Source organism: Ponticoccus sp. (in: a-proteobacteria) (assembly GCF_048381735.1).
The window spans coordinates 112,569-169,942 of sequence record NZ_JBLXGL010000005.1; the positions used below are offsets into that span (position 1 = coordinate 112,569).

The window sequence follows — 57,374 nt, forward strand, 5'->3', positions numbered from 1 at the left end:
TTGCAGTTGCGCGATTGCGGGAGTTAACGGCACTTTAACTGTCACCGGGGCCATACTTCCCGGCGTGGTTGCGATTCGCGGTGACAGGGAACCCATGGTGCAGGCGGCCGACATCAATCCGGTGCAGGAGGCGCGGACCCGGACCCCGGTTCTGGGCGCCGCGGTCCTGCTGGCGCTGGCGGTGCTGTCCCTGGTCGGCGCGCAGGCCATGCAGGCCCGGGTGGCGGAAGTGGCGGCGCTGGCGGCGACCGGAACCTTCGGGGTTCTCGCGGTGGGCTGGGTGCTGTTCGACGGGGTGCTGCGGCGGCGCAGCGCCGTGAAGCTGGACCAGATCGACGACTTCATCCGGGACGATCCCGCGCTGTGCTTCGTCACCGACGGCACCGGGCGCATCCTGCGCGCCAACCGCCGCGCGGCCAAGCGTTTTCGCGCCCACACCGGCACCCCGCTGGCAGAGGTCATGCGCGCGGTCTTCGCCAGTTCCGAGGGCATCCTCTACCGCCTGCACCAGAAGGCGCTGGCGGATGGCGCGGCGGTGGAGGAGGTGACCAGCCATGCCGAAGGCTACCGCATCTTCACGCGCTGTTTCGGCGCGGACCTTGTGCTGTGGCGTTTCGACAGCGCGCGCACCGGCGCCGGTGGCGCGGCGCGGGGCGACCTGCCGCTGATGACGCTGGGGCGCAATGGTGCGGTGCTGTACATGAACGGCGCGGCGCGCAAGCTGCTGGGCCTGCGCGCCAAGCGGCTGGAGGACGTGCTTGCGGATCTGCCGCTGCGGTCGGGCGGCGTGCATTACCTCAAGGGGGCCGAAACCAACCAGCGCGTGCTGGTGCAGAGCTCGGACATCGGTGCCGGGCGGGTGGAACTGATCCTGTCGCCGATCTCCGATGCCAGTCGCGATCACGACAGCAGGGGCAGCTTCGACGGGCTGCCGGTGCCGCTGCTGAAGGTCGCCCCCGACGGCACGATCCTGCGCGCCAACCCCGAGGCGCGGCGCCTGATCGACATGGGGCAGGGCAGCCCCGGCCATATCGCCGAACACATGGAGGGGCTGGGCCGCGCCATCAAGGACTGGCTGCAAGAGGCGGCGGACGGGCGCGGGCTGCACCGCTCGGAATTCCTGCGGCTGACGCGGGCCGACCGCGAAGTCTTTGTGCAGGTCACGCTGAACCGCATCGTCGAAAAGGGCGAAACCGCGCTGATTGCCGTGCTGAACGACGCGACCGAGCTCAAGACGCTCGAGGCGCAATTCGTGCAAAGCCAGAAGATGCAGGCCATCGGCCAGCTTGCGGGCGGCGTGGCACATGATTTCAACAACCTGCTGACGGCGATCTCGGGCCACTGCGATCTGCTGCTGCTGCGCCACGATCAGGGCGACCCGGATTATGGCGACCTCGTGCAGATCAACCAGAACGCCAACCGCGCCGCCGCGCTGGTCGGGCAGCTTCTGGCCTTCTCGCGCAAGCAGACCATGCAGCCAGAGGTGCTGGACCTGCGCGATACGCTCTCCGATCTGGCCCACCTGCTGAACCGTCTTGTGGGCGAGCGGGTGCGCCTGACCCTGCGCCACGATCCGGTCCTGCCGCAGGTGCGCGGCGACCGGCGGCAGCTGGAACAGGTGGTGATGAACCTTGTGGTGAACGCCCGCGATGCCATGCCCGAGGGCGGCGAGATCGTGGTCGAGACAGAGCGCCGCATCCTGCGGGATCGGCTGAAGCGCGACCGCGCCATCGTGGCGCCGGGCGCCTATGTCGCGGTCCGCGTCACCGATCAGGGGATGGGCATCCCGCCCGACAAGCTCTCGAAGGTGTTCGAACCCTTCTTCACCACCAAGCGCACCGGAGAGGGGACGGGCCTGGGCCTTTCGACGGTCTACGGCATCGTCAAGCAGACCGGCGGTTTCATCTTCGTCGACAGCGTCGTGGGGCAGGGCACCTGCTTTACCCTGCTGCTGCCCGCTTATCAGGCGCAGCCTGCCGCCGCGCCCGCGAAACCCCGACAGAGGGCGGAGAACCTGCCGCAGAAGGGCTCTGGCGTGGTCCTGCTGGTCGAGGACGAGGCGCCGGTCCGCGCCTTCGCCGCCCGCGCGCTGCGTCTGCGCGGCTACACCGTGATCGAGGCCGAAACCGCCGAAGACGCCCTGCACATGCTGGAGGACGAGGCCCTGGCCGTCGACATCTTCGTGACGGATGTGGTGATGCCGGGCATGGACGGCCCGACCTGGGTCCGCAAGGCGCGCGAGCAGCGCCCGGACACCCGTGTCGTCTTTGTCTCGGGCTACGCCGAGGCGGCCTTTGGCGAGGGCAGCGACGAGATCCCGAATTCTGTCTTCCTGCCGAAACCCTTCTCGCTGTCGGAGCTGACAGAAACCGTCCACCGCCAATTGTCGTGACAGGCACAGGGCGCCGCCACACGCGCCTGTGAATTGCGCCCACCCTCATGTGAACATATCATGAACACATGGCGCAATTCTCACTCTCCGAAAAACTGGCGATCCTCTCGGATGCGGCGAAATACGATGCCTCCTGCGCCTCGTCCGGCGGCCAGCGCCGGGATGCGCGGGACGGCAAGGGCCTTGGCTCGACCACCGGCTCGGGCATCTGCCACGCCTACGCGCCGGACGGGCGCTGCATCAGCCTGCTCAAGATCCTGATGACGAATTTCTGCATCTACGATTGCGCCTATTGCGTGAACCGCGTCAGCTCCAACGTGCAGCGCGCCCGCTTCACACCCGAAGAGGTCGTGACCCTGACCACCGAGTTCTACCGCCGCAACTACATCGAGGGGCTCTTCCTGTCCTCCGGCATCATCCGCTCGCCGGACGAGACCATGGCCGACATGGTGCGCATCGCCCGCATGCTGCGCGAAGACCATCACTTTCGCGGCTACATCCACCTCAAGACCATCCCCGATGCCGCCCCCGAGCTGATCGAGCAGGCGGGCACCTATGCCGACCGGATCTCGATCAATATCGAACTGCCCACCGACAGCGCCGTGAAGGCCTTCGCGCCGGAGAAATCGCCCGACGGGATCCGCAAGGCCATGGCGGATGTGCGCCTGCGGCAGGACGCCCAGCAAGACCGCAGCCACACCGGTCGCAGGCCGCCGCGCTTCTCGCCCGCGGGCCAGTCGACCCAGATGATCGTCGGCGCCGACGGGGCCAGCGACGGCACGATCCTGAAGACCTCGACCCGGCTCTATGCCAGCTATCGGCTGAAGCGGGTCTATTACTCGGCCTTCTCGCCGATCCCCGACAGCTCTCGCGCGCTGCCGCTGATCCAGCCGCCGCTGCAACGCGAACACCGGCTGTATCAGGCCGACTGGCTGCTGCGCTTCTACGGCTTCGACGCCGAAGAGATCACGGCGGCGACCCCGGACGGCAATCTCGATCTCTCGATCGATCCGAAACTGGCCTGGGCGCTGGCCAATCGCCACGCCTTCCCGGTCGACGTGAATCGGGCCGAGCGCGAATTGCTGCTGCGGGTGCCGGGGATCGGCACAAAGACCGTGGGGCGCATCCTGACCACCCGCCGCCACCGCAGCCTGCGCTACGACGACCTGCGCCGCATGGGCGCCAACCTGAAACAGGCGCGCCCCTTCATCACGCTGACGGATTGGCGGCCCCGCGCGCTGCTTGACGCCGCCGACCTGCGGGCCCGCTTCGCGCCGCCGCCGGAACAGCTGCACCTGATCTGATATGCGCAGCGTCATCCTGCCAGAGATCGGCACCTTCGAGGCATGGCGGCAAGAGGCCCGCGCGCTGATCGCCGCCCGCATCCCGCCAGAGGCGGTGCTCTGGTCGCGCGGCGCGCCGCAGGGGGATCTCTTCGCCGCGTCCACCGCCGCCGCCCGGGCCGCGCCGCTCACCGTGCCGAAGGACTTCGCCCGGCTGGCCGGGCTGGTGGTCTGGCACGCCGACCCCCAGTGCTTTGCTCATCTCTACAGCGCGCTCTGGCGCGTCAAGCAGGACCCGCGCATCCTGCAGGACCGGGGCGACCCGGGGATCGACCGGTTGAACCGCATGGCCAAGGCGGTCAGCCGCGACAAGCACAAGATGACCGCCTTCCTGCGCTTTCGCGAGATTGGTGATCCCGCCGCCCCGCGCCGCCGCTTCGCCGCCTGGTTCGAGCCCGCGCATTTCATCACCGAACCCACGGCGCCCTTCTTCGCCAGGCGCTTCGGCGACATGGACTGGTCGATCTTCACCCCCCATGCCACCGCGCATTTTCGCGAGGGCGTCACAGGCTTCGCAGCGCCGGAGCCGAAGCCCGGCCTGCCGGACGATGCCACCGAAGAGCTGTGGCGCACCTATTTCCGCAATATCTTCAACCCGGCCCGGGTGAAGCTGAAGGCCATGCAGGCCGAGATGCCCAGGAAATACTGGCACAACCTGCCAGAGGCCGACCTGATCCCCGAGATGGTCGCCTCTGCCCGTGCCCGGGCAAGGGACATGGCCGAGGCCGCGCCAACCCTCGCCCCCGAACGCGCCGCGCGCATCACCCGGCGGCTGAGCCGGTCCCGCGTCGCGCCCACCCCGGCGGACGACCTCGATGCGCTGCGGCGCGGCCTCGACGCCTGCCGCCGCTGTCCGCTGTGGCGCGATGCGACGCAGCCCGTTGCCGGCTGCGGACCAAGGGACGCCCGGCTGATGATCGTCGGCGAACAGCCCGGCGATCACGAGGATCTGGCGGGCAAGCCCTTCGTCGGCCCGGCGGGGCAGCTCTTCGACCGGCTGGCAGAAGGCGCGGGCCTCGACCGGCAGGCGGCCTTCGTCACCAATGCGGTCAAGCATTTCAAGTTTCAGCCCCGCGGCAAGCGCCGCCTGCACCAGCCGCCGAACCGGCAGGAGATCGACCAGTGCCGCTGGTGGCTGGAGCAGGAGCGCGCTCTGGTGAAACCGAAGCTGATCCTTGCCATGGGGGCTGCGGCGGTCGAAAGCCTGACGGGCTCGCGCCGGGCCCTGCTGTCGCGGCGCGGCACCGTCGAGATGGCAGTTGACGGCACGCCGATCCTGATCACTACGCATCCCGCCTACCTGCTGCGCCTGCCACCGGCGGACCGCGCGCAGGCCGAAGACCTGTTCCGGCAGGATCTGCAGGAAGCCGCGCGCAGGCTTGCCTGACGCCCCTGTTTCTTCTTGGTCCAAATACCTCTGGGGGGAATGCCGCAGGCAGGGGGGCAAAGCCCCCGCTTCAAATGCAAAACGCCCGACCAGGGGCCGGGCGTCGCAATCCGTGAAGGGCGAGGTTCAGTGCAGCAGGCGGCCCATGGTGCCCGCGACATCCGCCATGCGCGCCGAGAAGCCCCATTCGTTGTCGTACCAGGCCAGCACCCGCACCAGCCGACCCACGACCTTGGTCTGGTCGGGCGCGAAGATCGAGGAATGGGTGGTGTGGTTGAAGTCGATCGAAACCTTGGGCTCCGGGTCATAGGACAGCACCGCGCCCATGCGACCGGCTGCGGCCTCAGCCACCACCTCGTTCACATTGGCCTCTGTCACGTCGCGCTTCGCCACGAAGGTCAGGTCCACCGCCGAGACATTGGGCGTCGGCACCCGCACGGCAGAGCCGTCCAGCTTGCCCTTCAGGTTCGGCAGCACCTCGCCTAGGGCCTTCGCGGCGCCGGTCGAGGTCGGGATCATCGCCATGGCGGCGGCGCGGGCGCGATACAGGTCGGCGTGGCGGCGGTCCAGCGTCGGCTGGTCGCCGGTATAGCTGTGGATCGTGGTCATGATGCCGCTCTCGATGCCGATGGCATCGTCCAGCACCTTGGCCAGCGGGGCCAGGCAGTTGGTGGTGCAGGAGCCGTTCGAGATCATGACCTCGCCCTTCACCATCTCGCGGTGGTTGACGCCGTAGACCACGGTGCGCTGCACGTTCTTCGCGGGCGCCGAGATCAGCACCGATTTGGCGCCGCGGCGCAGGTGCGCGTCGGCTTTGTTGCCGTCGTTGAACTGGCCGGTGCATTCCAGCACGACATCGCAACCGTCCCAGTCCAGTGCGTCCAGATCATAAGACGACATCACGTCGATCGGTCCGCGTCCGAGGTCGATGGACTGGTCCTTCACGGTCACGGTGCCGGGAAAGCGGCCATGCACGGAGTCGTAGCGCAGCAGATGTGCATGGGTTTCCAGCGGCCCGGGGGCGTTGATCTTCACCACCTGCACATCGTTGCGGGCGCTTTCGACGATATGCGCCAGCGTGCAGCGGCCGATCCGGCCAAATCCGTTGATGCCAACCGTGACGGTCATCGCGATACTCCTGAGGTTTATGCGCCTGTCAGCGCCGGGTATACGAAGGCGACGCGCATGTGCAAAGCCCGAAAGGCTTTCCAAACCAGCATGTTAGCGATAAAACTCTGGTCCCGGAGGCTGGTGGCGCTAACCTTTCGGGACCGTTTGCGTTAACGTTTGCACCCTCGGTAGAAGCATGCCCGATCCGACCCCTTGCCTTGCCCTTCTCGGGCGAATCCTTCTGGCCGGCCTGTTCCTTGCCGGCTTTGCGCAGAAGCTGGGGGACCCGTCCCCGGCTCAGGCCCTGCTGGCGGCGCGGGGCTGGCCGCTCTGGCTGATCTGGCCAGCGGCGTTTTACAACCTTGTGGCGGGGGGCGCGGTGGTGCTTGGCATGATGACACGGCCCATTGCCGCTACGCTCGCGCTTTATTGCATGGTCACCAGCCTGTTTCACTTTCTCCCCGATGATCCGTGGCAGATGACGATCTTCGTCAAGAACTGGGCCATCGCGGGCGGCTGCCTGATGCTGGCGGCCCATGGCGCGGGTCCGTGGCGCTTGCGCTGGGGGCCGGACAGGCTAGGTTGACCGCAACACAACGGGGACAGGCGGCATGAGCGGATTACTGGCACTTCTGGACGATGTTTCGGCCATCGCAAAGGTCGCGGCGGCGTCGGTCGACGACATCGGCGCGGCGGCCATGAAGGCGGGGTCGAAGACGGCGGGTGTGCTGATCGACGACGCGGCGGTGACGCCGAAGTACCTCCAGGGCTTCAAACCGGCCCGCGAACTGCCGATCATCTGGCGCATCGCGCGCGGTTCCATCGTCAACAAGCTGGTCTTCCTGATGCCCGCCGCCCTGCTGATGCAGGCCTTCGCGCCCTGGCTGATCTGGCCATTGCTGATCCTCGGCGGCTGCTATCTTGCCTTCGAGGGCGCCGAAAAGATCGTCCATGTGCTGACCCGGCACGACGACCACTCGGGCGGGCCGGACGGCAGCCATGATGTGCAGGACCCGACGCATCTGGAAGAGGAAAAGATCAAGGGCGCCATCAAGACCGATTTCATCCTCTCGGCAGAGATCATGGTGATCTCGATGTCGGCCATCGAGGCCTCGACCTTCTGGATGGAGGCGGCGACCCTGGCGGTTGTGGCGTTGCTGGTGACGGCAGCGGTCTATGGCGCCGTGGCGGTGATCGTGAAGATGGACGACGTCGGGCTCTGGCTCAGCCAGGTGTCCCGGACCGGCTTTGGCCGCTGGCTGGGCCGCGCCATCGTCAAGTTCATGCCCTGGCTGCTGAAGACCCTGACCGTCGTCGGCACGGCGGCGATGCTTTGGGTCGGCGGCTCGATCATCGTGCATTCGCTGCACGAGATGGGCTGGCACTGGCCGGAAGAGTTCATCCATCACGTCGCGGTCGACTACGGGCAGGGCAGCGGCGCGCTGCAATGGATCATCACGGCGGCCATCGACTTCGTGCTCGGGTTCCTGGTGGGTCTGGTGCTGATCCCGATCGGAACACGGGTCGTGGCGCCGATCTGGGCCGCGCTCTTCGGCGGGAAGAACACGGCGGCGCACTGACGGCCAGGCGGCGCTGCGGTCCACTGCACGGACGCGGCGCCCCTTGCAACCGTCCGGCAAGGGCCGGCTGCGCCGACGGCCCGGGCAGGCCGGGGCGCCCCCGCCGGGTCCGCAGCGGGCGTCAAGGTGCCGGGCTGCCGGGCGCGCCCTGACAGGCCGCTGCGGCCCCGGGCCGCCAAGCGCCGCGATCCTTCTTCGGGGGCAAGAACCCGGCGGACAGGCCGCAGACAGGTAACCGCAGATACGAGCAGATACGAAAAAAGGCGCGCCGGGCGGGGCGCGCCTTTCCTTGTTCCGGTGGGAACGGGATTTACTGCGACAGCGCCGAAGAGGCGTCGTAGGCGGCGGTGAAGCCGGACAGCGACATCTCGACACTGACCTTCTGGTCGGGGGCCAGGGCCGGAACGATGGTCACAACGGCCTTGGCGCCGGCCTTGAAGCGCTGGATGTCCTCGGCGGTAAAGCCGACGCGGGCATAGCAGCCGACCTGCGCGCAGAAGGAGAAGTCGAAGCGCCGCTCGGCGCCATTGTCGACCTGCACGGTCAGCTTCTGGGTCAGCAGCGTTTCCAGCGGCACGACAAAGGTGCCACCGGCCACGGCGCGCCCGCCGTTCGACAGCTTGAAGATCGAGGCCTCGGCGACGCTGGCGCCATTGGCATCCTTCAGCAGCTGGTACATCTGGCAGACGTCGTCGCCCTCGGGGACTTCGATGCACTGCAGGGACCAGTCGTTGAAGGTCTCCTTGATATAGGTGCGCGGACCCTGCTGGCCTGCGGGCGCCTCTGCGCCTTCTTCACCCAGATCGAGGCCGCCGCCGATGTTGGTCGACGGTGCCGGATCGGCCGCGGGCTCCGATGCGGGATCGGCCGCCGGGTCCGCCGCGGGCTCGGTCGCCGGGGCATCGGTTGCCGGATCGGCGGCGGGGGCGTCGTCGGACTGGGCAAAGGCGGGGCCCGCACCCAGCGCGGCGATCAAAGACAGAAGCAGAAGCGGTTTGGTCATGGACGTCCTCGGACTTTTTCGTTCTCTGGTTGGGGCTGGCTTTAGCACGGGCGGCTGACACTGTCAGGGCGGAAATCACGTACCTTGCGGGCCGTTTGGGCGAATTTGCGCCCGCATCGTAACGGTCGGGGCCCGGCGGGGAAAAGAAAAGGGACCCCCCGGGCCCCTTTCCATTATCGCTCCCTGTCGGACCGGCCGACTTTGTCATTGGGGGGACGCTACGAAATGAAAACGAGCCGGTCAACAGGCTTTGTGAAACCCAGACGACAAGAATGGGCCTGCACAAAAAAGCCGCGCCCGGGGGCGCGGCCAGTCTGACAGGGAGGAAGTCGGTCCGGGGCAGGAGAGGACATGACGCCCCGGACCAACAATGACTATGGCATCAAAAGGTTAAGTTTGTATTTTTGGGGGTGACCTGCGGGACGGGGGCGGCCAAGGGGCCTTGAGCCGGCGAAGCGGGACGGAAAGCGGGACAGGAAGGGTGACGATGGAAGACGCGGTTTTCGTGGGCGGCGGCGGGCCGTCCTACGGTGAGAAACAGCATTTGCGGCTGGGCTATGCCAACCGGCACGGGCTGATCGCCGGGGCCACCGGGACCGGCAAGACCGTGACCCTGCAAATCCTCGCCGAGGGTTTTTCGCAGGCCGGTGTGCCGGTCTTCATGGCCGATGTGAAGGGCGATCTGTCGGGGCTGGCCAAGGCCGGCAGCGCCGACCACAAGCTGCACGCCCCCTTCATGGAGCGCTGCGGCAAGATCGGCTTCGAGGATTTCGCCTACGCGGGGTTTCCGGTCTGCTTCTGGGATCTCTATGGCGCGCAGGGCCACCCGGTGCGCACGACCATCGCCGAGATGGGGCCGCTTTTGCTGGCGCGCCTGCTGGACCTCAGCGAGGCGCAGGAGGGCATTCTGAACATCGCCTTCCGGCTGGCGGACGAAGAGGGCATGCCGCTGCTGGACCTGAACGACCTGCGCGCGATGCTGGTGTGGATCGGCGAGAACCGGGGTGACCTGTCGCTGCGCTACGGCAATATCTCCGTCGCTTCCGTCGGCGCGATCCAGCGGCGCCTTCTGGTGCTCGAGGAAGAGGGCGGCGCCGGGTTCTTCGGAGAACCCGCGCTAGAGCTTGCGGACCTGTTGCGGGTGGGGCCGGACGGGCGCGGGCAGGTCAATATCCTTGCCGCCGACAAACTGATGGCGGCGCCGCGGCTTTACGCGACCTTCCTGCTGTGGCTGTTGTCCGAGCTGTTCGAGGACCTGCCCGAGGTCGGGGACCCGGACAAGCCCAGGCTGGTCTTCTTCTTCGACGAGGCGCATCTGCTGTTCGACGGCGCGCCCCGGGCGCTGGTGGACAAGGTCGAGCAGGTGGCGCGGCTGATCCGGTCGAAGGGGGTGGGGGTCTACTTCATCACCCAGTCGCCCGACGACATTCCCGAGGACATACTCGGCCAGCTTGGCAACCGGGTGCAGCACGCTCTGCGGGCCTTCACCGCGCGCGACCGCAAGGCGCTGCGGCTGGCTTCCGAGACCTACCGCGAGAACCCGGCGTTCGACATCGAGACGGCGATCCGCGAGGTCGGCGTGGGCGAGGCGGTGACGTCCTTCCTGGAAAAGAAGGGGGTGCCGGGCATGGCGCAGCGCACGCTGGTGCGCCCGCCCTCGTCGCAGCTTGGCCCGATCGAAGCGGCAGAGCGGGAGGCGGTGGTGCTGGCCTCTGATCTGCGGGCCAAATACGCGCAGGCGGTGGACCGCAGATCGGCCTACGAGATGCTGAAGGCCCGCGCCGAGAAGGCCGCCGCCGAAGCCGCCGAGGCGGAGCGCGCCGAGGAGGAAATGGAGGCCCGCGAACGCGAGTACCGTGCGGGGCGGCGCTATACCGGCAAGCGGGTGAGCCGCTCGACCTCCGGCGCCTCGACCCGGCGCGACCGGCAGGGCGAGAGCTTCGGCGAGGCCATGGGCAAGATGGTGATGAAGGAGCTGACCGGAACCACCGGGCGGAAGATCGTGCGCGGCATCCTCGGCGGGCTGTTCAAGGCGCGCTGAGGGTGGGACCGGCGCGGGGGGAAGGGTTTTGCGGGAAAACCCTTCCGGCCAGCTCTGGCACTCACCCAAGCAAGCCTTCGAAGCCGTCCTTCCCCTTTGCCCTGCGTGCCATCTCTGGCCGCCCGGGCCAAGCAAAATAGCCGTCTCCCCGTTCCGGGGCCCCTCGGCGATTTGGTTTGGCCCGGGCAGCCGGAGCTGTCCTGCGGGCGGCAGGCGAAGGACGGCTCCGAAGCAAGCCATGGGGCGGGGCCGGTTTCGTATGCTGCGGGGGGTGGCCGTTGTCAGCCCGCTGCGGTCCGGCCCTGTGGCAGGCCGCGGCCCTGGCCGAGCACCGGGGCGAGGGCGGTGATGGCGAGTGCCGCGGCGCCCACAAGGGCCAGGGCGAGGCGCAGCGAGGTCAGTTCCGCGAGGAAGCCGATGGCGGGCGGCCCCACCAGCATGGCGCCGTACCCCAGCGTCGCGACCGAGGCGATGGCCTGTCCGGCGGGCACGTCCGGATCGGCGGCGGCGCGGCTGAAGGCCATGGGGATCACCGCCGCGTAGCCCATGCCGATCAGCACGTAGCCGGCCAGCGTCAGCGGCAGCGTGGCCGGGCCGACCACCAGTGCCGTCCCGAGGGCGGCGAAAAGCCCGGCGGCGCGGGCGGTGGCCACCGGGCCGAAGCGCGTGATCAGCCCGTCGACGCAGAGCCGCATCGCCACCATGGTGGCGCTGAAGATGGCATAGCCCAGGGCCGCCTGCGACTGCGTGGTGCCGACCACATCGGCAAGGAAGACCGCGCTCCAGTCGGCGGCGGCGCCCTCTCCGAGCCCCGCCGCCAGGGCCACAACGCCCACCAGCACCAGCGCGCCGCGCGGCAGGGCAAAGACCGGCCCCTTGGTGGCGGGCGCGCTGCGGCGGCTGTCCCAGCGGGTGCGGATCAGCGGGCCGAAGACAAGCGCCACCGCCAGGGCGGTCAGGGCGAAATGCGCGTCGAGCGACAGGCCCGCGCGGGTGGCCAGCCAGCCTCCGCCCGCGCCCAGACCGGCGCCGAGGCTCCACATTGCGTGGAAGGACGACATGATCGAGCGGCCCGAGGTGCGTTCGACCTCTGCCGCCCAGCTGTTCATCGCCACGTCCATGGCGCCGTGGCAGGCGCCGAAGGCGAAGAGCGCGGCGGCCAGCGCGAGGGGGACCGGGGCGAGGCCGATGGCGACGATGGTCAGAAGGTAGAGGCAGGCCAGCAGACAGGCGACCGGGTAGGCGCCGCGCCGGTCGGCCATGCTGCCCGCCAGCGGGAAGGACAGGAGAGCGCCAACCCCCATGACCAGCAGCATCAGTCCGAGCGCGCCCTCGGATAGCTCGAAGCGGTCGCGCACCGCCGGAACCCGGCTGGCCCAGGCGCCCAGAAGCGCGCCGTTCAGGGCGAAGGCGGCAGAGACCGCAAGGCGGGCGCGGCGGATGTCAGGCATGGCGGATCTCCATTCCGAGGTCTGTATAGGCGGGCGTCGCCTCGGTGGGCGCATCGGTGATCAGGATGTCCAGCGCCACGCATGGCGCGACGTGGAACCGGCTGCGGGTGCCAAGCTTTGCTGCGGCGCTCAGCAGGGCGCTGCGGTGGGCCGCGTCGAGCATGGCGCGCTTGACCGCGGCCTCGTCGCTGTCCTCGGCCGAGAGGCCGAAGCCGGGGTCGATGCCGCAGACCCCCAGCAGGGCGAGGTCGGCGGCGATGCGCGACAGCGCCCGCGTGCTGTCCGAGCCGACCGCGATGGCACCGGAGGGCGAGAGGCGGCCGCCGATCAGATGCGTCGGCGTGCCCCGGCGCAGGGTGGCAAGCGCCACGGCGGGGGCGGGCGTCACGATCAGCGCCCCGGGAAGCCGGGGCAGCGCGGCGGCAAGCGCGGCGATGGTCGTGCCGCCGTCCATGAACACCACCATGCCGTCCGCGATCAGCGGCAGGGCAGCGGCGGTCAGGGCGGCGTGGTCCATCTCTGGCAGGCGGTCGAGCGTGGCACGCGCCAGGGGCTGCGGTGGCAGCGCGCCGCCCCGGATGCAACGGGCGAGGCCCTGCGATTCCAGTGCCTTGAGGTCGCGCCGAATGCTGTCGGGCGAGACGCCGAATTCCCGCGAAAGCGCGCTGAGGCTGAGCGCCTCGCCCGCATCGAGACGGTGGCGCAGTGCCTCTTGTCGGGCTTCGGGTGTGTTTGGCCGGGTCATGTGGCATGTCCGTCGTTTGCGGCAAGCTGCCGTATTTTGCCTGAAACTGCAATGCGTGCCGCCGGGTGTCGCTGATCAAGGGTGGCCACAGGGGCAGCGGCCCCGCCGCGCATAGCCCGGAGGGGCGGCGACAGTGGCAAGTTTCTTCGAAGAAACTTCAAAGAGTTTTCGAAAACTCTTGCGCGCGCCGCGGGCGAGCGCGGCGCGGCGCCGGAGTGGCCATGAGACCGATGTCGCAGTTGCGCTGTTGCGCGAGCGGGGACTGGCCGCCGCCATGGGTCTCCGCTGCCCGGGCCGGACCGGCCGAAATGGGTGCTGGGATCGTCGGGGCGTTTCGCCTAACCTCGATGTGCAAAGGCGGCGGACGATGCCGTCGGCGCCGGGCTGGCGAAAGGCCGAATCGATGTGGTTGTCTGGGCTTGCGGGATGCCCCGGAAGCGGGGGCTCTGGTGACGCGGCGTGCGCGGCTACGCCCTTGGTCTAATATCCCCGGCCCCGGCCCCGCGCCTAGGCTGCGCCTGACACGGAAAGGACTGAATCCATGAAAATGAGCGATTCCCGTATCATCAAGGCCCCGCAGGAGGTGGTCTGGGCCGCGATCCTCGACCCCGAGGTGCTGAAGGCCTGCGTGCCCGGCTGCACCGAGATGTCCGGCTCTGCGGAAGAGGGCTTCGAGGCGACGGTTGTCCAGAAGGTCGGCCCGGTGAAGGCGACCTTCAAGGGGCAGGTCAGCCTGTCGAACATGGACGCGCCCAATGCGGTCACGCTTTCGGGCGAAGGCAAGGGCGGCGCCGCCGGTTTCGCCAAGGGCGGCGCGGACGTGGCGCTGGCGCCTGCCGAGGGTGGCACCGAGCTGACCTATGCGGTCGAGGCCAACGTGGGCGGCAAGCTGGCGCAGCTGGGCAGCCGCATCATCGACGGTTTCGCCAAGAAGATGGCCGACCAGTTCTTCGACAACTTCCAGCAGGCGGTCGAGGGGCCGTCCGACCCGGACGCGGCGCCCGAGACCGACGCGCCGGATCAGGACGGCAAGAAAAAAGGCTGGTTCAAGCGCATGGTTTCGTGAACCATCCGGTTACCGAGATTTTCCCGGCGCGCGGCTGCGCCGGATTACCCAGATTTGAACATCCAGGGAGGATAGCAAGATGGCAGAAGTGACGATGGTGGTGAACGGCAGGTCCGTCACCAAGTCGGTCAAGGGCAACACCCTGATGACGGAGTTCCTGCGCGAGGAACTGCGTCTGACCGGCACGCATGTCGGCTGCGATACCTCGCAGTGCGGCGCCTGCACGATCCACGTCAACGGCCTGCAGGTGAAGGCCTGCACCATGTTCGCGGCCGAGGCCGAGGGCGCCGAGGTGGCAACCATCGAGGGGCAGGCGGCGCAGGACGGCACGCTGAACGCGATCCAGGCGGCGTTCCAGGAATACCACGGGCTTCAGTGCGGTTTCTGCACGCCGGGGATGGTCATGGCGGCGGCGGCGCTGCTGAAGGACAATCCCAAACCCACCGAGGCCGAGGTGCGCCACCACCTGCAGGGCAACATCTGCCGCTGCACCGGCTACCACAACATCGTCCGCGCGATCCTGGCCGCATCGGGCCAGGACGTGCCGGCGGTCGCCGCAGAGTGATTTTCGCGGGTGGGCCGCGGGCCCGCCCTAGCCAGATTTCCGGGGAGGGGCCCTGACCCCGACCCATTCCAGGGAGGATACCCATGCCGAAAGATCATGGCATCGGCGCAAGCCAGAAGCGGCGCGAGGACGTGCGCTTCCTGACCGGAGCCGGTCAGTACACCGACGATATTTCCGTCTACGGGCAGACCTACTGCTATTTCCTGCGCTCCGACATGGCGCACGGGACGATCAATTCCATCAACACCGAGGCCGCGGCGGGGATGCCCGGCGTCGTGCGGATCTTCACCGGCGCCGATTTCGAGGGTGTCGGCGGTCTGCCCTGCGGCTGGCAGGTGACCGACAAGCACGGCGAGGCGATGAAGGAACCGCCGCACCCGGTGCTGGCACAGGGCAAGGTGCGTCACGTCGGTGACCCGATTGCCGCCATCGTGGCCGAGAGCCTCGAAGAGGCGCGCAATGCGGCCGAGGCCATCGAGGTCGATATCTCCGAGCTGCCCGCCGTCGTCGACATGAAGGCCGCGCTGGCCGAGGGCGCCACCAAGGTGCACGACGATATCGCGGACAACCTCTGCTATGACTGGCAGTTCGGCACCGATACGGAAACCACGGACAAGGCCTTTGCCGAGGCCGCGCATGTCACCACGCTGGAACTGGTGAACAACCGTCTGGTGGCCAACCCGATGGAGCCGCGCGTCGCGCTTGGCGACTACAACCGCGCCAACGACGAATCGACGCTCTATACGACCTCGCAGAACCCGCATGTGATCCGGCTCTTGATGGGCGCCTTCGTCCTCGGCATCCCCGAGCACAAGCTGAAGGTCGTGGCGCCCGACGTGGGCGGCGGCTTCGGCACCAAGATCTTCCACTACGCGGAAGAGGCCTTTGTCACCTTCGCCTCGCGGCAGATCAACCGGCCCGTCAAATGGACCTCGTCGCGCTCCGAGGCCTTCATGTCCGACGCCCATGGCCGCGACCACGTGACCAAGATCGAACTGGCGCTGGATGCGGATAACAACTTTACCGCCGTGCGCACCGACACCTATGCCAACATGGGTGCCTATCTCTCGACCTTCTCGTCCTCTGTGCCGACCTGGCTGCACGGGACGCTGATGGCGGGCAACTACAAGACCCCCGCCGTGCAGGTGAACGTGAAGGCGGTCTTCACCAATACCGTTCCGGTGGACGCCTATCGCGGCGCGGGCCGCCCGGAAGCGACCTACCAGCTGGAGCGCGTGATCGACATGGCCGCCCGCGAGCTGGGCGTCGATGCGATCAAGCTGCGGCGGCAGAACTTTATCACCGCCTTCCCCTATGCCACGCCCGTGGCGGTCGAATACGACACCGGCGATTACGTCGCGACCATGGACAAGATGGAAGCGCTGATGGACCTCGGCAATTTCGAGGCGCGTCGGAAGGAGAGCGAGGCCAGGGGCAAGCTGCGCGGTCTGGGCATCAACTGCTTCATCGAGGCCTGCGGCATCGCGCCGTCGAACCTGGTGGGTCAGCTTGGCGCGCGTGCGGGTCTGTACGATGCCGCCACCGTGCGGGTGAACGCCACCGGCTCGATCTCGGTCATGGTGGGGGCGCACAGCCACGGTCAGGGCCACGAGACGGTCTTCCCGCAGGTCGTGGCCGAGATGCTGGGCATCGACGAGAGCATGATCGATATCGTGCACGGCGACACCTCGAAGATCCCCTTCGGCATGGGCACCTATGGCTCGCGAAGCCTTGCGGTCTGCGGCTCTGCCATGGTGCGGGCGACCGAGAAGATCATCAACAAGGCCAAGAAGATCGCCGGCCACCTGCTGGAAGCCTCGGATGCGGATATCGAGCTGAAGGACGGCCAGTTCTCGGTCGCGGGCACGGACAAGTCGGTGGCCTGGGGCGACGTGACGCTGGCCGCCTATGTGCCGCACAACTACCCGCTGGAAGACATCGAGCCGGGTCTGGAAGAGACGGCCTTCTACGATCCCGCCAACTTCACCTATCCGGCGGGCGCCTATGCCTGCGAGGTCGAGGTCGACCCGGAGACCGGCAAGGTCACCATCGAGAAGTTCGTCTCGGCCGACGACTTCGGCAATGTGGTCAACCCGATGATCGTCGAGGGCCAGGTCCACGGCGGTATCGCGCAGGGGATCGGGCAGGCGCTGCTGGAGAACTGCGCCTACGACGAGAACGGCCAGCTGCTGTCGGCGTCCTACATGGACTATGCCATGCCGCGCGCCGACGACATCCCGATGATGGCCAACTACGTGGTCGACCACTCGTGCCAGACGCCCTGCACGCATAACCCGCTTGGGGTGAAGGGCTGCGGCGAGGCCGGGGCGATCGGCTCGCCGCCGACGGTGGTGAACGCGGTGATCGACGCGCTGCATTCGGCGGGCCACAGCCATGTGACCCATATCGACATGCCGGTCTCGCCCTCGCGCGTCTGGCAGGCGATGCAGCACTGAGTTGAGAGCGCCGGGGGCTGTCTGCCCCCGGACCCCCGAAGGGTATTTGGACCAAGAAGAAACAGAGGGTCTTCGCGGTCCCAGGAGGAAAAACGATGTATTCATTCGATATGGTGCGCCCGAAGACGGTGGCCGATGCGGTCGCGGCGCTGCAGCAGGAGGATGCGCAGGCCCTGGGCGGCGGTCAGACGCTGATCCCGACGCTGAAGCAGCGGCTGGCGATGCCGTCCGTGCTGGTGAGCCTTTCGGCCATCGACGAGATGAAGGGGGTGCGTGCCGAGGCGGGCGTGCTGACCCTGGGCGGCGGCACCACCCATGCCACGGTGGCGCGCGAGGCGGCGGCGCATTACCCGGCGCTGGCGGCGCTGGCCGGCAATATCGGCGATCCGGCGGTGCGCAACCGCGGCACCATCGGCGGCTCGATCGCCAACAACGACCCCTCGGCCTGCTACCCGGCGGCGGCGCTGGGATCGGGCGCGACCATCGTGACCAATAGCCGCGAGATCGCGGCGGACGACTTCTTTCAGGGCATGTTCACGACCGCGCTGGAGGAGGGCGAGATCGTGACGGCGGTGAAATTCCCGATCCCGGAGGCCGCGGCCTATGTGAAGTTCGAACAGCCCGCCTCGCGCTTTGCGCTGGTGGGGGTCTTCGTGTCGCGCGGATCTTCGGGCGTGCGGGTCGCCGTGACCGGCGCGTCGAACGACGGCGTGCATCGCTGGGGGGCCGCCGAAGAGGCGCTGGCGGGCAGCTTTTCGGCCTCGGCGCTGGACGGGCTGTCGGTGCCGGCGGACGACATGATCTCTGACCTGCACGGCACGGCCGCCTATCGCGCGCATCTGGTGTCGGTCATGACCAAGCGGGCGGTCGCCGCCGCCGGGTGATGCCGCAGGCCGAGAGTATGGAAAGCCCCGGTCCCGCAGGCCGGGGCTTTTCCATTGCCGCGCTGCGGGGATCGGCGGCGGGGTCGCAGGAATGCGACGAGGGCGCAGGCAGGGTCTCTGGCAAGGTCTCCCCGGGATGCTGCCGGAGGTGCGCGCCGAGGATCGGCGGCCTCGCGGTCGGGAGGGCGCGGGTGGCGTCACTCCGGCCTGCCGGATCGGGCGGCGGAGGGTGGCGCGGGTCTTCCCTGGGACAGCGGGCTGCGCAGGGGCGCGCGGCGGGGCCGCCATCTGCGGGGCAGGGCTAGATATCGGGGAGATTGCCCCCGTCGGCGCCTGCTTTTTCGGCGCTTCTGGCCATAGTGCCCGAGAAAACGACAAAAAACTCCGCAGATTTGCCCGGAATTGCTAACGGACCGGCCCGGGGGTCGCTTACCCTGACCCGGACAGGGAATGATTCGACCGAGGAGAGACCCCCCGTGATTTACCCAAAGATCGCCGCCGCCGCCGCTGGCCTGTTGCTGGCCGGTTCGGCCTGGGCGCAGACCGATGTGCCCTTTGCCCTGGACTGGAAATTCGAAGGCCCCGCCGCGCCCTATTTCGTCGCCATCGACAAGGGCTATTTCGAAGAGGCCGACCTGTCGGTCGAGATCAGCGCCGGGTCGGGCTCTCTCGACGCGATTCCGAAGGTGGCGACCGGGGCCTTTCCGGTGGGTTTTGCCGATATCAACTCGCTGATCAAGTTCCTTGACCAGAACCCCGATGCGCCGGTCAAGGCGGCCATGATGATCTACGACAAGCCGCCCTTCGCGGTGATCGGACGCAAGTCGCTGGGGGTCGAGACGCCGAAGGACCTGGAGGGCAAGGTGCTGGGCGCGCCGCCGCCCGATGGCGCTTGGGCGCAGTTCCCGATCTTCGCCGCCGAGAACGACCTGGACACCGATGCCATCACCGTCGAGCCGGTGGGCTTCCCCACGCGTGAGCCGATGCTGGCCCAGGGCAACGTCGCCGCGATCACCGGCTTTTCCTTCTCGTCCTACCTGAACCTCGTGCGGTTGGGCATCGAGGAGGAGGACATCACGACCCTGCTGATGGCCGATCACGGCGTCGATCTTTACGGCAACGCGATCATCGTGAACACCGAATACGCCGCCGCGAACCCCGAAGTGATCGAGGGGTTCCTCTCTGCCGTCGCCAAGGGCTGGGCCGATGCCGTGGCCGACCCCGCCGCCGCCATCCCCAGCCTGATCGAGCGCAACCCCGCCGCCGATGCCGCGCTGGAGCAGCGCCGTCTGGAACTGTCCATCGCGGCCAATGTGGCGACGGACTTCACCCTGGAAAACGGCTTTGGCCCGGTCGACGCGGACCGCTTTGCCAGCGCGCTCGACCAGATCGCCACGATCTACACGTTCCAGTCGATGGGCGATATGTCGACCTATTTCACCGACGCCTACCTGCCCGAGGGCGGCTTTGCGCTGAAGTGAAACGGACGGGCCGCGCGGGGATCTTCTGCGCGGCCTGCTAGAAGGGAACGATCTCATGACATCGATGATCCACATCGCGGGCGTGCGGCACGCCTACAAGACGCCGTCCGGCCCGTTGCCCGTGCTGGATGGGCTGGATGTCAGCGTGAAGGAGGGCGGCTTTGTTGCCGTCGTCGGGCCCTCGGGCTGCGGCAAGTCCACGCTGACCAAGTTGATTTCGGGCCTGATGCGCCCGGACGAGGGCACCGTCACGCTGCACGGCACGCCGGTAAAGGGGCCGCGCCCCACGGTCGGCATGGCCTTCCAGAACCCGGTGATGCTGGAGTGGCGGACGATCCTGCAAAACGTGATCCTGCCGCTGGAAATCGTGCCCAACACGCTGACCAGGGCGCAGAAGGAAGAGCGTGCGCGCTTCCTTCTGGCGCTGGTGGGTCTGGAGGGCTTCGAGGACAAGCGGCCCTCGGAGCTGTCCGGCGGCATGCGGCAGCGCGCCAGCCTGTGCCGCGCGCTGGTCCACAAGCCCGAGGTTCTGATCCTCGACGAGCCCTTCGGCGCGCTGGATGCCTTCACCCGCGAGGATCTGTGGCAGACCATGCACAAGGTGAAGGCCGAAGAGCCCTTTACCGGCGTGCTGATCACCCACGATCTGCGCGAGTCGATCTTCCTTGCCGATCAGGTGGTGGTGCTGTCGCAGCGCCCGGCGCGCACGCAATACGTGCTGGACGTGCCGGACACCGGGCCGCGCGATCTGGAGCACCTGTATACGCCCGAAGCGGCCGAGATGCTCAACATCCTGCGCCATCAGATCCAGGTCGCGCAGGGCCGCGCGGCCGCCTGAGGCAGGCCGCGCCGCCGACCGTCGCGTGGCACACATGCGGCCCCGGAACCGGGGCGCGGATGTGCCCGGCAGCGATGACCCCATCCCGCGCCGCGCCTCGTTGCGGCACCAGACAGACCGGCGCTCCGGCGCCCCGAGACCGAGCCGGAGAGCCCCATGGCCTACGTCCCCGACATGAACCCCAAAGCAGCCACCCGGGGTGGCTGGCTGAAGGCCCTGACCTCGCGCGCGGTGCTGGCACCGCTGGGGGCCATCGTGGTCTTCCTGCTGTTCTGGGAGGCGCTGGTGCGGATCAACGGCTGGCCGGACTACGTCATGGCCTCGCCCTCGGACCTTCCGCCGGCCTATGCGAAATACTGGTCGCTGTTCATCACCATGGGCTGGCAGACGCTGTGGCGGACCGTGGTCGGACTGTTGCTGGCGGTTGTCGTCGGCGTGGGGTTTGGCATGGTCATGGGCTTCTCGCGGCTGATGCGCGATGCGCTCTACCCGCTGCTGGTGGGGTTCAACGCCATCCCCAAGGCCACCGTCGTGCCCATCGTGGCGCTGATGTTCGTGGGCGCGCATGACTTCAATACCGTGCTGATCGCCTTCATGATCTCGTTCTTTCCCATCGCGGTCTCGATCTCGATCGGGCTGTCGACGCTGGAACCGGAATACCGCGACATCCTGCGTTCGCTCGGCGCCTCGCAGGCGACGATCTTCTGGAAGATCGCCCTGCCCAAGACGCTGCCCGAGTTCTTCGGCGCGCTCAAGGTGGCGGTCACGCTGGCCTTCATCGGCACCAACCTGATGGAGATCGTCTCGCCGCACGGGCGGGGGCTTGGCGCGCTCTTCGACAGTGCCAAGACGAACTCGGATTATCCGCTGATGTTCGCGGTGCTGATCGCGCTCGCCGCGCTGGGAATCGTGCTCTATTACGTGGTGGTCGCGCTGGAGAAGATCTTTGCAAGCTGGGCGGACACCCAGGCCCCGGGCTGACCGCCTCCGCTGGGTCCCGGACCGGGGCCGCCGTCAGGCCTGCCGAAGGCGCCAGCGGCCCCGGTCGAAAAGCGCCCTTGGTGTCGCGCCAAAGCACAGGGTCCGGGGCGCGTGCAGGGCTACATCGGCAGCAAGCGCCGTGCCACTGGCGCTGTCTATCACGGGCCGCCGAAAGACCGGTTCGTTTTCCGGATCGTCCGGGCAGGGCGCAGGCCGGTTGCATGGCATCTGCCGGGACCATGGCATTGACCGCACCGATTGAAGCCGCGCAACCCCCATCGGAAATGGGGGCGGCGGAGGCAGGCTGTCAGGGGTAGGGGCGGGCCATGTGCGGCAAGGGCCGGAGCGGCGGGGCAGGGTGGCCCTTCGGCCCGGGCCGATCCACGGACGGGAGAGATCCGGCGTATTGGTAGGCCCGGCAGGACTTGAACCCGCAACCAAGGCGTTATGAGCGCCCTGCTCTAACCAATTGAGCTACAGGCCCACCGTGGCGATGTCACTACGGCGCGCGGCAGGTCTGGTCAAGCGGCTGATGTCCGCGCTTCCTGTGCTCTTGCGTCGTGCCGCGGGGCGCTCTGCGCTTCCCTTCTTTGCGCCCTTGCGGTAAGTGCGCCGCAAACCAAGCGGAGCGCAGACATGAGCGATGGCAAGAACGGCATCACCTATGCCGAGGCAGGGGTGGACATCGATGCGGGCAACGCCTTGGTGGAACGGATAAAGCCCGCCGCCAAACGCACGAACCGCTCGGGCGTCATGGCGGGGCTGGGCGGCTTCGGCGCGCTCTTCGACCTCAAGGATGCGGGCTACACCGATCCCGTTCTGGTCGCGGCCACCGACGGCGTGGGCACCAAGCTGCGCATCGCCATCGACACCGGCACCGTCGACGGCGTGGGCATCGACCTTGTCGCCATGTGCGTCAACGACCTTGTCTGTCAGGGTGCCGAGCCGCTGTTCTTCCTCGACTACTTCGCCACCGGCAAGCTGGATACCGACACCGCCGCGCGCGTGATCGAGGGCATCGCCGAGGGCTGCGTCCTGTCGGGCTGCGCCCTGATCGGCGGCGAGACCGCCGAGATGCCCGGCATGTACCCGGCGGGCGACTTCGACCTTGCCGGTTTCGCCGTCGGCGCGATGGAGCGCGGCACCGCGCTGCCCGAGGGCGTGGCGGAAGGCGACGTCCTGATCGGCCTGACCTCGTCGGGCGTGCATTCCAACGGCTACAGCCTCGTGCGCAAGCTGGTCGAGGTCTCGGGCCTTGGCTGGGACGCCGATTGCCCCTGGGCGGATGGCACGCTGGGCGCGGCCCTGCTGGCGCCCACGCGGCTTTACGTCAAGCAGGCGCTCGAAGCGATCCGGCAGGGCGGTGTGCACGGGCTGGCCCATATCACCGGCGGCGGCCTGACGGAAAACCTGCCGCGCGTGCTGCCGGAAGGCCTTGGCGCCAGCATCGACCTGTCCGCCTGGAGCCTGCCGCCCGTCTTCGGCTGGCTGCGCCAGACCGGCGGCATGGATCAGGCCGAGATGCTCAAGACCTTCAACTGCGGCATCGGCATGATCCTCGTGGTCGATGCCGCCCGCGCGCAGGCGCTGTCCGAGGCGCTGACCGCGATGGGCGAAACCCCGGTGCGGCTGGGCCACGTGACGGCGGGGCAGGGCGTGACCTACGAGGGCGCGCTTTCGTGAAGCGAGTCGCCATCTTCATTTCGGGTGGCGGGTCCAACATGGTCTCGCTGGTCGACGACATGACCGGCGACCACCCGGCGCGGCCTTGCCTGGTGTTGTCGAACAACGCCGACGCGGGCGGGCTGGCCAAGGCCGCCGCGCGGGGCATCCCGACGGCGGTGGTCGATCACCGGCCCTTCGGCGGCGACCGCGAGGCCTTCCAGGCCGCTCTGAACGCCGAACTGGACAAGGCGGCGCCGGACATCCTGTGCCTGGCCGGGTTCATGCGGGTGCTGACCGCCTCTTTCGTGACGCCCTGGCGGGGACGGATGCTGAACATCCACCCCTCGCTGCTGCCCAAGTACCGCGGCCTGCACACCCACGCCCGGGCGCTGGAGGCAGGCGATGCAGAACACGGCTGCACGGTGCACGAGGTGACGCCGGAACTGGACGAGGGCCCGATCCTCGGGCAGGCCCGGATCGCTGTGAACCCGGGCGACACGCCGGACAGCCTCGCCGCGCGGGTGCTGGTCGAGGAGCACCGCCTTTACCCGGCGGTCCTGCGCCGGTTTGCCGCCGACGACCGGACTCCGGTCCTGCTCTAGCGGCATGGTTTCCATTTCCGCCCGTGCTGTTGTATGGTCGGTCCCGGGGCCGGAGTGACTTTACGAGCAACGATAATACAGAAAAGACTGCACCGATGCGGACATTGACGACGACCGAAGACCTCGCGGCTTTCTGCGAGGAGGCCAAGGGCCAACCCTATATCACCGTCGACACGGAATTCCTGCGCGAACGGACCTATTATTCCAAACTCTGCCTCGTGCAGCTGGCGCTTCCGGGGCAGGGCGACGAGAATGCGGTACTGGTCGATCCGCTGGTCGAGGGGCTGTCGCTGGATCCGCTGATGGACCTCTTCCGGGACGAGAGCATCGTCAAGGTTTTCCACGCCGCGCGGCAGGATCTGGAAATCTTCCATATCGACCACGGCGTGATCCCCCGGCCTCTTTTCGACACGCAGGTGGCCGCCATGGTCTGCGGCTTCGGCGAACAGGTCGGCTACGAAACGCTGGTCCGCAAGATCGCCAAGCAGCAGCTCGACAAAAGCTCGCGCTTCACCGACTGGTCCCGGCGCCCGCTGACCGACGCGCAGAAGACCTATGCGCTGGCCGATGTGACGCACCTGCGGCAGATCTACGAATATCTCGCCGCGCAGCTGGAAAAGACCGGGCGCGACCGCTGGGTGGCCGAGGAACTGGCGGTGCTGACCGATCCCGAGACCTATGTGACCCATCCCGAGGACGCCTGGAAGCGGATCAAGACGCGGTCCAACTCGCCGCGCTTCCTGGCCATCGTGCAGGAACTGGCCGCCTTCCGCGAAACCCATGCCCAGACCCGCAACGTGCCGCGCAACCGCGTGTTCAAGGACGATGCGCTGGTCGAACTGGCCTCGACCAAGCCCGCCGACATGGCGGACCTCGGGCGGTCCCGCCTGCTGCTGCGCGAAGCCCGCAAGGGCGATATAGCCGACGGTATCCTGGCCGCGGTGAAGGCCGGGCAGGAACGTCCCAAGGACGGCCTGCCGCAGATCGACAAGAGCCGCGACAAGTTGCAGGTGAACCCGGCCCTGGCGGATCTTCTGCGGGTGCTGCTGAAGGCCAAGACCGAAAGCTCGGGTGTGGCCTCGAAGCTGATCGCGCCCGCCGCCGACCTCGATGCCATCGCCGCAGGCGAACGCGATGTGGCGGCCCTGAAGGGCTGGCGCAGGGAAGTCTTCGGAGAGGATGCCCTGCGGCTCTGCGAGGGCAGGATCGCCCTCACCGCCAAGGGTGTCGACGTCAAGGTCATCGAGCTGGACTAAGGCCTGCGTGGCCCCGGATGTGACGGGGCCGCGCTCGGGTAGCCTGGCAAAAGGGGGGTGGACCTGTCCCGGGGACAGGCCGCCATTGCCCGCTTGCGCGTGGTGTTTCGCGATGACGTGGGGCGGTCGGGCCGGGGCCTCAGCGCCGGACGGAACGGATGTTCCGGGCGCCCTTGACCTGGATGACACCGACCTCGGCCAGTTCGGCATCGGTCAGCCAGACGGCGGCGGTCAGGGTGCGCGACCAGTCGCTGCCGCGCGCGGCAACCACCTGCACGCCGCGCAGCTCGTAGGTCAGCGCGCCGTTGCCGGTCTCTGCCGCGACCGGGACCAGCCGCACCTCGAAGGGGCCCTGCATGTCCGACACGCCGGTGGCACGGATCACGGCCCCGCCCGGGCGCCGCTCGACCAGAAGCTCCGAGACCTCTCCGATCAGCGACCCGGCATAGGCGGCGTCTTCCTTGCTGCGCCGGAAGATGCTGTTGTTCCGGCGCGGGATCAGCGGGTTGGCCGCGGTGCCGTCTGCAACCGGGCGCGAGACGCTGTTGCCGAACCAGTTGAAGGGGTTGATCCGCGACTCGCGGACGGTGCCGCAGCTGGTCAGCACAAGTGCCGAGAGCACGAGAACGGAGATCGGTCTGAACATCACGGGCTGCCCCTTCTTGCCTTGTGCCGAAAGGCCTAGCGCAATTGACGGGCCTTGAAAAGCACCCGCCGGACCGGGGCGACGGAAAAGCCGGGGCGGTTGTGGGGCGGCAGGGCTGGACCTTTGGGCTGTTCCTGCCTACCTCGGGCAGAAGAAGGAGAACTGGCAAATGGCACAGGCGGCATTCGAAGCGGTGGTCGAGGATTTCGAGTTCCTGGAGGACTGGGAAGACCGCTACCGCATGGTGATCGAGATGGGCAAGGCGATGGAGCCGTTGCCCGAGGCGCTGAAGGTGCCCGCCACCAAGGTCGAGGGCTGCGCCAGCCAGGTCTGGCTGCACATGACCCCCGAAGCCGGGCTCTTCCACTTTCACGGGGAAAGCGACGCGCTGATCGTCAAGGGGCTGATTGCCCTGCTGCACCGGCTCTACGATGGTCTGCCGCTGGCGGAGGTCCCGGCCGTGGACGCCCGCGCCGAACTGGGGCGGCTTGGCCTGCACGACCACCTCTCGGCGCAGCGCTCGAACGGCCTGCGGGCGATGATCGAGCGTATCCGGGCCGAGGCGCAGGCGGCGGCGTAGCAAGGGGGCTCCGCCCCCCGGCCTGCGGCCTCCCCCCGAGGTACTTGGGGACCAAAGAAGCAGGGGAGGCTTTCGGACGTGCAACTTCATACGGCCCAGCCGTCGGGCCCTTGGCTGTCGCGGCGCCCAGGATCCACCCCCGCTCCCGATTTTGCCTTGAAACATGCACTCTGGGAGGCGGGGGCTTCTCCGGTCGCGGTCATCGGCGCCTCCGCCTGTACCGCACAGGAAGGAGACACCATTCGGGTTAAGGAATCCTTACGCTTCTTTGGTCCAAAAATACCTCGGGGGGCGCGCAGCGCGGGGGCAGAGCCCCCTCCGGCCCCCGCAGCCGGATGCGCCCTCAGCGGTTGCCGTCGCCGGTGAAGCGGGCCGCATCGGCGGCCGCCCGGCGGATGGCGTTCGACTTGTGGACCGTCTCCATGTACTCGGCCTCGGGGTCGCTGTCGTAGACCACGCCGCCGCCGGCCTGGATATAGAGCTTGCGGTCCTTCACGATGGCGGTGCGCAGGGCGATGCACATGTCCATGTCGCCGCCCGCCGAGAAATAGCCCACGCCGCCGCCGTAGACGCCGCGCTTTTCCGGTTCCAGCTCGTCGATGATCTCCATCGCGCGGACCTTGGGGGCACCCGAGACCGTGCCCGCGGGCATGCCCGCGAAGAAGGCCGAGAGCGCGTCCTGATCCTCTGCCAGTTCGCCCACCACGTTCGAGACGATGTGCATGACGTGGCTGTAGCGTTCGATGATGAACTGTTCCGTCGGGCGCACGGTGCCGATCTTCGAGACCTTGCCGGTGTCGTTGCGCCCGAGGTCCAGAAGCATCAGGTGTTCGGCCAGTTCCTTCTGGTCGGCGAGCAGGTCTTCCTCCAGCGCCTTGTCCTCTTCGGGGGTGGCGCCTCGGGGCCGGGTGCCCGCGATGGGGCGGATCGTGACCTCTTGCCCGAAGACCCGCACGAGGATCTCGGGGCTGGCGCCGATCACCTGGAAGCCGCCGAAGTTGAAGTAGAACATGAAGGGCGAGGGGTTGGTCCGCCTGAGCGAGCGATAGAGCGCGAAGGGCGGCAGCGGGAAGTCCTGCGTCCAGCGCTGCGAGGGCACCACCTGGAAGATGTCGCCGGCGCGGATATAGTCCTTGGCCGTCTCGACCGCCGCCTTGTAGCCCTCGCGGGTGAAGTTCGACACCGGCTCGCCCAGCTCTGCGGCATCACCCAGATCGCGGGTGGCCTGCGGCATGGCCCGTTCCAGGTCGCGCACCGCGTCCATGACGCGCTCGGCGGCCTGTGCATAGGCGGCGCGCGCCGACAGCCCGTCCTGCACCCATGCGGGCGAGACAACCGTGACCTCTCCCTTCACGCCGTCGAGGACCGCCACCACCGAGGGGCGCATCATCATGGCGTCGGGCAGGCCCAGCGGGTCGGGGTTCACGTCCGGCAGGCGCTCGACCAGCCGGATCATGTCGTAGCCGAGGTAGCCGAAGAGCCCCGCGGCGGCCTGCGGCAGGTCGGCGGGCAGGTCGATCCGCGATTCCGCCAGCAGCGCGCGCAGCGCGGTCAGCGGGTCGTCGGACTGGTCCTCGAAGGCCTCGGGGTCGAAGCGCGCCTGCCGGTTCAGGCGGCTGGCGCCGTCGTGGCACTGCCAGATCAGGTCGGGCTTCATGCCGATGATCGAGTAGCGGCCGCGCACTTCGCCGCCGGTCACCGATTCCAGCATGAAGGCGTCCTTGGCGGCGCCTGTCAGTTTCAGCATCAGCGAGACCGGCGTGTCGAGGTCGGCGGCGAGGCGGGTGTAGACGATCTGGTTCTGCCCGGCCTCGTAGGCCTTGGCGAAGGCATCGAAGCCGGGGGTCAGAGCGGACATGGGCGGGACCTTACTGGAAATTCGCGTGTACGGCGTTCAGTGCCGCCTGATCGATGCTGACACCGGCGCGGTCCTGAATGTCGGTCGCCAGCGCGCGGAAGAGATCCTGCGCCACGTCCTGCGCCGCCTGATCGCCGAAGAACCGCGCCAGCTGCTGCGCCTGCGGGCTTTCGGTCTCGGCGGGCAGGATGTCGTCGAGGCGCACCACGATCGCGCTGTCGCCGGTGGCGATGGCCGCGGTTTCGGCGGGGCGCATGGTAAAGACGCGTTCCAGCACCTCGGGCGGCAGGTCGGAGCCGAAAGAGGTGCGCGACAGCCCGGTTTCGGTGCGCTGCTCCAGCCCCATCTCCTCGAAGCTGGCATCGCCGGCCAGCGGCGCCAGCAGCGCCTCGGCCTGTTCCAGCGCGGCATTGGCGCGGGCCTGTGCATCGTAGGCGGCGCGGACCTCGTCGCGAACCTCGTCGAAGGGGTAGGGCGCGGCCTCGGCAATGCCGTCGACACGCAGCGCGAAGACGCCGCCGTCGCCCAGTTCGGCGATCTCGGGATAGTCGCCTTCTTCGGCGGCCTCGGCGGCGGCGCGGAAGGCCTCGTAGCCCGTCACCGCCCCTTCGGCCCGTGAATTCCAGTCGATCTGCCCCAGTTCCATGTCGGTTGTCTCGGCCAGTTCCTCCAGCGTCACACCGCCGGCGAGTTCATCGTCGAAGCCCTGCGCCTGCTGTTCGACCACGCGGCGCGCGCGGTCCAGCGCAAGTTCGCCGCGCAGGTCGGGCAGGGCGTCCTCGAAGCTGGTTGCCTGCGCGGGCAGAACGGCGTTGACGCGGTAGAGCGCGACGCCGAGGTCGCTTTGCGCGGGGCCGGCGACGCCGCCGACCTCTGCGGCAAAGACCGTCTCGGCGGCCTCGCCCAGATCGGCGCGGCTGACATCCCCCAGATCGACGTCGGCGAGGTCGAGATCGCGTTCCGCCACGAGGTCCTCGAAGGTCACTTCCCCGGCGGCGATGCGCTCTGCCGCGTCCTGCGCCTCTGCCTCGTTGGCGAAGACGAGCCGTTCAGCCAGCCGCCGCTCGGGCATGTTGTACTGGGCCGAGCGCTCTTCATAGGCGGCGCGCAGCGAGTTCTCGTCGACCTCGACGGTCTCGACGATCATCTCGGGCGTCAGCCAGGCATAGGTGATGTCCTTGGTCCGGGGCCGGGTGAAGGCGCCAATGTTCTCTTCGTAGAAGGCGCGCAGGTCGTCCTCGGTGGCCTCGGTGGTGCCGGTGTCCAGACCGCCCGTGTCGGCGCTGACCTCGGCCCAGCTGAAGCTGCGGCGCTCTCCGGTATAGGCGATGAGCGTGTCGAGATAGGCCGGCGGCATCTTGATGCCGGCCAGGACCGCGCCCTGCAGCAGGGTCGAGGCGCTTTCGCCGCGCAGCTGTTCCTCGAACTCGCGTTCCGACAGGCCCGCGTTTTCCAGTGTCATGCGGTAGGCTTCGCGGTTGAAGCTGCCGTCCGGCCCGCGAAAGGCCTGGATCGCGCGCAGGTCCTGCGCCAGCTTTTCGTCGCCGACCGAGATGCCCAGCGTGTCGGCCTCTTCCTTCAGGGCGGCGGTCACCACCATCTGCGACAGCACCTGCTGCGGGATGTTGCGTGCCTGCGCCTGCTGGAAGGTCATGGCGCCGCCCTGCTGGGCCTCGATGGCGCGGATCTCGTTCTGCAGGCTGCGGGCGTAGGTCGAGACCGGGATCGGGGTCTCGCCGACAGAGCCGATGCTGCGGAGGTTGCCCGAGAAGCTGGTCGCGCCGAAGCCCCCCAGCGCCAGCAGCAGAAGCCCCAGCAAGAGCCAGCCTGCCATACCGCCGACTTTCCCGGTTTTCCGTGCCATGCTGCGCTCCTCTGCCCGCGAATTTTCCGGGCTTGTCTACGCTGCGCCCGAAGGGGTGGCAAGGGGGCCCTCCACCCGTGCCAGCCGGTCGAGGACCCGGGCCAGACCGGCGCTGTCGGTATTGGCGAAGGCCAAGCGCAGGCAGCGCTCGCCCGAGGCATCGCCGGATGGCGTGAACATGGTGGCGGGCAGGGTCAGAACGCCTGCCTCGCGCACCAGACGCGGGGCGAGGGCCGCGGCGCCTTCCGCAAAGGGATGGTCGAGATAGGCGAAATAGGCGCCCAGCCCGCGCAGCTGCCAGCCGCGATCCCGCAGGGGGGCGAACCCCTCGGCGATGGCGGCGCGGCGGGTCAGGATCTCCTGCCGCTGCGCGTCTTTCCAGTCGCCCAGGTTCTGCAGGCCCCAGAGCGCGGCCTTCTGGCCCAGGGTGGGCGCGCAGATCGCCACGGTGTCCTGAAACTTCTCGATCTGGTGCAGCAGCTCCGGGTTGGCGATCACCGCGCCGACACGGTGGCCGGTCAGGCGGTAGACCTTGGAGAAGCTGTAGAGCTGGACCAGCGTGTCGTCCCATCCGGGCGTGGTCAGAAGATCGTGCGGCGCGCCGGGCCGGGAATGGAAATCGCGGTAGGTCTCGTCGACGACCAGCTTCAGACCATGCGCGCGGGCCAGGTCGAAGAAGGCGCGCAGGGTCTCGGGCGGATACTCTGCGCCGGTCGGATTGTTCGGCGTGACCAGGACGATGGCGCGGGTTCTTGCGGTGATCAGCGGGCGCGCGGCATCGGCTTCGGGGATCAGGTCGGCGCCGGTGGGCAGGGGCACGGCGCGCAGCCCGCTCATGTCCAGCCACATCTTGTGATTGAAGTACCAGGGCGTCGGGACAATGACCTCGTCACCCTCGGTGGTGAGCGCCGAGAGGGTCGCGGCGAAGGCCTGGTTGCAGCCCTGGGTGATGCCGATCTGCCCGGCCGTGACAGGGGCGCCGTAGTGCCGGGCCCAGTCGGTGGCCAGAGCCGCGCGGAGGGCGGGCAGGCCGAGAACCGGGCCGTAGAGATGTGTCGCGGTCTCTTGCAGCATTGCGGCCATGGCGCCCAGCATCTCGGGCGGCGGCGGCTCGGCGGGGGCGGCCTGGCTGAGGTTGATCAGCGGGCGGTCGGGCGGAAAGGTCACGCCTTTCAGCCAGCGTTGTGCCTCGGGGATCGGGGGAAAGAAGGTGGCGTCGGTGCGTGTGGTCATGGGCGGCCTCTGGGCGAAGGGGGCGGGGCGCGGTCGCGGGGGCGGTCTCTGCTGGAGGGCGGAAGGGCTGCCTGGCGTCGCAGCGGCTTTGCCGCGCCACCGGCTGTGCCGAGGGGATCGGGGGCGCCAGGGAAGCGGCATGGGTCGCAGGGCGGCGTGGCAGCGCATGCAGGCGGCGCGGGGGTGTGGCGTGGGTCTTTGCGCATCCGGCGGCTGCGGACGCTATCGCGGGAAACCGGACCCGGTCGCGGCTGATCGGGCGCCCGGGCAGGGGGTGGGCGCCGGTTGAGGCGGGTTTGCCGCGATGGGCCCCCTTGCGGGGGCGCATTTCCCCCCGGGGGCTTTGCCCCCAGACCCCCGTCCGGGGCGCTGCCCCGGGCCCCGCGGTATTTTAAGACCGAAGAAGCCGGGGTGTCCCCAGGATCTGGCGGAGGGTCCGCGCGGTCCCTGTCCTCTCAGTCGGTGCCGCGGTAGGGTTTGACGTATTGCAGCGCCATGTCCCAGGGGAAGAAGATCCAGGTGTCCTGGCTGACCTCGGTGATGAAGGTATCGACCTGCGGGCGGCCCTGCGGCTTGGCGTAGACCGTGGCGATCTGGGCCTTTGGCATGTGGCCGCGCACCACCTCGAGCGTGCGGCCGGTGTCGACGAGGTCGTCGACCACGAGGATGCCGGTGCCGTCGCCTACGACCTCCGGATCGGGGGCCTTGATGATCCGGGGGGCGGATTGGGTCTGGTGGTTGTAGCTTTTGACGCTGATCGTGTCGACGGTGCGGATGTCGAGTTCGCGGGCGACGATCATCGCGGGGGCCATGCCGCCGCGGGTGATGGCGACCACGGCGCGCCACTGGCCCTCGTCCGGGCCCTGTCCCTGCAGGCGCCAGGCCAATGCGCGGGCGTCGCGATGCAGCTGGTCCCAGCTGACGTGGAAGCCCTTCTCGTGGGGCAGGCGGTTGTCCATGGGGCTCTCCTTGGTTGTGGCGGCTGGGGTCGGTCAGGTGAAGGTGATCTTGAGGCCGAAGACGGCGATGAGCGATCCGAAGGCGCGGTCGATGCGGGCCTTGACGCGTGCATAGGCGGCGCGGGCCTTCGGCAGCGAGAAGACACGGCTGACAAGCGCGTACCAGAGGCCCTCGTTCAGGGCGATCACGGCAACCAGCGCCGCGCGGGCGGCCAGCGGCGTCTCGGCGGGCACCAGGCCCACGAAGACGGCGCCGAAGAAGATCGCCGGTTTCGGGTTGGTTGCATAGGTCAGGAAACCGAAGCGGAAGGCGGCCCAGGCGCTGCGGGGGCGGGTTTCGCCCAGTTGCGGCAGCGGTTCGGGGGCGTGGCGCCACATGCCGATGGCGATCCACAGCAGGAAGAGGCCGCCGACCACCTTCAGCGCGGTGAAGAGCGGCGGGATCAGTTCGAACAGCAGCGCCAGGCCGGCCATGGCGCCCGCCGCCCAGAGCCCGGCGCCCAGGCCGAAGCCCGCCGAGAGCGCCAGCGCCGTGCGCAGCCCTTCCGAGGCCGCCGTCCTGACGCAGACCACGAAGGAGGGGCCGGGGCTCATGGCGGCGAGAAGGTGCACCAGCACGACAGAGGCAAAGAGGGCAGGGGTCATCCTAGCGGTCCAGCAGGAGCCGCAGGCCGAGCGCGCCGAGGATGGCGCCGGCCACACGGTCGATCACGGGTTTCAGACGCAAATAACCTGCCCGGGCGGCCGGAGTCGAGAGCAGCGCCGCGAAACCGGCGTAGACGACCAGTTCCACCACAAGGTGATTGGCGACGATCAGGGCCTTTTCGGCGGGCGCGAGGTCGGGTGGAAAGATCACGATCAGCACCGAGGCGGCGAAAAGGATGCTTTTCGGGTTGGCGAGGTTCACCAGCATGCCGCCGAGAAAGGCGCGCGCGCCCGGCCGGGCGCTGTCGGCGACCGGGCGGCGGGCATCGCGCCAGAGCGTATAGGCCACGTAAATCAGGTAGAGCGCGCCGGTGATCTTCAGCGCGAGATAGGCCCAGGGCACCAGCGCGAAGACCGCGTTCAGGCCTAGGAGCGCGGCGCCGGTCCAGAGCGCCGCCACGGTTCCCAGCCCGGCGCCGGTGACCATGCCGGTGCGAAAGCCCCCGGCAATGGACTGGCGCAGGGCATAGAGCAGCGCGGGACCGGGCGCGGCCATGGCGGCCAGCAGCGTCAGGTTGAAGGCGATTACATGGGTCAGGGTCATGAAGCTGGCTCCGCCGCGCGCGCGGCCCCCTTTTGGCCCGGCGCGTTCCGGCAGAGTGGCCGGAAGGGGCGGGCGCCGCAAGAGGGCGCGCCGCCGCGCTCTCAGCCCTTGGTGATGTCGGGGGCGTCCACGGCCTTCATGCCGACGACGTGATAGCCGGCATCGACGTGGTGGGTTTCCCCGGTCACGCCGCTGCCCAGATCCGACAGCAGATAGAGCGCAGAGTTGCCGACGTCCTGGATCGTCACGTTGCGGCGCAGCGGCGAGTTGTACTCGTTCCACTTCATGATGTAGCGGAAATCGCCGATGCCCGAGGCCGCCAGCGTCTTGATCGGCCCGGCGGAAATGGCGTTCACCCGGATGCCGTCCTTGCCCAGATCCTCGGCGAGATAGCGCACCGAGGCCTCGAGCGCCGCCTTGGCCACACCCATGACATTGTAATGCGGCATGATGCGTTCGGCGCCGTAGTAGGTCAGCGTCAGGGCGCTGCCGCCACGGTTCATCATCTTCTCGGCCCGCTGCATGACGGCGGTGAAGGAGTAGACAGAGATGTCCATGGTCAGCTGAAAGTTGCCGCGCGTGGTGTCGACGTAGCGGCCGCGCAGCTCGTTCTTGTCGGAAAAGCCGATGGCGTGGACGATGAAGTCGAGATTGTCCCATTCCTCGGCCAGCGCGTTGAACAGCATGTCGATGCTGCCCTCGTCACCGACGTCGCAGGGCAGCACGATCGAGGAGCCCAGTTGCGCCGCCAGCGGATCGACCCGCTTCTTCAGCGCCTCGCCCTGGTAGGAGAAGGCCAGATCGGCCCCTGCGTCGCCAAGCGCCTTGGCGATGCCCCAGGCGATCGACTTGTCGTTTGCCAGCCCCATGATCAGGCCGCGTTTTCCCGTCATCAAGCCGTTCGACATGACCACCCCTTCCACCTGTGGTTTATTTCGTGTCGTTTAGGCGATGGCCTCGTGGTCTTCAAGACCGCTTTGCTGTTAAGCCGTCATCAAGCCGCCGCCGCGCGGCGCCCCGAGCGGCCCATTGTCCGCCAGCGCAGGAGACCCGAGATGAGCGACAGAACAGGCATTTTCGCCGGAGACGACCCCTTTGCCATCGCCCGTGCCTGGCTGAAAGAGGCCGAAGGCAGCGAAGCCAACGATCCCAATGCCATTGCCCTGTCCACCGTGGACGCCGACGGCCTGCCCAATGCCCGCATGGTGCTGCTGAAGGAGATCGAGGCCGATGCCTTTGTCTTCTACACCAATTACGGATCGGTGAAGGCCCGGGAAATCGAGGGCTCTGGCAAGGCGGCTTTCGTGATGCACTGGAAGTCCCTGCGCCGCCAGATCCGAGTGCGCGGTACGGTCGAGCGTGAGGACGGCCCGCAGGCGGATGCCTACTACGCCTCGCGCTCGCTCAAGAGCCGTCTCGGGGCCTGGGCCTCGGATCAGAGCCAGCCGCTGTCGTCGCGTACCGCCCTGATGGCCGAGGTTGCGAAGGTGACGGCCGGCAAAGGCACCAACCCCGCGCGCCCGCCGTTCTGGGGGGGCTACCGGATCCGCCCGACGGAAATCGAATTCTGGGCAGATGGCGCTTTCCGGCTGCACGACCGCTTCCGATGGAGCCGGGAAACAATCGCGGCGGACTGGGCCGTGTTGCGCTTGTGTCCGTGACAATCCTTTGAGGTTGCTTGATCTTTTCATGTCACGTCAATTGCATGGGCGCGACATTGGCGCGTCGTCTGACACAAAAAGACGGTAAACCTCTCTTGCACGCGGGGACCGTTTTGTTCCAAGCTTTGCCTGGGGGTAAGTCGGTACAGTGGACTCGGATTTGACGACGACCAGCAGCGAGGCTCCGCCGGTATTCGGCAGAGTGAAGTGGTTCGACCCGTCCAAGGGCTTTGGGTTCGTGATCGCCGATGACGGCGGGCCGGACATCCTTCTTCATGCCAATGTCCTGCGCAATTTCGGTCAAAGCTCTGTCGCCGACGGCGCCCGGATCGAGATCGCAGTGCAGAAGACAGAGCGCGGCGTTCAGGCCACCCAGGTGCTGAAGATCGAACCGCCCGAGCCAGAGGCCGGGCTTCCGCTGACGGATTTCGAGAACATCGACCCCGAGGTCATGGCCAATGCGCCGCTGGAACCCGCCCGGGTGAAGTGGTTCGACAAGGCCAAGGGTTTCGGGTTTGCAAATATCTTCGGAAAGCCGGAAGATGTGTTCATTCATATCGAGGTCCTGCGCCGCTCGGGCCTGGCGGATCTGCAACCGGGCGAGGCCCTTGCGATCCGCGTGGTCGAGGGCAAGCGCGGGCGAATGGCGATGGAAGTGCACGCATGGGAAACCGCCTTGTCGCGTTGAGTTCGGTTCTGGTTCTGGGGCTGGCAACGGCGCTCTGCGCTGCCGATGAGGGGGCGGAACGCTTGCCGATACCATCTCAGACGGCCGGAACCCCGGACGCGCCAGCAGCCGATCCAGCGACGGCGAAACCGGCAACCGAGGACGAGGCCCGATCCCCGGGCGCTGCACTTGCGGCGTCCGATCTGCCATCCGCTGCGGCCCAGAGCGACGACCCCGACGCGGTCGCGGCACCGGCACGCGACAAGATCGTGACCCCGATTGCCCCGATCGGCCAAGAGGATGCGGCCCCGCCGCAAGGCGATGCCACGCTTCTGGCCGGGGAGTTCCCGGCGATTGATCCGACCGCGCCCGCCTGCCGCGAGGACACGATCCTGCTGCGCGGCGACTTCGGCAAGGCGCGGTTTTCGGTGACAGTGGCGGACGACGGCCCCGAACGCGCGCAGGGGCTGATGCACGTCAAATCGATGCCGCCCAGTTTCGGCATGCTCTTCGTCTTTCCCTCGGCGCGGCCGGTTTCTTTCTGGATGAAGAACACGCTCATTCCGCTCGACATGATCTTCGCCGACCGGCACGGCGTGGTGCGGCGCGTTCACGCCATGGCGCAGCCGGGCGACCTGACGCAGATCCCGGGCGGCGACAACATCCAGTACGTGCTGGAAATCAATGGCGGGATGGCAGGCATGCTGGGGATCAAGCCCGGCAGCCAGATGCGCCACCCGGCCATTTCCGACCCGGCCTGGCGCTGCAACTGACGGGCGCGCCGTGGCAGCGCGCGCGCGCCGCGGGCTCTACAGTCTATTGCGGACCCGGGCGCAGGGCCGGACGCTTTTGGGCTTTCCTTCGTGGTCCACGGGCGCTAAACGCCAAGCCTGTCGGGGCGTAGCGCAGCCTGGTAGCGCGTCTGTTTTGGGTACAGAAGGTCGTGAGTTCGAATCTCGCCGCCCCGACCATTTTCCACAGCGTCGACCCAATCCCGTGCCGCAGGCAATGTCGCCTTTTTGCGACAGGTCGCGGGGACAATTGCTACCTCCTCAAGATTCATGCGCAGGCGAATCTCTGACCGGGCTACCACAGGGGCATCTTTGAAGCGTGCCCGATTCCATTTCAGTCAGTGTTTCGGTCACAGGTACATATTTACACAGGGAGCTTTTTCATGAAGCAGCCAGTATCCCGCATTGCGCTTTGGGTGGCTATGGGCGGTTTTGTCCCCGGCATCGCGGCAGCGCAGGAAATCATCGACAACGGCACGGTCCAGCTGGGCATCAACCCGCGCGGCAACCTCGTCACCGGCGGAACCGGTCTGACCTTTCTGCCGACCGGCGGCGAGGCGCTGGCGCCGGGCTGCGCCTGTGAAGGCTGGGGCATCGCGGATCTGACCTCGGGCGCCTTCGGTATGGCCGGGCAGAGCTTCGGCTTCAGCAACATCGGCGCGGGCAGCATCGTCGCCGCCGGGACCGGCACCGACGCGGCCTCGGGCGGCGATTCGGCGATCAGCACCGTTACCGTCACCGACGGCGCCTTCGTCGTGGATGTCGAACATGACTTCTCGGCGTCGTCGTCGGACAACCTGTACCAGGTGGACGTGACCCTGCTGAACGCCGGTGCCGCCGAAATCGGCCAGCTGGTCTATCGCCGCGCGATGGACTGGGACGTGCCGCCCACGGAGTTCTCGGAATTCGTGACGATCCAGGGCTGGCCTGCCACGCGGCTGATCGGCAGCTCTGACGACGGTTTCGTCTCGGGCAACCCGAACGTGCCGCTGACCACCATCGCCGGCGACGCGGTTCTGAACGGCAACTTCACCGACAGCGGCCCGGCGGACCATGGCGCCGCCTTCGACTTTTCCTTCGGGACGGTCGCAGCCGGAGACGAGGCCGATTTCACCATCTTCTACGGCGCCGCCGCATCCGAGGACGATGCCCTGATGGCCCTGTCGGAGGTGGGCGCCGAGGTCTATTCGCTGGGCCAGCCCAGCAGCGCCGACGGTGCCACGCTGGGCGTGCCGAACACCTTCATCTTCGGGTTCGCCGGGGTCGGCGGCACGCCGATCGGCGGACCCCTCGGCCATGCGATCTCGCCGCTGGGCGATCTCGTCCTGATGGGGACCAACCACCACCTCGACATGGCGACGACGCGGTTCGACGCACTGTCCTTCTCGTCGCTCGACGCGGCCACCGTCTCGACACAGGGCGACGCGCTGATGGCCTTTGGCGGGCTGAAATTCTCGCTGACCGGGCTTGGCGCAAGCGGTGAAATCGACTCGACCACCAACAACACCGGGCTGGATTACACCGCGCGCTACTTCGGCCTGAACGCCGAGTACAGCATGGGCCGGGCCGCAGGCTTCGAACGCTCGCTGATCGGCGCCAGCTTCGGCAAGGAGAGCTTTGACGCCGACCGCAAGGACGACCTCGGCTCTCTTGACGGGACGATCAAGTTCGCCTCGGTCTATGCGGCGGGGTACAATCCCAGCGGCCTGTTTGGCGACCTGCACCTGTTCCACGGCGATATCGAGATCGACCAGACCCGCCTGGGCATGCTGTCGAACTTCTCGTCCAATCCCGAGGCGGACCAGCGCGGTGCGCGCATCCGGCTGGGCTACAACTTCGGCCCCGAAGTCATCAAGATGCCGGGATCGCTTGGGTTCTACGGCGAGATCACCCGCAGCAACACCAGCTTCGACAGCTTTAGCGAAGACAACAACGGCGTGACCACCGATGCCTTCGACATCGACAGCAATATCGTCGGGATCGGCACGCGCTATGCCTACGAGGCCGCGAAGTCGAACGGCATGCTGTACGGGTACTTCGACCTCTCCGCGATGAAGGATACCATGGCGAAGGATTTCTCGGTGACCCAGACGACCGCGGGCGGCGCCAGCTTCCAGACCGCCGTTGACGGGCGGGACGATATGTTCGGCAAGGCCTCTGCCATGGTCGGCTTCGACTTCAACAACGGCCTTCAGGGCCGCCTGGAAGGGCAGCGGATCTTCGGCAACGGTCGCACGGAGAATTCGGTTTCCCTCTCCGTGGGCATGGTGTTCTGACCCCGAGCCACAGTCATTTTCCAGGGCACCCCGGACGCGCTGCGCCCGGGGTGTTTTCGTTTCCAGAGACAGGCGGGCGACCGGCCCGGGCGGTGACTGACAGTGGTGCCGCTACAGGACATGGTGCCGGTTGCGCCCGCGCCATGCCGGGCCAGAACGTGGCATTGCGGCGCCGGGGGCGTGTTGTGCACAGTTTTCCGGCACCGGGTCGGAGCACCCGGGTTTTGCGGCAGAAACAGGCGTTTGCCTGAAAAGCAGGCAGGGTTTTCCGAATCGCTTTTCCGGTCAGATATGTCGGTTGCCTGTGTCATTCCCGCTAGATGTGGTGCAGGACTGCCGCAGGTGCCTTTCGCAGGGATGCGCTGGCGGAAGACCGGGCAGCAAAAAGGGGCTGTGGATAAACCTCGGGATCAATAGGGCTTTTGGCTGGCTTTGCGGGGCCGGAACTCATCCACAGTCTGTGAGTGAATCGGAGCCCCTCACTGCCCCTAGTGGGGGCCGCACGGGTCAACACTAAATATATGGGGAAATCTCAAAAAACTTCGTTGACCTGAGGCGGTCAGATTAGCCATGTTGTGCGGGCCGGTTGGGGATGCCACTAGATGTTGTGGCACAGAGCGGCGCCAAGGACAGAGTGACACGATATCCAGCGGCGGGGACGGGCAGTTCCGCGATGCGATCGTCTTTCTGTCCTGCGCGGACCCGGGATCGGCAGGTGACTATCAGCACAGACCGCTTCAGGGGCAGCACAATGAAAATCGAGAGACAGTACACGAAGGCCGGACGGGACGCTTACGCAGGCATCGCTTTCGTCACCACGCGGTCCGAAATCCGCAACCCGGACGGTTCGACCGTCTTCGCTCTCGACAACCTCGAAGTGCCCAAAAGCTGGAGCCAGGTCGCCAGCGACGTCATCGCCCAGAAGTATTTTCGCAAGGCCGGCGTCCCGACCGAGCTGAAGCGCGTGCCCGAAGAGGGCGTGCCCGAGTTCCTGTGGCGCTCTGTCGCCGCCTCCAAGGACACGCCGCGCGTGGGCGAGACCTCGGCCCGTCAGGTCTTTGACCGTCTCGCAGGCGCCTGGGCCTACTGGGGCTGGAAGGGCGGCTACTTCACCACCGAGGCGGACGCCCGCGCCTATTACGACGAAATGCGCCACATGCTGGCCTCGCAGGTTGCTGCCCCCAACAGCCCGCAGTGGTTCAACACCGGCCTGCATTGGGCCTATGGCATCGACGGCCCCGGTCAGGGCCACTACTACGTCGACTTCCAGACCGGCAAGCTGACCCGGTCCAAGTCCGCCTACGAGCACCCGCAGCCGCATGCCTGCTTCATCCAGTCGGTTGCCGACGATCTCGTCGGCGACGGCGGCATCATGGATCTCTGGGTCCGCGAGGCGCGCCTGTTCAAATACGGCTCCGGCACCGGCACCAATTTCTCGTCTCTGCGCGCCGAGGGTGAAAGCCTGTCCGGCGGCGGCAAGTCGTCCGGCCTGATGGGGTTCCTCAAGATCGGCGACCGCGCGGCGGGCGCGATCAAGTCGGGCGGCACCACGCGCCGCGCGGCCAAGATGGTGATCTGCGATGCCGACCACCCGGACATCGAGGAATTCATCAACTGGAAGGTCAAGGAAGAGCAGAAGGTCGCCTCCATCGTCGCGGGTTCGAAGATGCACGAGAAGATGCTGAACGGCATCTTCCAGGCGATCCGCTCCTTCGACGGCACCGAGGATGGCGCCTATGACCCCAAGGTCAACGAGGCGCTGAAGGGGGCCGTGCGCGCCGCCAAGGGCGCCATGATCCCCGAGACCTACATCAAGCGCGTGCTCGACTACGCGCGCCAGGGCTATGCCTCGATCGAGTTCCCGACCTATGACACCGACTGGGACTCCGAAGCCTATGCATCGGTCTCGGGCCAGAACTCCAACAACTCGATCCGCGTCACCGACGCCTTCCTGACGGCGGTCCGCGAGGGCAAGCCCTGGGAGCTGATCCGCCGCACCGACGGCACTGTCGCCAAGACCGTCGACGCCAAGGAGCTGTGGGAGCAGATCGGCCATGCCGCATGGGCCTGCGCCGATCCGGGCATCCAGTTCCACGACACCGTGAACGCATGGCACACCTGCCCGCAGGACGGCGAGATCCGTGGCTCTAACCCCTGTTCCGAGTACATGTTCCTCGACGACACCGCCTGCAACCTTGCCTCGATGAACCTGCTGACCTTCCTCAAGGACGGTCACTTCGACGCCGAGCGCTACATGCATGCGACCCGCCTGTGGACGCTGACGCTGGAAATCTCGGTGACCATGGCGCAGTTCCCCTCGAAGGAAATCGCGCAGCTCAGCTACGACTTCCGCACGCTGGGCCTGGGCTATGCCAACATCGGCGGCCTCTTGATGAACATGGGGCTGGGCTATGACAGCGACGCGGGCCGCGCGCTTTGCGGTGCGCTGACCGCGATCATGACCGGCGTGTCCTACGCCACCTCCGCCGAGATCGCCGGAGAGGTCGGTGCCTTCGCCAAGTTCGAGAAGAACCGCGCCGACATGCTGCGGGTCATCCGCAACCACCGCAATGCCGCCTATGGCAGGACCGAGGGCTATGAGGGCCTCGCGGTGAAGCCGGTCGCGCTGGACCACGGCAACTGCCCGGTGCCCGCGCTGATCGACCTTGCCACCGGCGCATGGGACGAGGCGCTGGCGCTGGGGGAGAAGCACGGCTACCGCAACGCGCAGGTCTCGGTCATCGCGCCCACCGGCACCATCGGTCTGGTGATGGACTGTGACACCACCGGCATCGAGCCCGACTTCGCGCTGGTGAAGTTCAAGAAGCTGGCCGGCGGCGGCTACTTCAAGATCATCAACCGTTCGGTTCCGGCGGCACTGGAGAATCTGGGGTATGGCAGCGCCCAGATCGAAGAGATCATCTCCTATGCCGTCGGTCACCAGACGCTGGGCAATGCGCCCGGCGTCAACCACACCCGCCTGATGGCCCATGGTTTCGGCCCGGCGCAGATCGAAAAGCTCGAGGCCGCGCTGGCCACCGCCTTCGACATCCGCTTTGTCTTCAACCAGTGGACGCTGGGAGAGACCTTCTGCAAGGACACGCTGGGCATCCCGGCGACCAAGCTGAACGATCCGACCTTCGACCTGCTGCGCCACCTGGGCTTCACCAAGGCGGAAATCGACGCGGCCAACGACCACGTCTGCGGGACCATGACGCTGGAGGGCGCGCCCTTCCTGCGCGAGGATCACCTGACGGTCTTCGACTGCGCCAACCCCTGCGGCAAGAAGGGCAAGCGCTACCTGTCGGTCGAAAGCCACATCACCATGATGGCCGCCGCGCAGAGCTTCATCTCTGGCGCCATTTCCAAGACCATCAACATGGCGAACTCGGCCTCTATCGAGGACTGCCAGAAGGCCTATGAACTGTCGTGGTCGCTGGGTGTGAAGGCCAACGCGCTGTACCGTGATGGCTCGAAGCTGTCGCAGCCGCTGGCCGCCGCGCTGGTCGAGGACGACGAAGAGGCCGCCGAGATCCTCGAAACCGGCAATGCGCAGGAAAAGGCGCAGGTGCTGGCCGAGAAGATCGTCGAGAAGATCGTCGTGAAGGAGATCATCAAGTCCGAGCGGACCAAGATGCCCGAGCGCCGCAAGGGCTATACCCAGAAGGCGATTGTCGGCGGTCACAAGGTCTATCTGCGCACCGGCGAATACCAGGACGGCAGCCTTGGCGAGATCTTCATCGACATGCACAAGGAAGGCGCGGGCTTCCGTGCGATGATGAACAACTTCGCCATCGCCGTCTCTGTCGGTCTTCAGTACGGCGTGCCGCTGGAGGAGTTCGTCGACGCCTTCACCTTCACCAAGTTCGAACCGGCGGGCATGGTGCAGGGCAACGACTCGATCAAGAACGCGACCTCGATCCTCGACTACATCTTCCGCGAACTGGCGGTTTCCTACCTGGACCGCACCGACCTTGCGCATGTCAAACCCGAAGGCGCGTCCTTCGACGATCTGGGCCGGGGCGAGGAAGAGGGCGTCTCGAACGTCAAGGAACTGTCGGAAACCGCCGCGACGCGGTCGCTGGAGGTGCTGAAGCAGATCAGCTCGACCGGCTACCTGCGCAAGCGCCTGCCGCAGGAACTTGTGGTGCTTCAGGGCGGCATTCAGGGCGCGGTGGCCCTGAACAACGGCGCCGATGCGGACAGCGTGCTGAAATCGCTGGTGCCCGCCACGGCGTCGGGCCCGGTGGCGACAGCCTCGGCGGCGGTCTCGGTGTCCGGTGGATCGGGCGCGTCGGCCATGGCCATGAGCGCCGTGACCAAGGCCAAGATGCAGGGCTACGAGGGCGAATCCTGCGGCGAGTGCGGAAACTACACGCTGGTGCGCAACGGCACCTGCATGAAGTGCAACACCTGCGGCGGCACCTCGGGCTGTAGCTGAGGCAGGGTCGGGCAGGGGCCACGGTGATCCAGGCGCCGAGGCCCCGGCCCATGGCGCAGGCCCGCCGGGCCTGAGCGCCGCCCATACGGAACTTGCGCCCACCGGTGGCGCAACAGGGGGTCCGGCCCGAGACCTGTCGGCCCGGCCCCCCGACGAACAGGGTGGGGGCGGAGGGCCTGTCCTTGCCCATCCTCGCACGGGGCCGGTGCGCTGGCCCTGACGCGGACAAGGACGCAGGCAGACAACCGTCACGGGCAGTGAATCACACGAGCCTTGTCAGCGAGACTACGGGGTCCCCGCCGGGGGCCCCTTTTTCGTGCCAAGCGGCGCAGCGGCCCGGCGTCACGCGGCGGGGCCTTGGCGGTGAGGCCTTATGACCGGGCGATATAGCGGTCGCGGCGGTGGTTCACGGTGATCATGACGTTCAGGATCACCGCGCCCAGAAGCGACCAGAGCACCGTTTGCCAGTCGAAGAGGAAGGCCGCGAGCGTGAAGACACCCAGATCGAAGACAAGCTGCACGTTGCCCGCGCGGATGCCGCGCGAGTCCTGCAACCACAGCGCCACCACGCCCACGCCGCCCAGGGTCGCCCCGTGCCGGAACAGCACGATCAGCCCGATGCCGCCCAGCACGCCGAAGAGGGTCGCGGCGATGGCCGGGTGCAGCGGGTCCAGCGTCAGGACAGAGGGCAGGGCGTCCGCCATGGCCGACATGATGGTGACCGCGGCAAAGCTCTTCAGCGTGAAACGCAGGCCCATCTGCCTCAGCGCCAGCAGGTAGAAGGGCAGGTTCAGGACAAAGAAGACCGCGCCGAAGGACCAGCCCGAGACGTAGGATCCAAGCAGCGACAGGCCCGCGATCTGGCCGGTGATCAGGTCTTCGGTGCGCAGGAACTGCACCGACAGCGCCATGATCACGCAGCCCACGGCAAGCCCCAGCGCATCTTCCCAGAGGCTGTGGCGGTCGGCGGGTGGGGTAGAGAGCAGCGTCATGGCGTCTCTATCCAGCCAAGCGGCGCGGGGCGCAAGGGCGCAGGCGCCCGGATTCTCCTGAAACCGCTGGGGTACAGGAGGCGCCCGTGCCCCGCCCGTGCCTGCCTAGCCGTTCAGCGCCTTGTTCAGGTTCTCGTCGATCTTCTCGAGAAAGCCCATGGTGGTCAGCCAGCCCTGATCCGGGCCGACCAGCAGCGCCAGGTCCTTGGTCATGTGCCCCGATTCCACCGTCTCGACGATCACCCGTTCCAGCGTTTCGGCAAAGGCGCGCAGGGCCACGTTCTCGTCCAGCTTGGCGCGGTGCTTCAGCCCGCCGGTCCAGGCATAGATCGAGGCCACCGAGTTCGTGGAGGTGGACTCGCCCCGCTGGTGCTGGCGGTAGTGGCGGGTGACCGTGCCATGGGCGGCCTCGGCCTCGACGATCCTGCCGTCGGGCGTCATCAGCTGCGAGGTCATCATGCCGAGGCTGCCGAAGCCCTGCGCCACGGTGTCGGACTGCACGTCGCCGTCGTAATTCTTGCAGGCCCAGACGAACTTGCCGTTCCACTTCAGCGCGCAGGCGACCATGTCGTCGATCAGCCGGTGTTCGTACCAGATGCCCTTTTCCTTGAACTGCGCTTCGAACTCCGCCTCGAAGACCTCCTGAAAGAGATCCTTGAAGCGCCCGTCATAGGCCTTGAGGATGGTGTTCTTGGTGGACAGGTAGACCGGCCAGCCGAGGGTCAGCCCGTAGTTCAGCGAGGCGCGGGCAAAGTCGCGGATCGACTCGTCCTGATTGTACATGCCCATGTAGACGCCCGCGTCGGGGGCATCGTAGACCTCGCGCTCGATCACCTCGCCGTTGGCGCCTTCCCATTTCATCGTCAGCTTGCCCGCCGAGGGGAAGTGGAAATCGGTGGCCTTGTACTGGTCGCCGAAAGCGTGGCGGCCGACGACGATGGGCGCGGTCCAGCCCGGCACCAGGCGCGGCACGTTGCGGCAGATGATCGGCTGCCGGAAGACCACGCCGCCGAGGATGTTGCGGATCGTGCCGTTGGGCGATTTCCACATCTTCTTGAGGCCGAATTCCTCGACCCGCTGTTCGTCCGGCGTGATGGTCGCGCACTTAACCGCGACGCCGACCTCTTTGGTCTTCTCGGCGGCGTCGATGGTGATCTGGTCCTCTGTCCGGTCCCGCTCTTCTATGCCGAGATCGTAATAGAGCAGGTCGATGTCGAGATAGGGCAGGATCAGCTTCTGCTTGATGAAATCCCACATGATGCGGGTCATCTCGTCGCCATCCATCTCGACGATGGGGTTGTCCACCTTGATGCGGGTCATGAAGACTCCCTTGCTCTGCTTGGTTGGGCCCGCTCCTGCCATAGCGCAAAAACCGCGCATCGGGAATATGGTATGCCGTTGTATACCGCTGTCGCGCCACTGAATGGGCGGTATGTGCACCACCAGCCTGCCCGATGCCCCCTAAGGAAACACTTTCGAAACGGGGTTTTGTCTTGCGGATTTGAGAATGAACAATTCGAGACCTGGGAAAGGCGAAACCGTCCCGGTTCCATGGCCGGACCGTCGGACATGGAGAAAGAGATATCCTTGCGGGGCTGTTGCCCTGCGCGGGTGCGCCATGGCGTCGATGCCACGGCACTGGTGCAGAACATCCGCATGCGACACCCCGGGCCCGGCGGGCCGGGGGCAAGCGGCTCTCAGGCCGCTCTCAGGCCTCTACGGCCTGCTCGATGCGGCGCAGGCGCGCCATGGTCAGTTGCGCGCAGATGGCGAAGAGGAATGCGCCCGCCACCAGCGGCAGCGGCGTGCCGTCGAACAGCAGGCCGACCGGCACCGCAAGCACCACCGCGATCACCGTCGACACGGCGCCGATGATCGAAGCGGCCATGCCGGCGATATGCCCCATGGGCTCCATGCCGATGGCGTTCAGGTTCCCGATGGTCATGCCCATCTGGTAGAACAGCAGCAGTTGCCAGATGATGAAGACAACGAAGAGGCCGGTGCCCGACACGCCGCTGGCGATCAGCGCCGTGGCCACGGCGCTGGCGGCGATCTGCACCCAGAGCATCGTGGTCACAAGGCTGCGCATCCCCAGCCGCATGACCAGCCGGGCGTTCAGATAGCTGCTGGATGCGCCGATGATCGCGGTCAGCCCGAACCACAGCGGAAAGCTGTCGGCCCGGCCCAGTGCGGTCTCGTAGATCGGCTGGATCGTCGAAATGGTGGCGATCAGCATCGCGAAAATGAAGGCCTGCGCGAGGATCGACAGACGCACCACCGGATGCGCCATCATCTCGCGGATCGCCGCCCCGAGGGCGTTCAGGCGGAACGGACGGCGATGGGTCTCTGGCAGCGTTTCCGGCAGGCGCAGGGTGAACCAGATCGCACCCACCGCCGAGAACAGCGCGAAGGCATAGAAGACCGAGTGCCAGCCGGCGGCGGCGATCAGAACCGCACCGATCGAGGGGGCGAGCGCCGGGACCAGCGTGAAGACCATCATGACGAAGGACATGATCTGCGCCATGGCCCGCCCTGAATAGAGGTCGCGGACGATCGCAATCGCCACGACCCGGGGACCGGCGGCGCCCAGACCCTGAAGCAGGCGCGCGGCCAGCAGCACCTCTAGCGTTTCGGCCTGCGTGGCCATCAGCGCGCCAGCAATGTACAGCACGGCGCCGACCAGCACGATGGGCTTGCGCCCGAAGGTGTCGGACAAGGGCCCGGTGAAGAAGGTGCCCAGGCCCATGCCCAGCATGAACATCGTCACCACCAGCTGCACCTTGTTGGGCGCCTCGGGGCTGAGCGCGGCGGTCAGCTCGGGCAGGGCGGGCAGCATGGCGTCGATGGAAAAGGCAATCGTGGCAAAGAGCATTGCCAGAAGCGCGATCAATTCCGCACGGCCCGGAAGGCCGTCGGGCGCGACGGTGTCATGTGCAGGGGTCATGGGAACCTCAAAGGGGAAATTGCCCCCGGGACGAGGCAAAAAGCGTTTACCCTTCGACCTATCAAGGCCCGGCGCCCTTGGCCATAGCACAGGCCGGGTTATCCCTTCGATCCTCTGTGCGCTGGCGCAGGGTGATCCCGCCGTCCGGGCGAAGAGCGTGCCTAGCCCGCCCGAGTGGCGGCGGTAATCTCGGCAATGACCTGCGCCCAAAGCTCGGGCGGCTGGGCCCCGGGCACCGCGTGGCGCTTGCCGACCACGAAGGTCGGGACAGAGGTCACGCCCATGCCGCGCGCCGCCGCGTCCCGCTCGACGATCTCCTGCCGGTCCTGATCGGTGTTCAGAAGCCGCAGCACGAGGCTGGCGTCCAGCCCGGCGCCATCGGCCAGGTCGGCGAGGGTCTCGACATCGCCGATATCCCGGCCCTCGACGAAATAGGCCCGGAACAGCGCCGAGACCACGGCGGTCTGCACCCCCTCGATCTCGGCCCAGTGGATCAGCCGGTGCGCGTTCACCGTGTTGGGCGTGACCTTGATACGGTCGAGGTTGATCTCGACACCGGCCTTCTCGGCATGCTCCAGCACCGGCGTGTAGGCCTTGACCGCGCCGTCCTGGCCGCCGAATTTCTCTTCCAGATACTGGCGCCGGTCCATGCCGCCCGCGGGCATCGCCGGGTTCAGCATGAAGGGCAGCCAGCGGATGCGGAACGGGTGATCGGGATGATCCAGCAGCGCCCGGTCGAGATTGGCCTTGCCGATGTAGCACCAGGGACAGATCGGATCGGAAAAGATGTCGAGTTGTGTCATTGCGGGAGCTCCCTTTCCCTCTGCCTTACCAAGCGGCGCGTGGAATGGCGACAGGGCTCAGCCCGGCGCGTGGTCGCGCAGCGCCCTGCGGATGACCTTGCCGTTGGCGTTGCGGGGCAGCGCCTCGACCCGGATGAAGCTGCGCGGGCATTTGTAGCGGGCCAGCCGCGTGGCGGCCTCGGCCTTCAGGGCCTCTTCGTCCAGCGCCTCGGGGGCGGTGTAGAAGGCGGCGACCACGCGCACATCGGCCTTCACGGCGATGTCGGTCACTGCCAGTTCCGTCACACCCGGCAGGTCCGCCAGCGCCGCCTCGACCTCGGCGGGCGAGACACGGTAGCCACCGGCGTTCATCATGTCGTCGCCGCGCCCCAGGTAGGTGACGCGGTCGTCCTCGTCCATCTGGCCGTGGTCGCCGGTCAGGAACCAGCCCCCGCGAAAGCGCGCCTGCGTGGCCTCGGGCGCACCCACATAGCCCAGCATCAACCCCGGATCGCTGCGGTCGATGGCAATCTGGCCGGGGGTGCCGCGCGGGACCGGCTGGCCGTCCTCGCCGAGGATGGCGATGCGGCGGCCCTGCTGCGGTCGCCCGAGATGCGCGGCGCCCACCGGGCGGGCGGGCGCGCCCGAGATGAAGGTCGAACATTCGGACATGCCGAAGGCCTCGTAGATCTCGGTGCCGGTGGCTGCGCGCCATGCCTCGAGGATGGCGGGAGACAGCTTCTCTCCGGCGGCGAGGCCGTGGCGCAGACGGGGCATGGGGGCCAGCGGCGCCTTGAGCAACTGCCGGTAGACGCCCGGCGCGGCGGCCAGCAGGGTGGCATCGTTGCGCTTCATCAACAGGCCCAGCTGCGCCGGGTCGGTACCGGCGGCGGGGATCAGCGCCGTTGCGCCGCGCGTCCAGGGATCCATCAGGCCGGTGCCCAGCGTGAAGGTCCAGTTGAAGGCCCCGGCATGCAACAGCCGGTCCTCCGGGGTCAGGCCGTACCAGCCCTCCATCATCATCTGCCGCGCCCAGATCGCGCGATGGGCATGGCCCACGGCGCGCGGCGTGCCAGAGGTGCCGGAGGTCATGACGATATAGGCAAGGCGGTCGGGATCGCCCAGAGCGTAGTCGGCGGGCGGCAGATCGTGCCAGCCCCGGAAGGTGTCGGTGTCGAAACAGGGCAGGTCGGTCGGCGGGCAGGGAACGTCTTGTGCACGCAGCACGGCCTGCGGCGCCAGATGCGCGATGATGGCAGAGACTTCCGGCGCGGTCAGGTGCGACGAGGTCGGGATCGGCACGATCCCGGCGGTGATCGCCCCAAGGTAGGCGATGGGGAAGTCGACGGTGTTTCCCAGCCGCATCAGCAGGCGGTCGCCGGGCTTCAGCCCCTGTTGCAGAAGGCCGGTGGCGGTGCCGCGCACCGCTGCCTCGATCCGCGCGTAGGACCAGCGTTGCGCGCCGGTGGGCTTCAGGACCGCAAGGGCAATCTTGTCGGGCGTCCGGGGCGCGGCGCCCAGAACGTGCCGGGCAAGGTTGAAGGGCGCGGGGCAGGGCGCGAAGGGCCCCTGATCGAAGATCGACAGCATGCCAGTGGATTAGGCCGCGCCGGGTGGACTTGCAAGCTCCGGGGCACGGACCTATAGGCAATCCCCATGACGCAGGACCCTAAATCGCTGATCCGCATCGCCCGCGAGAGTGGCGAAGAAGGGCAAGCCGAACCGCTGGACCTTGGCAGCCGCGTGCGCGCCCTGCGCAAAGAGCGGAACTGGACGCTGGAGCAGGCGGCGAAGCAGGCCGGGCTTGCGCGCTCGACCCTGTCGAAGATCGAGAACGGACAGATGTCCCCGACCTACGAGGCGCTGAAGAAGCTGGCGCTGGGTCTGGAAATCTCTGTTCCGCAGCTGTTCACCGCGCCCCGGCAGGACAAGGTGACGGGCCGGATGACGGTCACGCGCGGGGAAGAGGGCCAGCATCAGGTCACGACCACCTATGAGCATACGCTGCTGGCGGAAACCCTGACCCGCAAGAAGATGCTGCCCTATCGCGCCCGCGTGCGCGCGCGGTCGATGGAAGAGTTCGACGGCTGGGTCCGTCACGACGGCGAGGAATTCCTCTACGTCCTGACCGGCGTCGTCCGGCTTTACACCGAGTTCTACGAACCGGTCGAGATGAAGCGCGGCGACAGCGCCTATTACGACGCGACCATGGGCCATAACGTCGTCTCGCTCTCTCCCGAGGATGCGACGATCCTCTGGGTCACATCGCTGTCCTGAGAAGGGGCCGCCGGACCGCTTTGCAGCGCTTGAGGGCGGCGTGATGCGGGAAGCGGTCGTTTCCCTGCGCAGGATGCTCTGACAGGGGCGGCGTGCCGCGGGATTCAGCCGAGCATGGTCCGTTTGCGCTCTGGAGTTTGCCGGGTGACAGGATGCGCGCGGCCCCGCCTTGCCCATTGCCCTGATCGCCCTGCTGTCCCTGCAAAGCCACCGTCCCCCGGGCGGGCATGCCGGAACAGGTTGACCCCGGCGTGGACACGGGCCATTTCCCTGCCATGTCCACGCAGAAGATCACAATCGGGGGCGCCCCCGAAGGCTTTGACGCGCAGCTTGTCCTGCGCGAGGTTGCCCGTGCCGAGGGCCCCGTTGTCCATATTGCCCGCGACGACAAGCGCCTTGCCGCCATGCGCGATGCGCTGGCCTTCTTCGCGCCCGACATGCCGGTGGTGGTCTTCCCGGCGTGGGATTGCCTGCCCTATGACCGGGTCTCGCCGAACGCCGATATTTCCGCCACACGCATGGCGACGCTTGCGGCGCTGGTGCACGGCATGCCGCCACGGTACATCCTGCTGACCACGCTTTCGGCGGCGATGCAGCGCCTGCCCGCCCGCGCGGTCCTGCGCGAGGCCGCCTTTGCCGCCCGCGTCGGCGACAGGGTGGATGAGGAAGCCCTGCGCAAGTTTTTGGTACGCATGGGTTTTTCTCAGGCGCCCACGGTGACGGAGCCGGGCGATTACGCGGTGCGCGGCGGGATCGTCGACATCTTCCCGCCGGGCGATCTGGGGCCGGTGCGGCTGGATTTCTTCGGTGATGTTCTGGACGGCGCGCGGCGCTTCGACCCGGCCTCGCAGCGCACCACCGAAACGCTGGAGATGGTCGAGCTGGCGCCGGTCTCCGAGGTGATCCTCGACGATGCGGCCATCACGCGCTTCCGCCAGAACTACCGGATCGAGTTCGGCGCCGCAGGCACCGACGATCCGCTGTACGAGGCGGTCAGCGCGGGCCGCAAACATGCCGGGATCGAGCATTGGCTGCCGTTCTTCCATGAAGAACTGGAAACGCTCTTCGACTACCTGCCCGGCGTGCCGGTGCTGATGGACGACCAGACCAGCGCCGCGCGGCTGTCGCGGTGGGAAGGGATCGCCGACCAATACGGCACGCGCAAACATGCGCTGAGCCAGAAAAAGACACTTGGATCAACGGTCTACAAGCCGATCCCGCCAGGGCTTCTGTATCTGGACGACGCCGCCTGGGACAGTGCGCTTGCGGACCGCCGTCAGGTGGCCTTCAACCCGCTGCCGCAGGCCTCGGGCCCCGGTGTGACGGATGCGGGCGGGCGCATCGGGCGCAATTTCTCGCCCGAGAGGCAGCAGGAAAATCTAAGCCTTTTCGGCGCCTTGGCGCAGCATGTTCAGGCAAAGATGCAGGAGGGGCCGGTGGTCGTGGCCTCCTATTCCGAAGGCGCGCGGGAACGGCTGTCCGGGCTGATCGAGGACGAGGGGCTGGCCGAGGCCATCCCGATCCCGCATGGCGGGCGGATCGGCAAACAGGGGCTTCACCTTGCGGTCTGGGCTCTGGAAGCGGGGTTCGAGGCGCCCTGGCAGGACGACCGGCGCATCACGGTGATCTCGGAACAGGACGTGCTGGGCGACCGGCTGATCCGGCAGCCCAAGAAACGCCGCCGCGCCGAGAACTTCCTGACAGAGACGCAAAGCCTGACGCCGGGTGATCTTGTGGTCCATGTCGACCACGGGATCGGGCGCTACATGGGGCTGGAGGTGGTGACCGCCGCCGGTGCCGCGCATGAATGTATCCTGCTGGAATATGCCGAGGCGTCGAAGCTTTACCTGCCGGTCGAGAATATCGAGCTGCTGTCGAAATACGGCCACGAAGAGGGGCTGCTGGACAAGCTCGGTGGCGGCGCATGGCAGGCCAAGAAGGCCAGGCTGAAGGAACGCATCCGCGAGATGGCGGACCGGCTGATCCGCATTGCCGCCGAGCGCGCGCTGCGCAAGGCGCCGATCATGGACCCGCCGCCGGGCAGCTACGAGAGCTTTGCGGCACGGTTCCCCTATAGCGAAACCGACGACCAGCTTGGCGCCATCGACGACGTGATGACCGACATGCATTCCGGTCAGCCGATGGATCGCCTGATCTGCGGCGACGTGGGCTTTGGCAAGACAGAGGTCGCCATGCGCGCGGCCTTCGTTGCCGCCATGTCCGGCGTGCAGGTGGCGGTGATCGCGCCGACGACACTGCTGGCGCGGCAGCACTACAAATCCTTCGCGGACCGGTTCCGGGGTTTTCCCGTGCAGGTGGCGCCCCTGTCGCGCTTTGTCGGCACGAAACAGGCCGCTGCGACGCGCGACGGCATTTCCAAGGGCACCGTCGATATCGCCGTGGGCACCCATGCGCTGCTGGCCAAGGGCATCCGGTTCCAGAACCTCGGCCTGCTGATCATCGACGAGGAACAGCACTTCGGCGTGCAGCACAAGGAGCGGCTGAAGCAGCTGCGTTCGGACATTCACGTGTTGACGCTGACCGCGACGCCCATCCCGCGCACCCTGCAGCTGTCGCTGACCGGCGTGCGCGACCTGTCGATCATCGGCACGCCCCCGGTCGACCGCCTGGCGATCCGCACCTATGTCAGCGAATTCGACGCCGTCACCCTGCGCGAGGCGCTGCTGCGCGAGCATTTCCGCGGCGGGCAGAGCTTCTTCGTGGTGCCGCGGCTGACGGACCTGCCGGACATCGAGCAATTCCTGCGCGATCAGGTGCCCGAGGTCAGCTTTGTCGTCGCCCATGGCCAGATGGCGGCGGGCGATCTCGACGAGCGGATGAACGCTTTTTACGACGGCAAATACGACGTGCTTCTGGCCACGACCATCGTGGAATCCGGGCTGGATATTCCCACCGCCAACACCATGATCGTGCATCGCGCCGACATGTTCGGCCTGTCGCAGCTTTACCAGATCCGTGGGCGCGTGGGGCGGTCGAAGACCCGGGCCTATTGCTACCTGACGACCAAGCCCCGGGTGAAACTGACGCCGCAGGCGGAAAAGCGGCTGCGGGTGCTGGGGGCCATCGACACGCTGGGCGCGGGCTTCTCGCTGGCCTCGCAGGATCTGGATATTCGCGGCGCGGGCAACCTGCTGGGCGAGGAACAGTCCGGCCAGATGCGCGACGTCGGTTACGAGTTGTACCAGTCCATGCTGGAAGAGGCGATTGCCAAGATCCGCTCTGGCCAGATGGAGGGTCTGACAGAGGACGACGGCCAGTGGGCGCCGCAGATCAACCTTGGCGTGCCGGTGCTGATCCCCGAGAATTACGTGCCGGACCTCGACGTGCGGCTGGGTCTCTATCGCCGCCTCTCGGGCTTGACCACCAAGGTCGAGCTGGAAGGCTTCGCCGCCGAACTGATCGACCGCTTCGGGAAATTGCCGCGCGAGGTCAATACCTTGCTGCTCGTTGTTCGCATCAAGGCGATGTGCAAGAAGGCGGGGATTGCCAAGCTGGACGGCGGGCCGAAGGGCGCGACGATCCAGTTCCACCAGAACAAGTTCGCCTCTCCCGAGGGGCTTGTGACCTTCATCAAGGCGCAGGACGGGCTGGCCAAGATCAAGGGCGACAAGATCGTCATCCGCCGCGACTGGCCGCGCGACAAGGACAAGATCCAGGGCGCCTTCGCCATCGCCCGCGACCTTGCGGAACAGGCGGGCGCGGTGAAGAAGAAGGCAAAGGCCTGAGGCGGATTTCGCCTTGGGCTGTCGGGGGGCTTGGGTGTCCATTGCCGGGCGCCGCGCGTCGACGGGTGCCAAGGTCCGGCACGGCTGCGGCGCAGGCAAAGGCCTTCCCTTGAACACGTTCAGGTTGTGTCTGACGGCGTTCAATCAGGCCTAAGCCCGGGTTGGATGCTCTGCGCCGAAAGGCGGCAGGCTGTGGAACGTCGCCCTATAAAGCCTTCAGAGGGCGTGATTTTCAGGCGGAGGGCGGGCGGTCGAAAAGCGCTCGGTCTGCGTCTGGAAAACGGAATTTTCAGAAAGACCCTATCAACGCCTCAATTGAGACACAGATTTGTCCAAGATTCAATCAACCATTGGGAGAAATCGGGGCAGCGAGTTTCGCGCCGACGATACCCGGCACCGGCGCCCGAAAGTGAGCGCGTCGGCTCTGGAGGCAAGGGCCGGACAATGCGCCCGTGACGCTGACGGTCTACAGCGCGGACCGCCCGGTCCGGATGGCGCAGTCAAATCTTACCCTGGGTGGGGGCCCGGGAAAGACGGCGCCCGGTTCCTTCGACAAGGGGGAACCGGGCGCCGATCTCTCAGGCGCGGCGGCGCCGTCCACCGGCGCGGCGGCCACCGGCCTCTCCGGCAGGCTTGTTGAAGGCGATCCAGTTGCCGCCGCCAGCGTCTTGATTCATCAGGAAATTCGCGGCGCGGATGGCCTCCATTTCCTTGCCGGGACGCGCCCTGGTCGATCCCATGCCGAAGAGGCTCACGAAGGTCTCGTCGTCCATGTCCGGCGGCAGCATGACGCCCGCCGCCTCGACCGCCGCGCGCTTTTCGGCGATGGCCTTGGGGCCGACGGGCAGGGCAACCGGGTTCATGATCGCGGACGTCATGCCCGCACCCATGGCCATGGGCAGGAAGGCGTTGTTGATGCCGTGGCGGTTCGGCAGCCCGAAAGAGATGTTCGACGCGCCGCAGGTGGTGTTCACGCCCAGTTCCTCGCGCAACCGGCGGACCAGCGTGAAGACCTGAAGACCGGCGCTGCCCATGGCACCCACCGGCATGACCAGAGGATCGACCACGATGTCATGCGCGGGGATGCCGAAATCGGCGGCGCGCTCGACGATCTTTCTGGCGACGGCAAAGCGGACCTCGGGGTCTTCGCTGATCCCGGTGTCGTCGTTCGAGATCGCCACCACCGGCACGTTGTATTTCTTGACCAGCGGCAGGACCAGTTCCAGCCGCTCTTCCTCTCCGGTGACCGAGTTCAGCAGCGGGCGGCCCTCGGCGGCGGCAAGGCCGTTTTCCAGCGCGCCCGGCACCGAGCTGTCGATGCACAGCGGCACGTCCACCACCGCCTGCACCTTTTCCACCAGCTGCCGCATTAGGTCCGGCTCGACGAAGTTGTTGTCGGCGTAGCGCGGGTCCTCGGCCATCTTGTTGGAAAAGACGGCGCCGGAATTGATGTCCAGCACCGTGGCCCCGGCGGCGACCTGCGCCAGCGCGTCGGCCTCGACCCGGCTGAAATCGCCCCGCTCCAGCTCTTCGTTCAGGATCTTGCGGCCGGTCGGGTTGATCCGCTCTCCGATCACGCAGAAGGGCTGGTCGAAGCCGATGATCGCGGTCTTGGTCTTCGACTCGACGATGGTGCGGGTCATTGGGCGGGCTCCTCCGTGAAGCGCTTCAGGACATCCTCGAGCGCGGGGTCTGTGTAATCTTCAAGCGTCGCGGCGGCGCCCGCCGCGCGCAGGCTGGCGTCATCGGCAGAGGACCGGATGCCCACGGCGTAGGCGCCGCTGGCGGCGGCAGCCATCATGCCCGAGGGGCTGTCCTCGAAGGCGATGCAATCGCCGGGCGCGACGCCCAACTGCTTCATCGCTTCAAGATAGGGGTCCGGCGCGGGCTTGCCGCGTGCGCATTCGTCGCCGATCACCAGAACCGCGAACCGGTCCTTCAGGCCGATCGCCGAGAGCATGTGCTCGGCGTTCACGCGCGGCGCGTTGGTGACCACGGCGACCTTCCAGCCAGAGGCCGCGGCCCGGTCCAGCAGGGCGACAGCGCCCGGCATCGGCGGGTGGCCGTCATCCAGCCGCTCGCGAAAGCGCGCCTCTTTCTGGTCCGACAGGGCGACGGCGTCCTCGCCGGGGAAGAGATGCGGAAAGGTCTCCAGGTTATGCGTGCCGTGGATCTTCTCGAAGTAGAAGGCCTCGTCGATGGTACGTCCTCGCTCTTCGAACATCTCCATGAAGACCTGAACGTGCAGCGGATCGGAATGCAGCAAGGTGCCGTCGAGATCGAAAAGAAGTGCCGTGCCCATGTTTGTCCCTGCGTCCCTTGTGATGTCAGCCGTTGGCGGGGCGGCCCGAGGCGCCGCCGTTCTGGATGGTCCAGTCCGCCGTGGCATTGATACCGCCGAGGGGAAAGAAGTGCACGCGCTCGATGTTGAAACCGGGGTTCGCCGCCTTGTGCGCGGCCAGCCGGGTCAGCACCTCGGTCGGCTCGTAGGGCAAGAGCAGCTTGGTCACGTCCATGGCACGCTTTTGCAGGACCTTGAGCGAGGGGCCGACGCCGCAGGCGATGGCGAACTTGATCAGGGTCTGCAGCTTGGCCGGGCCCGCGATGCCGATGTGGATCGGCAGGTCGATGCCCTCGGCCTTCAGGCGGTCGGCCCATGCGATGATCGGATCGGCGTCGAAGGCGAATTGCGTCGCCAGCGCCATCTTGGCGTCGGTGCGCTCTGCAAAGGCCTGCTTCCAGCGCAGCGCCGCCATCACCGCCGCGTCGCCGCCGTCGGGGTCGATGTCGCGGTTGCCCTCGGGGTGACCGGCCACATGCAGGCGGGTGAAGCCGTATTTGTCGAAAAGCCCGGTTTCCATCAGCTGCATGGAGGAGTGGAACTGCCCCTGCGGCTCGGACACGCCACCGGCCAGCAGCAGCGCCTGTTCGACGCCCGCCGCATCGCGGTACATCTGCAGCCAGCGCTCCAGCGTGGCGGCATCGGGGATGATGCGCGCGGGCAGGTGGGGCATGACGGCGTAGCCCTCGTTGGCGAGGCGCGCGGCGGTGGCGACCATGTCCTCGATCGGGGTGCCGTCGATATGGGCGATGTAGACCCGCGTGCCCTCGGGCAGGAGATCGCGGAACGAGCTGACCTTGGCCGCGGTGCGCGGCATGACCTCGATGGAATACCCATCCAGGAAGGCCTCGATCGCGGCGCTGCCGGGCTGGTGCGTTTCGCGCTTGCGGAAGTTCAGCAGGGCCATGAGTCTCTCCTTCAGGGTCATCGGGGCGGGGATCAGGCGTGGCCGCCGTTGGCGATCAGCGCCTTCAGGCGGTCGCTGTCGTATTCGCTGTCGAGGCGGGTGGCCTCGGCTTTGGCGGCCTCGTCGGGATCGCCCTCGACCCTGCCGGAAGCGACCTTGCGCCATTCGGCGAGGTAGTCGTCGGTCCCGGCAGCGCCGGATTTCATCGCGGCGCGGTCGATGGCCTGCTCGAACCGCTCGGGCAGCTGCACCTTGGACCCGCGACGGCCCTTGCCGACGATGACCTGTGCCGGGATGTCGCGCCAGTAGACGAT

General features: G+C 67.4%; 45 protein-coding genes and 2 tRNA genes (1 of these 47 only partly in view). 25 read left to right on the top strand and 22 right to left on the bottom strand.

Annotated elements, in window-relative coordinates; translation table 11 throughout:
- The first annotated feature begins 94 nt into the window (after positions 1-94).
- The 3 genes from ACN5KJ_RS11420 to ACN5KJ_RS11430 all read left to right on the top strand — a co-directional run bounded on the left by ACN5KJ_RS11420 (position 95) and on the right by ACN5KJ_RS11430 (position 5,122).
- Positions 95-2,392 carry an ATP-binding protein gene (locus ACN5KJ_RS11420; RefSeq protein WP_418594058.1) on the top strand — a complete coding sequence of 766 codons (2,298 nt, stop codon included), beginning with the start codon at positions 95-97 and terminating at the stop codon, positions 2,390-2,392.
- Between the two features lie 68 nt (positions 2,393-2,460).
- Entirely contained in the window at positions 2,461-3,696 is a 1,236-nt protein-coding gene (locus ACN5KJ_RS11425) for a putative DNA modification/repair radical SAM protein (protein WP_418594059.1), read from the top strand.
- A 1-nt stretch (position 3,697) separates the two neighbouring features.
- Complete coding sequence (locus ACN5KJ_RS11430) at positions 3,698-5,122, top strand: UdgX family uracil-DNA binding protein (RefSeq protein ID WP_418594061.1); 1,425 nt, start codon at positions 3,698-3,700, stop codon at positions 5,120-5,122.
- Between the two features lie 126 nt (positions 5,123-5,248).
- On the opposite strand, the gene gap is transcribed toward ACN5KJ_RS11430, so the two are convergent.
- Positions 5,249-6,250 (bottom strand): type I glyceraldehyde-3-phosphate dehydrogenase, encoded by a 1,002-nt coding sequence (gene gap / locus ACN5KJ_RS11435; RefSeq protein ID WP_418594062.1) that lies wholly within the window; start codon positions 6,248-6,250, stop codon positions 5,249-5,251.
- Between the two features lie 178 nt (positions 6,251-6,428).
- Here gap and ACN5KJ_RS11440 point away from each other — a divergent pair, with 178 nt between their 5' ends.
- Both ACN5KJ_RS11440 and ACN5KJ_RS11445 read left to right on the top strand, forming a co-directional pair.
- Positions 6,429-6,818: a DoxX family protein gene (locus ACN5KJ_RS11440; RefSeq protein WP_418594063.1), complete on the top strand. Its 390-nt coding sequence runs from the start codon at positions 6,429-6,431 to the stop codon at positions 6,816-6,818.
- 25 nt (positions 6,819-6,843) lie between these two features.
- On the top strand, positions 6,844-7,812 hold the full coding sequence (locus ACN5KJ_RS11445) for a DUF808 domain-containing protein (RefSeq protein WP_418594064.1): 969 nt from the start codon (positions 6,844-6,846) through the stop codon (positions 7,810-7,812).
- 310 nt (positions 7,813-8,122) lie between these two features.
- Here the strand turns inward: ACN5KJ_RS11445 and ACN5KJ_RS11450 are convergent, their stop codons facing one another.
- Positions 8,123-8,815 (bottom strand): invasion associated locus B family protein, encoded by a 693-nt coding sequence (locus ACN5KJ_RS11450; protein WP_347167825.1) that lies wholly within the window; start codon positions 8,813-8,815, stop codon positions 8,123-8,125.
- Positions 8,816-9,302: 487 nt separating this feature from the next.
- Between ACN5KJ_RS11450 and ACN5KJ_RS11455 the strand changes: the two genes are divergently transcribed.
- The gene (locus tag ACN5KJ_RS11455) at positions 9,303-10,856 is read left to right on the top strand and encodes a helicase HerA-like domain-containing protein (protein ID WP_418594065.1); all 1,554 of its coding nucleotides are present in this window, start codon (positions 9,303-9,305) and stop codon (positions 10,854-10,856) included.
- Between the two features lie 281 nt (positions 10,857-11,137).
- Here the strand turns inward: ACN5KJ_RS11455 and ACN5KJ_RS11460 are convergent, their stop codons facing one another.
- Together ACN5KJ_RS11460 and ACN5KJ_RS11465 are read right to left on the bottom strand one after the other, a co-directional pair.
- Complete coding sequence (locus tag ACN5KJ_RS11460; protein ID WP_418594067.1) at positions 11,138-12,307, bottom strand: MFS transporter; 1,170 nt, start codon at positions 12,305-12,307, stop codon at positions 11,138-11,140.
- Positions 12,300-13,052 carry a DeoR/GlpR family DNA-binding transcription regulator gene (locus tag ACN5KJ_RS11465; protein ID WP_418594068.1) on the bottom strand — a complete coding sequence of 251 codons (753 nt, stop codon included), beginning with the start codon at positions 13,050-13,052 and terminating at the stop codon, positions 12,300-12,302. Before ACN5KJ_RS11465 ends, ACN5KJ_RS11460 begins: the two co-directional genes overlap by 8 nt.
- 541 nt (positions 13,053-13,593) lie before the next feature.
- Here ACN5KJ_RS11465 and ACN5KJ_RS11470 point away from each other — a divergent pair.
- The 7 genes from ACN5KJ_RS11470 (at position 13,594) to ACN5KJ_RS11500 (ending at position 21,323) form a co-directional block, all read left to right on the top strand.
- On the top strand, positions 13,594-14,118 hold the full coding sequence (locus tag ACN5KJ_RS11470; RefSeq protein WP_418594070.1) for a CoxG family protein: 525 nt from the start codon (positions 13,594-13,596) through the stop codon (positions 14,116-14,118).
- Positions 14,119-14,197: 79 nt separating this feature from the next.
- A complete protein-coding gene (locus ACN5KJ_RS11475; protein WP_347167819.1) occupies positions 14,198-14,683 on the top strand; it encodes a (2Fe-2S)-binding protein in 486 nt (161 codons plus the stop codon).
- Between the two features lie 83 nt (positions 14,684-14,766).
- Complete coding sequence (locus ACN5KJ_RS11480; protein WP_418594072.1) at positions 14,767-17,139, top strand: xanthine dehydrogenase family protein molybdopterin-binding subunit; 2,373 nt, start codon at positions 14,767-14,769, stop codon at positions 17,137-17,139.
- A gap of 95 nt (positions 17,140-17,234) precedes the next feature.
- A complete protein-coding gene (locus tag ACN5KJ_RS11485) occupies positions 17,235-18,023 on the top strand; it encodes an FAD binding domain-containing protein (protein ID WP_418594073.1) in 789 nt (262 codons plus the stop codon).
- Positions 18,024-18,499: 476 nt separating this feature from the next.
- Positions 18,500-19,504: an ABC transporter substrate-binding protein gene (locus ACN5KJ_RS11490; protein ID WP_418594075.1), complete on the top strand. Its 1,005-nt coding sequence runs from the start codon at positions 18,500-18,502 to the stop codon at positions 19,502-19,504.
- Between the two features lie 55 nt (positions 19,505-19,559).
- Complete coding sequence (locus ACN5KJ_RS11495; RefSeq protein WP_418594077.1) at positions 19,560-20,342, top strand: ABC transporter ATP-binding protein; 783 nt, start codon at positions 19,560-19,562, stop codon at positions 20,340-20,342.
- A gap of 156 nt (positions 20,343-20,498) precedes the next feature.
- The gene (locus ACN5KJ_RS11500; protein ID WP_347167816.1) at positions 20,499-21,323 is read left to right on the top strand and encodes an ABC transporter permease; all 825 of its coding nucleotides are present in this window, start codon (positions 20,499-20,501) and stop codon (positions 21,321-21,323) included.
- Between the two features lie 407 nt (positions 21,324-21,730).
- Here the strand turns inward: ACN5KJ_RS11500 and ACN5KJ_RS11505 are convergent.
- A tRNA-Ile gene (locus ACN5KJ_RS11505) sits at positions 21,731-21,807 on the bottom strand.
- Between the two features lie 152 nt (positions 21,808-21,959).
- On the opposite strand from ACN5KJ_RS11505, the gene purM reads away from it, so the two are divergent.
- The 3 genes from purM (at position 21,960) to rnd (ending at position 24,846) form a co-directional block, all read left to right on the top strand.
- On the top strand, positions 21,960-23,006 hold the full coding sequence (gene purM, locus ACN5KJ_RS11510; RefSeq protein WP_418594079.1) for a phosphoribosylformylglycinamidine cyclo-ligase: 1,047 nt from the start codon (positions 21,960-21,962) through the stop codon (positions 23,004-23,006).
- Complete coding sequence (purN, locus tag ACN5KJ_RS11515; RefSeq protein ID WP_418594081.1) at positions 23,003-23,590, top strand: phosphoribosylglycinamide formyltransferase; 588 nt, start codon at positions 23,003-23,005, stop codon at positions 23,588-23,590. Before purM ends, purN begins: the two co-directional genes overlap by 4 nt.
- Before the next feature lie 95 nt (positions 23,591-23,685).
- On the top strand, positions 23,686-24,846 hold the full coding sequence (gene rnd, locus ACN5KJ_RS11520) for a ribonuclease D (protein ID WP_418594083.1): 1,161 nt from the start codon (positions 23,686-23,688) through the stop codon (positions 24,844-24,846).
- A gap of 139 nt (positions 24,847-24,985) precedes the next feature.
- Here rnd and ACN5KJ_RS11525 read toward each other — a convergent pair whose 3' ends face one another.
- Positions 24,986-25,492: a hypothetical protein gene (locus tag ACN5KJ_RS11525; protein ID WP_347167747.1), complete on the bottom strand. Its 507-nt coding sequence runs from the start codon at positions 25,490-25,492 to the stop codon at positions 24,986-24,988.
- 169 nt (positions 25,493-25,661) lie between these two features.
- Between ACN5KJ_RS11525 and ACN5KJ_RS11530 the strand changes: the two genes are divergently transcribed.
- Entirely contained in the window at positions 25,662-26,072 is a 411-nt protein-coding gene (locus ACN5KJ_RS11530) for a SufE family protein (RefSeq protein WP_418594085.1), read from the top strand.
- Between the two features lie 343 nt (positions 26,073-26,415).
- Here the strand turns inward: ACN5KJ_RS11530 and trpE are convergent, their stop codons facing one another.
- From trpE to fabI, 7 genes are all read right to left on the bottom strand, one after another.
- Positions 26,416-27,930, bottom strand: a complete 1,515-nt coding sequence (trpE, locus tag ACN5KJ_RS11535) for an anthranilate synthase component I (protein ID WP_418594087.1) — start codon at positions 27,928-27,930, stop codon at positions 26,416-26,418.
- A gap of 10 nt (positions 27,931-27,940) precedes the next feature.
- Positions 27,941-29,794, bottom strand: coding sequence for a peptidyl-prolyl cis-trans isomerase (locus ACN5KJ_RS11540; RefSeq protein ID WP_418594089.1), 1,854 nt, complete (start codon positions 29,792-29,794; stop codon positions 27,941-27,943).
- A gap of 36 nt (positions 29,795-29,830) precedes the next feature.
- On the bottom strand, positions 29,831-31,027 hold the full coding sequence (locus ACN5KJ_RS11545; protein WP_418594091.1) for an aminotransferase: 1,197 nt from the start codon (positions 31,025-31,027) through the stop codon (positions 29,831-29,833).
- Between the two features lie 455 nt (positions 31,028-31,482).
- Entirely contained in the window at positions 31,483-31,986 is a 504-nt protein-coding gene (gene gpt, locus ACN5KJ_RS11550) for a xanthine phosphoribosyltransferase (RefSeq protein ID WP_347167744.1), read from the bottom strand.
- A 33-nt stretch (positions 31,987-32,019) separates the two neighbouring features.
- Positions 32,020-32,631: a LysE family translocator gene (locus ACN5KJ_RS11555; RefSeq protein ID WP_347167743.1), complete on the bottom strand. Its 612-nt coding sequence runs from the start codon at positions 32,629-32,631 to the stop codon at positions 32,020-32,022.
- Between the two features lies 1 nt (position 32,632).
- Entirely contained in the window at positions 32,633-33,235 is a 603-nt protein-coding gene (locus ACN5KJ_RS11560) for a LysE family translocator (RefSeq protein ID WP_418594092.1), read from the bottom strand.
- 101 nt (positions 33,236-33,336) lie between these two features.
- The gene (gene fabI, locus ACN5KJ_RS11565; RefSeq protein WP_418594094.1) at positions 33,337-34,143 is read right to left on the bottom strand and encodes an enoyl-ACP reductase FabI; all 807 of its coding nucleotides are present in this window, start codon (positions 34,141-34,143) and stop codon (positions 33,337-33,339) included.
- 147 nt (positions 34,144-34,290) lie between these two features.
- Here fabI and pdxH point away from each other — a divergent pair, with 147 nt between their 5' ends.
- From pdxH to ACN5KJ_RS11595, 6 genes are all read left to right on the top strand, one after another.
- Complete coding sequence (gene pdxH, locus ACN5KJ_RS11570; protein WP_347167739.1) at positions 34,291-34,896, top strand: pyridoxamine 5'-phosphate oxidase; 606 nt, start codon at positions 34,291-34,293, stop codon at positions 34,894-34,896.
- 160 nt (positions 34,897-35,056) lie between these two features.
- Positions 35,057-35,584 carry a cold-shock protein gene (locus tag ACN5KJ_RS11575; protein WP_418594096.1) on the top strand — a complete coding sequence of 176 codons (528 nt, stop codon included), beginning with the start codon at positions 35,057-35,059 and terminating at the stop codon, positions 35,582-35,584.
- Positions 35,560-36,336, top strand: coding sequence for a DUF192 domain-containing protein (locus ACN5KJ_RS11580; protein ID WP_418594098.1), 777 nt, complete (start codon positions 35,560-35,562; stop codon positions 36,334-36,336). The genes ACN5KJ_RS11575 and ACN5KJ_RS11580 overlap by 25 nt, the downstream gene beginning before the upstream one ends.
- 121 nt (positions 36,337-36,457) lie before the next feature.
- A tRNA-Pro gene (locus ACN5KJ_RS11585) sits at positions 36,458-36,534 on the top strand.
- 203 nt (positions 36,535-36,737) lie between these two features.
- The gene (locus ACN5KJ_RS11590; protein ID WP_418594099.1) at positions 36,738-38,630 is read left to right on the top strand and encodes an autotransporter outer membrane beta-barrel domain-containing protein; all 1,893 of its coding nucleotides are present in this window, start codon (positions 36,738-36,740) and stop codon (positions 38,628-38,630) included.
- A gap of 751 nt (positions 38,631-39,381) precedes the next feature.
- The gene (locus ACN5KJ_RS11595) at positions 39,382-43,071 is read left to right on the top strand and encodes a vitamin B12-dependent ribonucleotide reductase (protein WP_418594101.1); all 3,690 of its coding nucleotides are present in this window, start codon (positions 39,382-39,384) and stop codon (positions 43,069-43,071) included.
- Positions 43,072-43,442: 371 nt separating this feature from the next.
- Here ACN5KJ_RS11595 and ACN5KJ_RS11600 read toward each other — a convergent pair whose 3' ends face one another.
- From ACN5KJ_RS11600 to ACN5KJ_RS11620, 5 genes are all read right to left on the bottom strand, one after another.
- Positions 43,443-44,063: a YitT family protein gene (locus ACN5KJ_RS11600; protein WP_347167736.1), complete on the bottom strand. Its 621-nt coding sequence runs from the start codon at positions 44,061-44,063 to the stop codon at positions 43,443-43,445.
- Between the two features lie 105 nt (positions 44,064-44,168).
- Positions 44,169-45,383, bottom strand: coding sequence for an NADP-dependent isocitrate dehydrogenase (locus ACN5KJ_RS11605; RefSeq protein ID WP_206564989.1), 1,215 nt, complete (start codon positions 45,381-45,383; stop codon positions 44,169-44,171).
- 388 nt (positions 45,384-45,771) lie between these two features.
- Positions 45,772-47,007 carry a multidrug effflux MFS transporter gene (locus ACN5KJ_RS11610; protein ID WP_347167735.1) on the bottom strand — a complete coding sequence of 412 codons (1,236 nt, stop codon included), beginning with the start codon at positions 47,005-47,007 and terminating at the stop codon, positions 45,772-45,774.
- A gap of 161 nt (positions 47,008-47,168) precedes the next feature.
- On the bottom strand, positions 47,169-47,810 hold the full coding sequence (locus ACN5KJ_RS11615) for a DsbA family oxidoreductase (protein ID WP_418594104.1): 642 nt from the start codon (positions 47,808-47,810) through the stop codon (positions 47,169-47,171).
- A gap of 57 nt (positions 47,811-47,867) precedes the next feature.
- Positions 47,868-49,379, bottom strand: a complete 1,512-nt coding sequence (locus ACN5KJ_RS11620; protein ID WP_418594105.1) for a class I adenylate-forming enzyme family protein — start codon at positions 49,377-49,379, stop codon at positions 47,868-47,870.
- A gap of 66 nt (positions 49,380-49,445) precedes the next feature.
- On the opposite strand from ACN5KJ_RS11620, the gene ACN5KJ_RS11625 reads away from it, so the two are divergent.
- Together ACN5KJ_RS11625 and mfd are read left to right on the top strand one after the other, a co-directional pair.
- Positions 49,446-50,066, top strand: coding sequence for a helix-turn-helix domain-containing protein (locus ACN5KJ_RS11625; RefSeq protein ID WP_023850726.1), 621 nt, complete (start codon positions 49,446-49,448; stop codon positions 50,064-50,066).
- A 275-nt stretch (positions 50,067-50,341) separates the two neighbouring features.
- The gene (gene mfd, locus ACN5KJ_RS11630; RefSeq protein ID WP_418594204.1) at positions 50,342-53,812 is read left to right on the top strand and encodes a transcription-repair coupling factor; all 3,471 of its coding nucleotides are present in this window, start codon (positions 50,342-50,344) and stop codon (positions 53,810-53,812) included.
- Between the two features lie 578 nt (positions 53,813-54,390).
- Here mfd and ACN5KJ_RS11635 read toward each other — a convergent pair.
- The 4 genes in view from ACN5KJ_RS11635 to ACN5KJ_RS11650 are tightly spaced (at most 32 nt apart) and all read right to left on the bottom strand, a layout consistent with a single transcriptional unit that may run on beyond the window.
- Positions 54,391-55,455: a methyltetrahydrofolate cobalamin methyltransferase gene (locus ACN5KJ_RS11635; protein ID WP_418594107.1), complete on the bottom strand. Its 1,065-nt coding sequence runs from the start codon at positions 55,453-55,455 to the stop codon at positions 54,391-54,393.
- Positions 55,452-56,114 carry an HAD family hydrolase gene (locus ACN5KJ_RS11640; protein ID WP_418594108.1) on the bottom strand — a complete coding sequence of 221 codons (663 nt, stop codon included), beginning with the start codon at positions 56,112-56,114 and terminating at the stop codon, positions 55,452-55,454. Before ACN5KJ_RS11640 ends, ACN5KJ_RS11635 begins: the two co-directional genes overlap by 4 nt.
- Before the next feature lie 25 nt (positions 56,115-56,139).
- Positions 56,140-57,060 carry a methylenetetrahydrofolate reductase gene (locus tag ACN5KJ_RS11645; protein WP_418594110.1) on the bottom strand — a complete coding sequence of 307 codons (921 nt, stop codon included), beginning with the start codon at positions 57,058-57,060 and terminating at the stop codon, positions 56,140-56,142.
- Positions 57,061-57,092: 32 nt separating this feature from the next.
- Positions 57,093-57,374, bottom strand: partial view of a virulence factor gene (locus ACN5KJ_RS11650; protein WP_418594112.1) — the 3' portion only. 15 nt of this gene lie beyond the right edge of the window; only the last 282 of its 297 coding nucleotides appear in the window; the start codon falls outside the window, past its right edge — the gene reads right to left on this strand; the stop codon is at positions 57,093-57,095.

Coding starts and splice junctions, on each gene's coding strand:
- ACN5KJ_RS11420 (WP_418594058.1), top strand. CDS start 95: ATGGTGCAGGCGGCCGACATCAATCCGGTGCAGGAGGCGCGGACCCGG.
- ACN5KJ_RS11425 (WP_418594059.1), top strand. CDS start 2,461: ATGGCGCAATTCTCACTCTCCGAAAAACTGGCGATCCTCTCGGATGCG.
- ACN5KJ_RS11430 (WP_418594061.1), top strand. CDS start 3,698: ATGCGCAGCGTCATCCTGCCAGAGATCGGCACCTTCGAGGCATGGCGG.
- gap (WP_418594062.1), bottom strand. CDS start 6,250: ATGACCGTCACGGTTGGCATCAACGGATTTGGCCGGATCGGCCGCTGC.
- ACN5KJ_RS11440 (WP_418594063.1), top strand. CDS start 6,429: ATGCCCGATCCGACCCCTTGCCTTGCCCTTCTCGGGCGAATCCTTCTG.
- ACN5KJ_RS11445 (WP_418594064.1), top strand. CDS start 6,844: ATGAGCGGATTACTGGCACTTCTGGACGATGTTTCGGCCATCGCAAAG.
- ACN5KJ_RS11450 (WP_347167825.1), bottom strand. CDS start 8,815: ATGACCAAACCGCTTCTGCTTCTGTCTTTGATCGCCGCGCTGGGTGCG.
- ACN5KJ_RS11455 (WP_418594065.1), top strand. CDS start 9,303: ATGGAAGACGCGGTTTTCGTGGGCGGCGGCGGGCCGTCCTACGGTGAG.
- ACN5KJ_RS11460 (WP_418594067.1), bottom strand. CDS start 12,307: ATGCCTGACATCCGCCGCGCCCGCCTTGCGGTCTCTGCCGCCTTCGCC.
- ACN5KJ_RS11465 (WP_418594068.1), bottom strand. CDS start 13,052: ATGACCCGGCCAAACACACCCGAAGCCCGACAAGAGGCACTGCGCCAC.
- ACN5KJ_RS11470 (WP_418594070.1), top strand. CDS start 13,594: ATGAAAATGAGCGATTCCCGTATCATCAAGGCCCCGCAGGAGGTGGTC.
- ACN5KJ_RS11475 (WP_347167819.1), top strand. CDS start 14,198: ATGGCAGAAGTGACGATGGTGGTGAACGGCAGGTCCGTCACCAAGTCG.
- ACN5KJ_RS11480 (WP_418594072.1), top strand. CDS start 14,767: ATGCCGAAAGATCATGGCATCGGCGCAAGCCAGAAGCGGCGCGAGGAC.
- ACN5KJ_RS11485 (WP_418594073.1), top strand. CDS start 17,235: ATGTATTCATTCGATATGGTGCGCCCGAAGACGGTGGCCGATGCGGTC.
- ACN5KJ_RS11495 (WP_418594077.1), top strand. CDS start 19,560: ATGACATCGATGATCCACATCGCGGGCGTGCGGCACGCCTACAAGACG.
- ACN5KJ_RS11500 (WP_347167816.1), top strand. CDS start 20,499: ATGGCCTACGTCCCCGACATGAACCCCAAAGCAGCCACCCGGGGTGGC.
- purM (WP_418594079.1), top strand. CDS start 21,960: ATGAGCGATGGCAAGAACGGCATCACCTATGCCGAGGCAGGGGTGGAC.
- rnd (WP_418594083.1), top strand. CDS start 23,686: ATGCGGACATTGACGACGACCGAAGACCTCGCGGCTTTCTGCGAGGAG.
- ACN5KJ_RS11525 (WP_347167747.1), bottom strand. CDS start 25,492: ATGTTCAGACCGATCTCCGTTCTCGTGCTCTCGGCACTTGTGCTGACC.
- ACN5KJ_RS11530 (WP_418594085.1), top strand. CDS start 25,662: ATGGCACAGGCGGCATTCGAAGCGGTGGTCGAGGATTTCGAGTTCCTG.
- trpE (WP_418594087.1), bottom strand. CDS start 27,930: ATGTCCGCTCTGACCCCCGGCTTCGATGCCTTCGCCAAGGCCTACGAG.
- ACN5KJ_RS11540 (WP_418594089.1), bottom strand. CDS start 29,794: ATGGCACGGAAAACCGGGAAAGTCGGCGGTATGGCAGGCTGGCTCTTG.
- ACN5KJ_RS11545 (WP_418594091.1), bottom strand. CDS start 31,027: ATGACCACACGCACCGACGCCACCTTCTTTCCCCCGATCCCCGAGGCA.
- gpt (WP_347167744.1), bottom strand. CDS start 31,986: ATGGACAACCGCCTGCCCCACGAGAAGGGCTTCCACGTCAGCTGGGAC.
- ACN5KJ_RS11555 (WP_347167743.1), bottom strand. CDS start 32,631: ATGACCCCTGCCCTCTTTGCCTCTGTCGTGCTGGTGCACCTTCTCGCC.
- ACN5KJ_RS11560 (WP_418594092.1), bottom strand. CDS start 33,235: ATGACCCTGACCCATGTAATCGCCTTCAACCTGACGCTGCTGGCCGCC.
- fabI (WP_418594094.1), bottom strand. CDS start 34,143: ATGTCGAACGGCTTGATGACGGGAAAACGCGGCCTGATCATGGGGCTG.
- pdxH (WP_347167739.1), top strand. CDS start 34,291: ATGAGCGACAGAACAGGCATTTTCGCCGGAGACGACCCCTTTGCCATC.
- ACN5KJ_RS11580 (WP_418594098.1), top strand. CDS start 35,560: ATGGGAAACCGCCTTGTCGCGTTGAGTTCGGTTCTGGTTCTGGGGCTG.
- ACN5KJ_RS11590 (WP_418594099.1), top strand. CDS start 36,738: ATGAAGCAGCCAGTATCCCGCATTGCGCTTTGGGTGGCTATGGGCGGT.
- ACN5KJ_RS11595 (WP_418594101.1), top strand. CDS start 39,382: ATGAAAATCGAGAGACAGTACACGAAGGCCGGACGGGACGCTTACGCA.
- ACN5KJ_RS11600 (WP_347167736.1), bottom strand. CDS start 44,063: ATGACGCTGCTCTCTACCCCACCCGCCGACCGCCACAGCCTCTGGGAA.
- ACN5KJ_RS11605 (WP_206564989.1), bottom strand. CDS start 45,383: ATGACCCGCATCAAGGTGGACAACCCCATCGTCGAGATGGATGGCGAC.
- ACN5KJ_RS11610 (WP_347167735.1), bottom strand. CDS start 47,007: ATGACCCCTGCACATGACACCGTCGCGCCCGACGGCCTTCCGGGCCGT.
- ACN5KJ_RS11615 (WP_418594104.1), bottom strand. CDS start 47,810: ATGACACAACTCGACATCTTTTCCGATCCGATCTGTCCCTGGTGCTAC.
- ACN5KJ_RS11620 (WP_418594105.1), bottom strand. CDS start 49,379: ATGCTGTCGATCTTCGATCAGGGGCCCTTCGCGCCCTGCCCCGCGCCC.
- ACN5KJ_RS11625 (WP_023850726.1), top strand. CDS start 49,446: ATGACGCAGGACCCTAAATCGCTGATCCGCATCGCCCGCGAGAGTGGC.
- mfd (WP_418594204.1), top strand. CDS start 50,342: ATGTCCACGCAGAAGATCACAATCGGGGGCGCCCCCGAAGGCTTTGAC.
- ACN5KJ_RS11635 (WP_418594107.1), bottom strand. CDS start 55,455: ATGACCCGCACCATCGTCGAGTCGAAGACCAAGACCGCGATCATCGGC.
- ACN5KJ_RS11640 (WP_418594108.1), bottom strand. CDS start 56,114: ATGGGCACGGCACTTCTTTTCGATCTCGACGGCACCTTGCTGCATTCC.
- ACN5KJ_RS11645 (WP_418594110.1), bottom strand. CDS start 57,060: ATGGCCCTGCTGAACTTCCGCAAGCGCGAAACGCACCAGCCCGGCAGC.